Source organism: Phaeobacter sp. JH20_37 (assembly GCF_048056015.1).
Taxonomy (GTDB): Bacteria; Pseudomonadota; Alphaproteobacteria; order Rhodobacterales; family Rhodobacteraceae; genus Phaeobacter; species Phaeobacter bryozoorum.
This window is the reverse complement of sequence record NZ_JAYMWW010000017.1, coordinates 113,007-168,263: the sequence shown is the minus strand read 5'-3', so window position 1 is coordinate 168,263 and position 55,257 is coordinate 113,007. Positions and strand designations below refer to the sequence as shown.

Here is a 55,257-nt window from a genome sequence, read left to right as displayed (position 1 = left end):
ATGGCTGGAGCGCCTCGACATTCTCTGCAGCTGTGGCGGACGCCGGTGTTGCCCCGGCGCTGGCGGAGGCGTTGTGCCCACGCGGCGCGGTAGATCTGGCGGTTGCCTTTCACAGGCGTGGTGATCAGCTGATGCTTGAGCGATTGGCGCAAGAGGACATGACCGGCCTGCGGTTTCGTGACAAGATCGCACGGGCGGTGCGTCTGCGGCTGGAGGTCGTCGACGATAAGGAAGCCGTGCGCCGTGGCACCACTTTGTTTTCGCTGCCACAATACGCAGGCGATGGTGTTCGGCTGATCTGGGGCACGGTGGATGCGATCTGGACCGCGCTTGGCGATTCTTCGGAGGATATCAACTGGTACACCAAGCGGGGATCGCTTGCGGGCGTCTATTCTGCGACCGTGCTCTATTGGCTGGGAGACGACAGTCTGAACCACCAGGCCAGCTGGGAGTTTCTCGACCGTCGCATCGATAACGTCATGCAGTTCGAGAAACTGAAGGCGCAGGTGCAGTCCAACCCGTTGCTGAAACCTCTGCTGGTCGGGCCGAACTGGCTGGCCCAGCAGATAAAGGCGCCGAGCGCGCGCGACGACCTGCCGGGCAGCTGGTCGACCCCGCGGCGCTGATGGGCGCAACGTTCTGGTTGCCTGTGCCAATGCAACGTCTTTGACGGGCAGCCGTCCTTTGCTAGGCAGTGACAACAGCGGAGGAATGCCAATGACCGAGATGATGCAGGCGATTGAGATTCGCGAGCCGGGTGGGCCTGAGGTTTTGCAGGGCTGTGCGCGCCCGATGCCGAGCCCGGCGCATGGGCAGGTGGTTCTGAAAGTGGCCTATGCAGGCGTCAATCGCCCGGATGCGCTGCAACGCGCGGGCAAATACGCACCTCCCCCGACCGCCAGCGACCTGCCGGGCCTGGAAGCCTCAGGCGAGGTGGTCGCCATTGGCGCCGGGGTCAGCGAGCTGACTGTGGGCGACCGGGTCTGTGCGCTGCTACCCGGCGGCGGCTATGCCGAATACGTCGCGACGCCAGCGGCGCATTGCCTGCCGGTGCCTGAGGGGCTGTCAATGAAGCAGGCGGCTTGCCTGCCGGAGACCTGTTTCACCGTCTGGTCCAACGTCTTTACCCGCGGGGGCCTGCTGGCCGGGGAGCGGTTTCTTGTTCACGGAGGGTCATCCGGTATCGGAACAACCGCGATTCAGCTTGCTTCGCAGCTGGGCGCGCGGGTCTTCACGACCGCCGGATCAGATGAGAAATGTGCGGCGTGCCTGACGCTTGGGGCCGAACGGGCGATCAATTACCGCGATGAGGATTTCGTCGAGGTAATGAAAAGCGAAGGCGGGGCCAATCTGATTCTGGACATGGTGGGCGGCGACTATATTCCTCGCAACGTGCGTGCGCTCGCGGATGATGGCCGCATGGTCCACATCGCGTTTCTGTCAGGTCCGAAGGTGGAGTTGAACTTTGCCCAGGTCATGGCGCGACGTCTGACGCTGACCGGATCAACACTGCGACCACAGAGCGATCTGGCAAAGGCGCAGATTGCGCGGGATCTGCGCGAGGTGGTCTGGCCACTTATCGAGGCAGGGAAATTCGCGCCGGTGATGGACCAGACCTTTGCCCTGGAAGATGCGGCGGCGGCCCATGCACGGATGGAAAGCTCTGCGCATATCGGCAAGATTGTTTTGGAGGTCGGCGGCGAGGGGTAGGCCCCGCCGCGCGGGCTGATCGTGCAGGCGCGGTTGTCGCCGGCACGTGTCAGGCAACGGCTCGGCGATAGAGATGCCAGGTGGCGTGTCCCAATACCGGGACCACCACGATCATGCCCGCAAACATCGGGATTGCAGCGACCAGCAGTGCAAGCGCGACAAGGAGGCCCCAGACCAGCGAGACCCAGAGATTCCTGCGCACCACGCGCAGGGATGTGGCGACAGCGATGGGCAGGCCGACATGCCGGTCCAGCAACAGCGGAAAAGACACAAGGCTGACCGCGAGCGCTGCAAAGGCGAAGATCCCGCCTACGGTGCCGCCGATCACCAGCATTGCCCAGCCGGCAGCGGTGGTGAAGATATCCTGGGTAAAGGCCGCCAGAGATGTCGGGGCCTCGGGCCCGAGCGTGCGGTTGTAGATCGCCGCAGCCACCGTCAGCCAGAGGATGCAGAGCGCGGCCAGATATAGGCCCAGCATCAGGATCGACAGGAACGCCGGGGAGCGCAGCACGGCAAAGGCGTCCATCCAGCGCGGTGTGAAACCGGCCTCGCGGCGTGATGACATCTCATAGAGCCCAACGGCGGCGACCGGGCCAACCAGCGCAAATCCGAGGACCAGCGGGAGGATCAACGGCAGGAGGTTCATCGACAGGCTGAGGACAACCAAGGCCACGCCAATCAGCGGGTAGAGAAAGACAAGCGCCATGGCATCAGACCGGCAGGCCGCGAAATCCTGCCACCCGGCCCGCAGCGCAGCACCGAGGTCTGCCATCTCCAGCTGGAGCACGCGGGGCATCTCGCCTGCCTTGTCACTGCCCAGATGGTCCACCGAAGCGGAGAGATGGGAACTGGTCAGGCCAACGGATTTTGCCAGCCAGCTGATGGGGTTTCCGATGGTTCGTGCCATGATTATTCCTCTCGGGTTCGCGCAGTGCGCGGCAGTCCGGTCAAGGGAGGTGAGCACGACAGGTCCGGATCTGAGGTGCTCTCAGAGTGGTGCATATGCTCAGTCTACCATAAAGGCAGCGCAAATTGGGTCACTATGGCGCGAGGGATGCCATTTCCCGGTGCCTCTCCCTGTGCTTCGGCGCAGGGGCCGTCTGGCCGTGCGGATCGCAGCGCTAGCGGATCGGCTCGAACACCGCGTTTTTCTGCGTGCAGTCCCGGATCACATCGCGGCCGCAGGGCACGGGTTTCAGCTCGCGGGATAGACAGATGCGGGCTTCCTGGATGTGGCCATTGCGGCAGGTGATGGTCAGCGTGTCGGGCTTCAGATCGGGGTTGTCCTGCAGAAAGGCCTGCTCCACCAGACTGGCGGGTAGGGTCACGGCTTGGGTCAGCCTGCGAAAGGCACGCGGTCGGTTGATCTCTGCATAGGCCTGCCGGGAGAGGGCGAAATATTCGCGAGCGGACAGGCCACTACAGGTTCCGTGTTTCTTCCACTGATGCCAGGCGAGGCCGGAGGTCCCCATGATGTCGGCCATCTGCTGCGTCTGCTGGCGGGTCGGCGGTGCCTCTGCGGTGCGGCAGTAGCTCGGCCAGCCACGATGGAACTGCGGCCAGAGCCCATGTAGGGTCCAGCCATGATCGTGGCGGGGGTCGCATTGCTCGGACCGTTTGGCATCGCCTTCCAGCGCACACCAGTTCGGCGACCAGCTGAGACTGAGGACATAGTAGTCGAACTGCCCGGCAATCTCGCCTTCGGCTGTTGCCTGTCTCGGCGATGTCGCGGCAATGGCGATGCCCAGTCCGACAGTTTCTACCGCAATAAGGGCTGCCTTCAGGGTCCGTTTGATGCCGCGCATTCGCCTCTTTCCTTATAGAAACATCGCGACTATATAGAATTGAAGTTCCCCGACAACGGAAACCGCCCCAAATCGGGGAAGCCTCTTTCAGGCGACGGGAAAGATGTATCTGGGACAACCGTGTTACTAAGGAGATGAGCGCATGGCAAAACCGTTGATGGCCAAGGCGACCGCCGTGTGGCTGGTGGACAATACCACGATCAGCTTCAAACAGATTGCCGATTTTGTCGGTATGCACGAGCTGGAAATCCAGGGCATCGCTGATGGCGATGTGGCTGCTGGCGTCAAAGGGTTCGACCCAGTTGCCAACAACCAGCTGACGCAGGAAGAGGTGGATAAGGCCGAAAACAACCCGCTGCATAAGCTGAAGTTGAAGTTCAACCCGGCTGCTGCCGGTGAAGAGAAACGCCGTGGACCGCGCTACACGCCGCTGTCCAAGCGTCAGGACCGTCCGGCGTCGATCTACTGGCTGGTGAAGTTCCACCCTGAGCTGTCCGATGGCCAGATTTCCAAGCTGGTGGGCACCACCAAGCCGACCATTCAGGCGATCCGCGAGCGGACCCATTGGAACATTGCCAATATCCAGCCGATCGACCCGGTCGCGCTGGGCCTGTGTAAACAGTCCGAACTGGATGCCGCCGTACAGAAAGCCGCCGCCAAGAAGGCTGCCGAAGGTGGTGTGATGAGCGATGACGAACGTCGCAAGTTGGTGTCGACTGAACAGTCGCTGGAGATGGACGCAGAGCCCCGTATGCCGTCGGCGATCGAGGGTCTGGAGACCTTTACCCTCGGTGGCAGCGACAAGCCGAGCCGCGCCGAAGAAGAGGATGTGGTTGACGCTGACAGCTTCTTCAACCTGCCTGCCGGTGGCGATGACGAGGATGACGAGGACGATACGGATCCCCGTTTCTAAGCCACACGCGCCCCTGCACAGGGGTGACGCAAGATAGAAAAAAGCCACGGGATGCACAGCGTTCCGTGGCTTTTTTGCGTTTCAGGCGCCTTGCCTTCGGGGTGGCTGTGGCGTGGATGCTGGCAGGCCGCTGAGCTGCGGGCAGGCCAATTATTCGACCGTCACAAAAAATTCGCCTTTCGGTGCGGATCGCTGCATTTTTCTGACATTTCTGCCTTGACGCGCGGCCGTGGCTGGCGTACCTCGCACCCCGATGGCGCGGTAGCTCAGTTGGTTAGAGCGAACGACTCATAATCGTTAGGTCGGGAGTTCGAGTCTCCCCCACGCCACCATTTCTCCTTGAAAACAAAGACTCGACCACTGGCATAGTGCTGGGTGACTGCGCGGCGTTTCCGCCTGTGAACATCAGCGTCCAGCCGCTGTGTCTGATCAGATATCGCCTGGGCATGGGGCGTGGCCGTGGGCCAAGGGTGGCACGGGCGTGTCAGATGTCCTTGCGGGCGCGCAGGGCCGCCGTGATGGTGCCTTCGTCGAGGTAATCCAGTTCTCCGCCGATGGGCACGCCCTGCGCAAGAGAGGTGAGTCGAACCCGACCGTTGAGCTGATCGGCAATGTAATGCGCCGTGGTCTGGCCGTCGATCGTGGCGTTGAGCGCCAGAATCACCTCCGTGACGTTCTCGGCCTGAACCCGGTCCACCAGACGGGGAATGCGCAGCTCGTCGGGGCCAACGGCATCCAGCGCCGACAGGGTGCCGCCAAGCACGTGATAGCGCCCTTTGAAGACCGCCGCCCGCTCCATCGCCCAGAGATCCGCGACATCCTCCACCACGCAGAGTTCGCCATTGGCGCGGGTCATATCCTCGCAGATGGTACAGAGATCGCTGGTGCCGACATTGCCGCAGTTGAGGCATTCACGAGCCGTGGCTGCAACGTCACTCATCGTTTCAGCCAGTGGTGTCAGCAGCAGGGCGCGTTTGCGGATCAGGTGCAAGACCGCCCGGCGGGCAGAGCGCGGCCCCAGCCCCGGCAGTTTGGCCATCAGGGCAATCAGGTCTTCGATATCGGTGGTGGAGTTCTTGATCATGCCTAACGCCCCTGTCTTCCCTGCTATATAGGATGATTGCCCTTGGAAAGCACAAGGGGGCGCAGGCAGTCTGTTCAGGTTTTGTTTTACAGCGCCTGCGGGGCAAAAGAAAAGGCGGCCACAGGGCCGCCTGATAGGGTCTGCATGATGCCGCAGATTAGAACGGCAGTTTGATATCCTTGGGAAGGCCCATGCTTTCGGTCAGCTTGGCCATTTCGTCCTGCGCCTTCTCGGCTGCCTTCGCTTGGGCATCCTTGATCGCGGCGAGGATCAGGTCTTCGACCACTTCCTTGTCGTCGCCGTTGAAGATCGACGGATCAATATCCAGCGCCTTCAGATCGCCCTTGGCCGAGGCGGTCGCCTTCACCAGACCTGCGCCTGCTTCGCCGGTGACCATGACATTGTGCAGGTCTTCCTGCATCTGCGCCATTTTGGTTTGCAGTTCCTGTGCCGATTTCATCATCTTGGCCATGTCGCCAAGACCGCCGAGGCCTTTGAGCATCTGTTTTCTCCTAAGTGCGAGGGCGCAGCGCGCCGTAAGTCATCCCGGCACATATCGCAACTGCAAGGCCGATGAACAAGTGGGGTGGCGCCAAGCAATCTTCTGCAAGGTCGTAGGCTACCGCATAATTCAGCGCGTTTTCGTACCGGTCAACCGCAACGACAAAGGCAAGACCGGCCCAGAGCACGGCAGCGATTGCGAAGGTCGGGCGGTTTCGTGTGGTCAGAGCGATGCCCGCAAGGGCAAGCAACGCAAGGGACACGGGCAGGGTGGAGAGGCCTATCAACTCATCCCAGGCGGTGGCCGGACCATCACCCGGTTTCCAAGACAGTCGTTCCTTATCACAGACTTCTGCAATTGCTGCAGCGGGAAACAGCGTCATTAAGCCTGCAAAGCAAGTTACTCTTCTTCGAAGGGATCCCATTCGTCCTCGACCTCTGGCAGGGCGTCTGCTTCGACCTCGGCGGCGAGGTCTTCGGCGGTGCGGATCTTGATGATCCTGGCCTTGGGGAAGCTGTCCAGAACGGCCTGCACGATCGGATGTTGACTGGCCTTGTCGCGCAGGGCGTTTTCCACTGCGTTGTCGCGTTCGGTGATCGTCTCACCACCGCCTTCGTTTGCGATGGAAATGACCCAGCGTGCCTGCGTCCAGGTCTGCAGCTGCTGGCCAAGGCGTTGTGCCAGATCCTTGGGCGCGTCATCGGTGGGCTGGATGGTGATCCGCCCCGGCTGGTAGGAGACCAGCCTCAGGTAGGTTTTGACATATTCCAGCAGCAGGCCATCCCGGCGGACGCGAATCAGTTCAACGATATGTTCAAAGCTGGGGTATCGGGCCAGCGCCTGATCCATCTGCGGCGCAAGGGCAGTGGCCGGTCCGCCGCCCGTGGCGGAGATGGTCTGCGACATCGTCGGCCCGCTGCCAGGGCCGGGCTGATAGCCGGAGGCTGTCTGACCCGTGTTGTGGCCGGAGTTTTGATTCTGGCCGGTGTTTTGGCCCGCATATTGCCCGGCATGGTGCCCCTGCGCGCCCGCCTGCGGCAGGGGGGCGCCATTGCCGGGGCCAGCTGGTGGTGGCGGCGGGGTGTCCTGAAGCGTGCGCATCAGCTGTTCGGGGGTTGGCAAATCAGCCACATGAGTCAGACGGATCACCGCCATTTCGGCCGCCATCATCGCGTTGGGGGCGGCGGCAACCTCCTCCAGAGCCTTCAGAAGCATCTGCCACATCCGCGTCAGCACCCGCATCGGCAGGGCTTCGGCCATCTGGCCGCCACGGGCGCGCTCATCGGGGCTGACGGTGGGGTCTTCAGCAGCATCAGGCGTGATCTTCACCACAGAAACCCAATGGGTGATCTCCGCCAGATCGCGCAGCACCGCCAACGGGTCTGCGCCCTCGGCATATTGCGCACTGAGTTCCGTCAGTGCCGCCGCCGCATCGCCGCGCAGGATCATGTCCATCAGGTCCAAGACCCGGCCGCGGTCGGCAAGGCCCAGCATGGCGCGGACCTGATCGGCGGTGGTCTCACCCGCGCCATGGGAAATCGCCTGATCCAGGAGCGAGGTGGCATCCCGGGCAGATCCTTCGGCGGCGCGAGTGATGAGCGCCAGCGCGTCGTCGGCAATCTGGGCGCCCTCAGCCGTTGCGATCTTGCGCAGGAGGGCAATCATCACCTCCGGCTCGATCCGGCGCAGGTCAAACCGCTGGCAGCGCGACAGCACCGTCACCGGCACCTTGCGGATTTCGGTGGTGGCGAAGATGAACTTCACATGCGCGGGCGGCTCCTCCAGCGTCTTCAAGAGCGCGTTGAAAGCACTGGTCGACAGCATGTGAACTTCGTCGATGATGTAGATCTTGTAGCGGGCCGAGGCGGCGCGGTACTGCACCGAGTCAATGATCTCGCGGATGTCTCCGACACCTGTGCGCGAGGCCGCGTCCATCTCCATCACATCGACATGGCGGCCTTCCATGATCGCCGTGCAATGCTCGCATTTGCCGCAAGGATCGGTGGTGGGGCCGCCCTGGCCATCCTCGCCGATGCAGTTCATGCCCTTGGCGATGATCCGGGCGGTTGTGGTTTTGCCGGTGCCGCGGATGCCTGTCATGATGAAGGCCTGGGCAATGCGATCGGCGGCAAAGGCGTTCTTCAGCGTCCGCACCATGGCGTCCTGACCCACCAGATCGGCAAAGGTCTCGGGCCGGTATTTGCGGGCCAGAACCTGGTATTGACCCGAGGTTTGGTCTGCTGTGTCGCCTGCTGTGTCGCTCATGATGTCTCGTGCCAGATTCGGGGGTCGGTCGTTGATGTCCGGGTAAAGTAGGCAAGCCCGCGCGTGGCGTCCACCGCTGATGGTGGTCGCGGTAGGATAAGGGGTGTGTACCATCGGGCTTTCAGAAACCATTAGGTGCAGGGCCGACAGATCGCTACATTGGAGGATGTGATCGTCCGGGGGGATTGCTGGCGTAGGATCAGGCGGTGAATTGGCAGTGGGGGCTGACCATGGAGGATGGATCTCAACACGGTGACATCGAAGAGGAGCGGGCCGGGGGCACGCTGATCTTGCACGCGCTTTCGGTGGCGGATGGTATTCTGGCGCTATGCCCGCTGCCCGGTGCAGGGGGCGATTATCGTGGCGATATGGACCACATTCGAGAGTGGCAGCCCGGTCTGGTCATTTCGATGACCACGGAGGAGGAACATGCCGCAGTTGGTGCCGAGACGATCGGGACGGATCTGCAGAGTATCGGCAGCCGATGGATACATTTGCCCGTCCCTGATTTCAGTGCGCCGCCGCCGGAGATCCTGAGCCGTTGGCCGGAGGTCAGCCATCTGGCGCGCAAGGCGCTTGTTGGCGGTGGTCGGGTGCTGGTGCATTGCCGGGGTGGCTGTGGCCGGTCTGGCATGGTGGTGCTGCGGCTGATGACGGAATGCGGCGAGCGGCCGGATCTGGCGTTGGCACGGCTACGGGCCATTCGCCCCTGCGCAATCGAGACCGACGCTCAGATGATCTGGGCGTATGGCCCGAGGCGTATTCCCGGCAAAGGCTCCTGACCGCGGCTGTGTGAAACGGGCCGGCACAGGGAGATGCTCCCGCCCGGATATGACCTTCGGCAAGGTCATATCCCGTTGGGCGTGGCGCCGCGTAAGCGCGGCGTGCGGTCCTTTCAAAGCGGCGTTCAGCTGACAGCTGCGAGCTGCGGCGGGGTGATTCGGGCCATCTGAGGTGCCAGCGGCACAGCCTGTGCCAAGCCGCAGGGGTAATCCGGCAGCTTGGCAAGGGGGAGGCTGTCAGCCGAGGGCAGAAAGAGGGCATCCGCGAAACGGTCAAGACCGGCCAGATCCGCCTCTTGCGAGACACCACAATAAATGCGGATGCGGTCATGTCTGGCGGCAAATCTCGCCTTGCAGGGCCGGTCGCAGGCGGTCAGCTCGCATGTCCCGGCAATTTCGAAATCCTCGGTTGTGACGGCTTTTGCCTGTCCCATGGCGGCGGCGAGGCGCGCAATCATGCGCTCTGCCGCCGGGCAGGGTTGCCCCAGATGCTGGCAGGTGCTCAGGGAATAGCCATGTGTCGTATCAGTCCAGTTCATTGCGCCCTCCGCGCGAAGGAGGGGATGAACGGTCAGAGCTGGCAGGCCGATCGGCGGACATGCAGACCCTGCCAGGACACCCCGCCCGGTTTCGAGTTTCTCATCAGATGGCAGGTCTCCTGACTCGCGGGTCGCGGCAACTTCGGGGCCTTCCCAACACCGTGGGATCCAACGGGATCCGTGGCATCAGTGGCATGGTCCGAGGTTGCTCACCGCTTACAGTTGCGGGGGCAGTCGCGGCATTGATCCGGTATGTCTACCATCTCGCACCGTGTTCCCTTTTCATCCTGATCGCGTGGCAGCGATGCAGGAACCATCTGCCACTAGGGCTAGCGGCTGGCGGGGCGAGTCGTCAAGCGCTACGTCAGGGGGTGGGGTATTTCTTCGGCGTATTGCCTACCATATCGGGGCGGAGTGGCGCCCCGTGCCACTATATATAGCGGCAATGCCAGCGCCGTTTGGTGTGGCGGATCAGCGGCCAAACTGGCAAGAGGCAGCTAACTCTGCCGTGGGCGGCGACTGAATGTCGGGGATGGGGGGAGGTGAGAGGTTGGACATCGACCCAAGCGGGGCTCGTTGTGGCTGCTTCCTTCCGGATCTGACCAGGTTGGCGAGGCGCTTGCCCGCGCCAACCTCTCACTGGTCGATATAGGAGGGCAGATCAGGAATGGCAAGCCCGTCTGACCGCAATAAGGCGCATGGCAGCGGGCGCATTCAGGCGGGGATCAGAGCTTGACACCGATCCGCAAAAATCCGTCGGCGGTTGTGCCGTACAAATTGTGGCGGGCCGGGTCGAGATCGGTGAGATATGTGCGGGCGCCGGGTCCGGTAAAGATCTCGACCTCGGTCGAGGGGTGATTGGACAGGCGCCAAGGGGGCGGCGCTTGTTCCAATGGATCTCGCATCAGGCGCCCGGCGACATAATCGCAAATCACGTCCCTGACCCGCAGGGGGGGCGTCGGCAGGCGGGTCGCGGCCTGGGCCATCGTGAAGTTGCCGCCGCCGCCAATGCGGTAACTGCTTACTGCTACGGCGAAATGTTGGTTCTCTGGTATTGGAGCCCCTTTCCAGCGCAGATTGCGGATTCGGTGATTGCTGGGGTCAATCAGCTCACCATCGCTGGCAAATCTGGCAGGTACGGAGACATCGATGTCGTATTGCAGCCCAAAGATGACATCAAAGTTGTGACCGGCCCGGTCCGTGTCCAACAGCGGGTCTCCAGAGGTGCCCGGCGCGATCTGATTGAAGAGACCCGCCGACATTTCCAGCCAATCGCGCAGCTGGGCACCATTCAGAACCACCGTGCGCAGCTCGTTCGGGAAGGGCTGGATGTCGACGACATGGCGCATGTACATCTGGCCGGCCGGTACATCTGTGTAGTTGGACGGACCTGACCGGGCGCCGAATTTGCCGGGAGCGGTCGCTGAGAGCAGTGGCAGGTTTCCGGCAACGGTATCTCGCAGGGCGGGGCGCACCGCAGCGGCCTGGGCCCAGGCCACCAGCGCGAGGGCCTGATCGCGACCAAGGAAGGTGAAATAAGAGTGCAGCGGTCTGCTGGTGCTGCCGACAGGCTGGGCCATCCGCCTGCGTGTCTCTGCGTGGTCTTCTGCGAGGGCGTCGACCATGACGGGGTCTTCGGCCACCAGGGGAACGAGCATGCCACCCGCGCCGGCGATGGTCTTGCGCCGGGCGATAGGGCGCAATCTGCAGGTGGTTTTGGTCACGGTCCAGCGGCCCGATTGCAGCTGGACGTGCAGGTCGATCACGCCGAGGTGTGAGCCATGGGCACCCGGCATCACCACAGGCGCGGATACGGGGTGGCGCGGATCCGGCAGGGTCAGATGAGTGTGACCTCCGATGATGGCGTCCAGAACGCCAAGATCTGCAAGCGGGTGAAGTGCGTTCTCAATGCCGTATCCGGTAGTTTGCTCTCCGATACCGGTATGGGCCAGTGCGATGACGATATCGCAGCCCCTGGCGCGCAACGCGTCGGCCTGCCGGGCGGCACATTGCACCATGTCGTCGATGGTGACGCGACCCTGCAGCTGATGCGCGGCCCATTTCAGGGTTTGCATCGGCAGAACCGAGAGCACGCCGATCCGAAGCGGCAGATCCTCCGAACCGGGGAAAACGCGTTCGAGCACTGCGGACTGGCAAAAAGGCAAGGAAGCCTGCGGATCCACCAGCTGCATATTTGAGCAGATGACGGGGCAGGAGATCTGCAGCAAGGCCTGCCTGAGCTGATCCAGGCCGAAATCGAAATCATGGTTGCCGAGCCCGATGGCATCGTAGCCGAGTAGGTCGAACGCGCGGGCAACCGGGGCCGGGCGGGTCTCGCTGAGCTGCATCGGGCGCTCTGCTATCGGGGTGCCGAAGATGCTGTCGCCATTGTCGACAAGCAGTGTCGCGGCGCCTTTGGCAGCGGCTTCCTTGCGCGCCTCAGCGATCAGTGTGGCAACACGAGAGAGCCCCAGGCTTGGGTCGGGGCGATCAGAATAATAGTCGTGACTCAAAAGATTAGCATGCAGATCCGTGGTCGCCAGAATGCGCAGGGATCCGACCTTTTCGTCTTCGGTTTGATCCGATCCTGTCATATTGCGTTTCTTAGCGGTCTCACGGCGAACCCCGGGGTGGCATTGATTGCCAATTTATTAACAAGCCTGTTTGCCTGTTTGAAGCAATCAAATGTGACGCCCGAAAGTCGCTTGTTGCCGAAAATTCTAATCAATCGCGTTGCTTTCCACTTGAGATGCTGCGGAATTACGGTTTTCACCTGTTGCGAGGGGTCAGGATATTTCTAGATCACTGTGGCGCAGAGGAAACAGCTTATCATCTCATAGATGTATTTCTCTGCCAGATTCAGGTGCTGCGACACATCCGTGCGCAGACGTAGCAGCGGGGCAGCGCGATGCGACAGGCGGAACAAGTGACATTTGGTGGCAGCGGTCTGGACCGGGCCGCACAGCTCCGTGATGATCCGGCGGCCCTGACAACACGCTGGCAGAGCGAAAATTGCCGTATCCTTTTGATTTGGAGAGGGAAACCGCTATGTACGCTACCCGAGGCGGGAGTGGAGAGCGGCGCTGTGCCGGATGCTCTGGCCTGGATCGGGTCCGATCATCCCCTGGCGACGGCTGGTGTGGGGCAGGCGGTCTTCCTGGGATGCTGTGCTGCTGGTTTGGCACGGTTCTCGCTTGATATCAGTGGGTGGCAGCCAGACAATCATGACGAGAGCGCGCTGCGCGGCTTTGTCGACAACAGTGAACAGCGGCACCCGGATTTGCCCACTGACACAGGGTTTGTGGAGCTGCGCCGCATCATGGCACAACTCAGTCGCGAGGACGCCGAACTGGCAGCGATGGCACGGGCGGTGTTCGGCTGGCATCACAGCCATGGGTTCTGCGCCTGTTGTGGCGCGAAGAGCAATATGGCGCAGGCTGGCTGGCAGCGGCTTTGTCCCAGTTGCGGTGCGGCCCATTTTCCGCGTACCGACCCGGTGGTCATCATGCTGATCACCCATGGTGATGCCGTTCTGGTTGGTCGCTCGCCGGGGTGGCCGGAGGGGATGTATTCGCTGCTGGCCGGTTTCGTGGAGCCAGGAGAAACGCTGGAAGCAGCCGTGAGACGCGAGACGGAAGAGGAAACAGGGGTGAAGGTCGGCGCCGTCAGCTACCTGTCCAGCCAGCCCTGGCCGTTTCCTATGTCGTTGATGTTTGGCTGTGCGGGCGAGGCTCTGGGGCGGGAGATCACCATCGACCCGAAAGAAATCGAAGCGGCGCGCTGGGTTTCGCGGCAGGAGATGATGACGGTTTTTGAAGGGGGCCATCCTGAAATTCGCAGACCGCGCAACGGCGCAATTGCACATTTCCTTTTGCAGAACTGGCTTGCAGATACACTGGATTGAGACGAATAGTAGAATTCAGCTCAAGACTGCCATTGGATCTTGCAGATCCGCCGTAACGACAGGATGCCCATGGATTTCTCCAGCAAAGAAGACATCGACGCACCTATCGCCGAAGTCTTTCGGTCGATTTCTGATTTCGAGAGCATGGAGCGGATGGCGTTGCGTCGGGGTGTCGATGTGCAGCGCCTGGGAGATGCGCAGCATCCGGAGAACGGGCTGGCCTGGGACATCGAATTTCAGTTCCGCGGAAAGAAGCGCAATCTGCATCTGTCACTCAGCACCTACGAGCCGGTAACTCAGATGATTCTGAGCGGCACGGGTAGCGGGATGGATGGCACGATGGATATTGAGCTGCTGGCCCTGTCGCCCCAGCGCACCCGGCTTTCCGTGACCCTGACGCTGACACCGAAGACACTGTCAGGGCGTTTGATGGTTCAGTCGCTGAAACTGGCCAAAACCAAACTCAAGCGTGGTTTCAAGAAGCGGGTGTCCGAGTTCGCCAAGCAGACGGAAGAGCGCGTCAATCGTTCAGCCTGAGCGTGGCCCGCGGGCCAACCGGCTGCTGGGTTGGATTCGGGATGACCGATCCGGGGCCGGTAGCTGAGGCCGCCATCGTCGCGTTAGCCGCGACGACACCGGTCAGAACCGGTCGTCATTGGCCGGGTAGACACCCAGTATTTCAATGTTGGTGGTGAAATAGGCCAGCTCGTCCATGGCGAGCTGCACATTTGGATCGTCGGGATGACCGTCGATATCTGCATAGAACTGGGTCGCTGTGAAGGACCCGTCGACCATGTAGCTCTCCAGCTTGGTCATGTTGATACCGTTGGTCGCGAATCCGCCCATCGCCTTGTAGAGAGCTGCCGGGATGTTGCGGACCTGAAAGACAAAGCTGGTGATCATGCCGTGGTTGCCACGACGCTCCAGATTCGGCTCACGCGACATGGTCAGGAAGCGCGTGGTATTGTTGCCATGATCCTCGATATGGCGTGCCAGCACCTCAAGGCCGTAGATCTCTCCGGCCAATTCGCTGGCCAGCGCCGCATGGCTCTTGTCGCCTTGTTCAGCGACATCGCGCGCGGCGCGGGCGTTGTCCGGGCTGACGCGGCCGCGAATGTTGTTTTCGCTGAGGAAACGCGCACATTGCGGGAGCAGCACCAGATGCGAATGAGCGTCCTTGATATCCTCAAGCCGCGCACCAGGAACGCCAAGAAGATTGATATGCACCCGCACAAAGGCCTCATCAATGATGTGCAAACCGCTGTGGGGCAGCAGGCGGTGGATATCCGCAACGCGCCCGTAGGTGGAGTTCTCCACCGGCAGCATCGCCAATTCGGCTTCGCCGTTGCGGACAGCGTCAATGGCATCCTCGAAGTTGCGACAAGGCAGCACGTCCATGTCGGGGCGCTCCTTGCGGCAGGCTTCGTGGCTGTAGGAGCCAAGCTCCCCCTGAATGGCAATTCTATGGGTCATAACTGCGACATCCGTGCAAAACTTCAAAAACGGGCGTTTCGTCGCGCTGTCTATACCTTGCCACTTGAGAGGGGAAGCCTTAGACACCCTCCCAGACAGCTGAAATGGACTCGCGATCATGTTTGACACGATGACCCTTACCAAAGCGACCGCAGGCTTTTGCGGCGCTTTCCTCGTGCTCCTGCTAGGCAAATGGGCCGCAGAGGGGCTCTATCACACCGAAGCTCATGGCGAGGCTTCCTATGTGATCGAAGTGGAAGAGGCAGGTGCGGAAGAAGTAGTTGAAGTCGTCGACTTCGGCGAACTGATGGCCGCAGCAGATGTTGGCAAAGGTGCCAATGTCTTCAAGAAATGCTCCGCCTGCCACAAACTCGAAGCTGGTGCCAATAGCACCGGTCCTTACCTCTACGGAGTCGTTGGTCGCCCGATTGCTGCCGCAGATGGCTTTGGCTATTCCGCGTCGCTGGCGGGGATGGGCGGCGAATGGACAGCTGAAGAGCTCGATGCCTTCCTGACCAAGCCATCGCAATATGCGCCGGGCACCACCATGAGCTTCAGTGGCCTGAAAAAACAGAGCGATCGGGTGAACCTGATTGCCTATCTGGACAGCCTCGACAACTGATTTCAGTTGCTTTTGCCCATGATCAAAAGACCGCGCCAGTTGGTGCGGTCTTTTTGCTTTCGGGGTGTGCTGGTGCGGATTTGATGTCTAGGCAGGCGGGTTCATGCCCTGACATCGGTTGACACACGGGAAATTCAGCCAATCTGAACTTGAATGTAGGGGGTCGGCCCGCTTAGCTTTGGGACAGAGAATGATCCTGGCAGCGAAGGCCGGACAATGGAGGTATTGGCAGATGAAGACGCCCACCACACCGCGTCGTGCCGTTTTGGCCCGAGCGATTGATCCGCAACCGCTTTTCCGGGCCGTGATGACAGGGTTTGCCGCATTTGCGATGCTGGCACTGGCCGCTACCCTGGGACATGCCGAAGACAAGGTAATCAAAAGCCACGGGTTCACCGAATTTGGAGAGTTGAAATATCCCGAAGGCTTTGAACATTTCGACTACGTCAATCCAAAGGCGCCCAAAGGGGGCGAACTGTCTCTGTCGGCGGTGGGCACCTTTGACAGCATGAACCCCTATACCCGCAAGGGTCGGGGCGGCGCGATGTCGGCGGACCATTTTGAATCGCTGATGATTGGATCCTATGACGAGCCGGGATCCTACTATGGGCTGCTGGCCGAAAGCCTTGAGTATCCCGAAAGCCAGGATTGGGTGATTTTCAACATGCGCCCCGAAGCGCGGTTTTCGGACGGAACCCCTGTCACAGCTGAGGATGTGGTGTTTTCCCACAACCTGCTGCTGGAGCAGGGATTGCAGTCCTATGCGGAGGCGGTGAAGAAACGCATCCCCAAGGCCGAGGTTCTTGGCCCGCATCGGGTAAAATTCTACTTTTCGCCGGATTTCCCGCGCCGGGCGATGATCACGCAGGTCGGCGGCACCTCAGTGTTCTCCAAGGCATGGTTCGAGGCAGACCCGGAGAACCGCCGCCTGGATGAGCCGCGTCTGGATCCTGGCATCGGATCAGGTCCCTATGTGGTGGAAACGGTCGATGTGAACCAGCGCATCATCTACAAACGCAACCCCGACTATTGGGGTAACGACGTCAACGTGAACGTCGGGCGTCACAACTATGACCGCATCCGCATCGAGTACTTTGGCGACAGCGTGGCCGCGATGGAAGGGTTCAAGGCAGGCATTTACACCATGCGGCCAGAAAACAGCTCCAAGAGCTGGGCAACGTCGTATGAGTTCGATGCGGTCAAGGAGGGGGATGTGGTGAAGGGGGAATTCCCCGATGGCAATGTCCCGGCCGCCAGTGGGTTTGTGATGAACCTCCTGCTCCCTAAATTCCAAGATCCGCGCGTGCGTGAGGCGGTTCAGCTTGGCTATAATTTCGAATGGACCAATGACAGCCTGCAATATGGGCTGTTTGCGCAGCGCCATTCCTTCTGGCAAGACACAGCGCTGGAAGCCAAGGGCCTGCCCGAGGGGCGCGAACTGGAGGTGCTGAAGGATCTGGGCGATCTCATTGATCCAGCGCTGCTGACCAGCGAGCCGGTGATGGCTCATAGCTCCAACCCGGATCGTCCGGCGGATCGGCGTAACCTGCGTCGGGCCATGAAGCTGCTGGATGAGGCTGGATGGACTGTTGGCAACGACGGTCTGCGTCGCAACGCCGAAGGAGAGCTGCTGAAGCTGGAGTTCCTGATCGATTCGCCGACGATTGAACGGATTGTGCAGCCCTATATCGCCAATCTGCGCCAGATAGGGATCGACGCGATTTCCAACCGGGTCGATTTTGCGCAATATACCAGCCGCCGTCGTGAAAAAGACTTCGACATGATCACCTACGCCTACCCGAAATATCTGCAACCTTCGACCGGGCTCTATCAGCAGTTTGGGTCTGACGCGCACGAGTTTTCGGTGTTCAACCCGGCTGGAATGGCGGACCCAGCAGTTGATACGCTGATCGGCGCGATCGTGAAGGCAGAAGAACAGGAAGAACTATACGCCAATGTGCGTGCCCTAGATCGCGTCCTGCGCGCCAAGCGGTTCATGGTGCCGACCTGGTATCTGGATGTGAACTGGGTGGCCTATTGGAATTTCTATGAGCAGCCAGAGACCCTGCCGCTGTTCGATCTGGGGCTGAGTGATGTCTGGTGGGTCAACGCCGAGAAAGAAGCGGCATTGAAATCCTCCGGCGCGTTGAGGTAAGCGCCTGACATGGCAGCCTATATCCTTAGACGTTTTCTTCTGGTGATCCCGACCCTGTTCGGGATCCTCGTCATCAATTTTGCTCTGGTGCAATTTGTGCCGGGGGGGCCGGTTGAGCAGATGATCGCACAGCTGGAAGGCGGCGGTGACGTCTTTGAAGGCTTCGCCGGGGGCGGCGGGGATGCGGGCAGTGAGGCCGTTGCCGCCAATGACAACTACGCTGGCCGACAGGGGCTGCCGCCGGAGCTGATCGCAGAGCTGGAACGGCAGTATGGGCTGGACAAGCCGCCGTTGGAGCGGTTCCTCCTGATGGTCGGCAACTACATGCGTTTTGACTTTGGGGAGAGCTACTTTCGCAAGATTGATGTGATGGATCTGGTGCTGGAGAAAATGCCGGTGTCGATCTCCCTGGGGCTCTGGTCGACGCTGATCGCCTATCTGATTTCGATCCCGCTGGGCATCCGCAAGGCGTTGCGCGATGGCAGCCGGTTTGACACCTGGACCAGCGGTCTGATCATCGCAGCCTATGCGATCCCCGGCTTTCTGTTTGCGATTCTGCTGCTGGTGCTGTTTGCCGGCGGCTCTTACTGGCAGATCTTTCCACTGCGGGGGCTGACCTCCGACAATTGGGAGAGTCTCAGCCTGTTTGGCAAGGTGGCGGATTATTTCTGGCACATCACGCTGCCGGTAGTCGCCTCGACCATATCCGCCTTCGCCACGCTGACGCTGCTGACGAAGAACTCCTTTCTGGATGAGATCAAGAAGCAATATGTCATGACGGCACGGGCCAAGGGGCTGAGCGAGCGGCGCGTTCTCTACGGCCATGTCTTCCGCAACGCGATGCTGATCGTGATCGCGGGTTTTCCGGCAGTCTTCATCGGTGTGTTCTTCTCCGGCAGCCTGATCATCGAAACGATCTTCTCGCTCGATGGTCTGGGGCGGCTGGGGTTCGAGGCGGCCGTGGCGCGCGACTATCCGGTGATCTTTGGCACGCTGTTCATCTTTGGTTTGATGAGCCTTGTTGTCGGCATTATCTCCGACCTCATGTATGTGATCGTCGATCCGCGTATCGACTTTGAAAAGAGAGAGGGCTGACAGATGGCTTTGTCTCCGCTCAACCAGCGCCGCTGGAACAATTTCTGCCGCAATCGCCGGGCTTTCTGGTCGCTGTGGATCTTCTCGGTCCTGTTTGGCATTTCGCTCTTTGCCGAGTTCATCGCCAACGACAAACCGATGCTGGTCAACTACCGCGGTTCGTATTTCACCCCGGTGTTCAATTTCTACCCGGAGACAGTCTTTGGTGGCGATTTCCAGACCGAGGCGGCGTACCGCGACCCTGAGGTTCGGTGTCTGATTGCCTCCGGCGGGATCGAAGACTGCTTTGACGACCCCGAAACTATTCTGGAAGAGATTGAGGCCGGTACATTTTCAGCCGACGGGTTTGTCGAAGGATGGGCCATCTGGCCGCTGATTCCCTATTCGTTTAACACCACGGTCGACCGGCCCGGTGCGGCACCGCTGCCACCGAATGGAGAGAACCTGCTGGGCACCGATGACACCAAACGGGATGTGCTGGCGCGGGTCATTCATGGTTTCCGTCTGTCGATCCTGTTTACCCTGATGGTCACCGGTGCAGCAACATTGGTCGGTATTGCTGCGGGTGCGGTTCAGGGGTTCTTTGGCGGGTGGCTGGACCTGATCTTTCAGCGCGTGATCGAGATCTGGGGATCCATCCCGCAGCTCTATGTCATCATCATCATGTTTGCGATCCTTGGGCGCAGCTTCTGGCTGTTGGTGGTGTTGATGATCCTGTTCAGCTGGACCGCCCTTGTGAGCGTGGTGCGGGCCGAGTTCCTGCGCGCGCGAAATCTGGAATACGTCCGCGCTGCCAAGGCGCTCGGGGTCGGGAATATGACCATCATGTTCCGCCATATGCTGCCCAATGCGATGGTGGCGACGCTGACGTTTCTGCCTTTCATCGTGACGGGCACAATTGGCACGCTTGCAGGGCTGGACTTCCTCGGCTTTGGCCTGCCGTCATCGGCGCCCTCGCTGGGCGAGCTGACCTTGCAGGCAAAACAGAACCTGGAGGCGCCCTGGCTTGCTTTCACCGCGTTTTTCACCTTTGCCATCATGCTGTCGCTGCTGGTCTTCATCTTTGAAGGGGTGCGCGATGCCTTTGACCCGAGAAAGACCTTCTCATGACCGGTTCAGGCTCTAATCCGCAGAATAGAGGCGTCGCGGCCTCCAGTTCGCCACCGTGCGATGGCGCGACCCGCAAATGCTCCAACCCATGGGCAATCAGATGACAACACGCGATCAAACTGCGCCGCTATTAAACGTCGAGAACCTGCGCGTGTCTTTCCGCCAGGACGGCAAGGTGACCGAGGCCGTGCGCGGTGTGTCCTTCTCTGTTGGTCGCGGCGAAACAGTCGCGCTGGTGGGGGAGAGCGGGTCCGGGAAGTCGGTGACTGCGCTGTCCACCGTGTCATTGCTGGGGGACAGCGCCACTGTCAGCGGGTCTGTCACCTACGACGGACAGGAAATGGTCGGCGCCAGTGACCGCCGCCTTCGGCAGGTGCGCGGCAACGATATCAGCTTCATCTTTCAGGAGCCGATGACCTCGCTCAACCCGCTGCACACGATCGAGAAACAGCTGGCCGAGTCGCTGGCACTGCATCAGGGGCTGGCGGGCGCTGCGGCGCGGAACCGGATTTTGGACCTGCTGAACCGGGTTGGTATCCGCGACGCTGAAACCCGTCTCGATGCCTATCCGCATCAATTGTCGGGTGGTCAGCGCCAGCGGGTGATGATCGCGATGGCCCTGGCCAACCAGCCCGATATCCTGATCGCGGATGAACCCACCACCGCACTGGATGTCACGATCCAAGCCCAGATCCTTGAACTGCTCGCGGACCTGAAGGCCAGCGAGGGCATGGGGCTGCTGTTCATTACCCACGACCTGAGCATAGTGCGCCGGATCGCGGATCGTGTCTGTGTCATGCAGGCCGGAGTAATTGTCGAGACCGGACCGACGGCTGAGATTTTCGCCAATCCGCAGCATCCCTATACCCGCAAACTGCTGGATGCCGAACCCACAGGCCAGCCGGAGCCGGTGCCTCAGGCTGCTGAAGAGTTGGTTCGGACCGAGGATCTGAAGGTCTGGTTCCCCATCCAGAAAGGCTTGCTGAAACGTACCGTCGGCCATGTGAAGGCTGTGAACCCGACATCGCTTTCGGTGCGGGCGGGCGAAACGCTGGGCATCGTCGGCGAAAGCGGCAGCGGCAAGACAACGCTGGCTCTTGCCATCATGCGGCTGATTGCGTCGGACGGGCGTGTGGAATTCCAGGGACAGGATCTGCGCCAATGGTCTACGAGGGATCTGCGGCGGCTGCGTGCCGATATGCAGATCGTGTTTCAGGATCCTTTTGGCTCGCTCAGCCCGCGTATGACCTGCGCGCAGATCATTGCCGAAGGTCTGGCCATCCACAATGTCGATCAGGATCGGGATCCTCGGGATCTGGTGGCTGAGGTCATGACGGAGGTTGGTCTCGATCCTGCCTTTATGGATCGTTATCCGCATGAGTTTTCCGGCGGCCAGCGGCAGCGGATCGCCATTGCGCGAGCCATGGTGCTGCGGCCGAAACTGGTCGTGCTGGACGAACCCACATCGGCGCTGGACATGACGGTACAGGTTCAGATCGTCAACCTGCTGCGCGACCTGCAAAAGCGCTATGGGCTGGCCTATCTGTTCATCTCCCATGACCTGAACGTCGTGCGCGCGATGTCGCACAAGATGATCGTGATGAAGCAGGGCGATGTGGTGGAGGCGGGATCCGCTGCGGAGCTCTTTGCCAACCCGTCGGATCCTTATACGCGGCAGTTGCTCGCTGCGGCTGGATGAGGGCTTGTTTCGGCGGAAAGGCCGGATCCTGAGCTTTGGTTCCGATGGCATGGGTGTCGCGACAGTTTGGCAGATCCGGCTTGCTGAAACGGCGGAGGCTGTCGCCGACGCCTAACCTGCTGAGATAGCTAACAAGAGTGCCCTGCACGGGTTATGTGGTGGGGCAGCCGTCCGGTGGGTTGGCACATCATGCCAACAAACGCGGCGTCGCCAATTGTGATTTGCGCGGCACATGTTTAAGTTGGTGGTTGCAGGTTGGCTTTGGCCTTGGCGCAGATCAAATCGGATCAATCATGAACGCTCCTACCATTCACAATGTGAACTGCGGCGATTGCCCCATTCGTCACCGCGCTGTTTGTGCGCGCTGTGATGCGGATGAATTGGAAGTCCTGGATTCGATCAAATACTACCGCACATATGAGGCCGGTCAGCCGATCACCTGGTCCGGCGACCGGATGGATTTCGTAGGGTCGGTTGTGTCCGGCATTGCGACCCTGACGCAGACGATGGAAGATGGCCGCACCCAGATGGTCGGCCTGCTCTTGCCCAGCGATTTTGTCGGGCGACCGGGGCGCGATACGGCTGCCTATAATGTCGTGGCGACATCCACGGTGGTCATGTGCTGTTTTCGCAAGAAACCGTTTGAGGACATGATGTCCCAGACGCCGCATGTGGCGCATCGGTTGCTTGAGATGACGCTGGACGAACTGGACGCGGCGCGGGAATGGATGCTGGTTCTGGGACGCAAGACAGCGCGCGAAAAAATCGCCAGCCTTTTGTCCATTCTGGCCCGGCGCGATGCGTCCCTACAGCGCCACAAGGACAGCAATCGGCGGGTATTCGATCTGCCGCTCACCCGGGAAGCAATGGCTGACTATCTGGGGCTGACGCTGGAGACAGTCAGCCGACAGGTCTCAGCCCTGCGCAGGGATGGTGTCATTGAACTGGAAGGCAAACGGCATGTGACCGTGCCTGACATGGGCCGCCTGATGGAAGAAGCCGGCGACGACAGCGACGGGGGCTGTCTGATCTGACTTTCCGATAGAGCGCATGAGCAAGGGGCCTGCAACCGCGGCCCCTTCTTTTTTGGACCGCAGCTAATGCGCCATCAGAACCGGGACTTTGGCCTTCTCAAGCATGTTGCGGGTCGCACCGCCCAGGATTGCCTCGCGGAACCGGGAATGGCCGTAGGCGCCCATTACGATCAGATCGGCAGCCGTATCCACGGCGTGGCGGTTCAGCACATCAGAGACCCGGGTCATTGTTTTGCTCAGTACGTCGATCTCACATTTGACCCCGTGGCGTGACAGCATCTGGCAGAGCATTCCGCCTGGATCGGAACGTTCTGGACCGTGCTGCGGCGGATCAATCACCACCACACGCACCACATCCGCTGCCTGAAGCATCGGCAGCGCCTTGCGAATGGCGGTCATCGCTTCGATGCTTTCGTTCCAGGCAACCAGAACGGTTTTGGGTTGGTCGGGCAGTGGGCAGTCATCTGGAACCACCAGTACCGGCGCGCGGCCTTCGAATAGGGCGGCCTCGACGATGGCCTCCGCTTCGGCGGGGCGATCCTTGCCATAGGGCTGGCCCAACACGACAAGATCAGAGAACCGCGCCATTCGTGCAACATGACGGCCGATATCGGCCATTTGCGCGACACCGGTCTCGACGTTGAAAGTCACGGCGGATCGCGTCAGCCGCTCGGTGGCGGCGGTTTCGATCTCGGCGACCTCCTCTTTGGCGCGGGCAAGGGTCTCCTGCAGTACCATCGCGTTGGCACCGGCGTAGTAGTACCCGGTCTGGGTGCGATCCACCCCCAGGCACAGGGCATCCAGATGGCCGTCGCTCAGGCGGGTCAGCGAGATGGATTGCTCCAGCTGGGCTCCGGTGTTTGCGGGTGTGGTCAGCACAGTCAGTAGTGTTTTGTAGGACATATTAACCTCACATGAGTATGAGCGACCGCAACAAACTTGTGGTTGTGCCGCGTGTTGCGCCATTGTGAAGGTGCTTCTCACATTCTGCGGCAAACCGTCTTGATACAGATCAAGGCGTTGTCCGGCGCAGTTTTGCATTTAAGGCTCAGAAAAAATCTGTCTGACGCGACCCAGAGAATCGTGTCGGGCAAGGAAAAGGGACGCAAGATGTCTAATTATATCAAGCTGATCGCGCTTGGTTTGGTCACGCTCTTTGCGATGATCGCGACCAATTACGCGCGGGATTTGGCCTATCAGGTTCATGCGATCATCATCATGATCGTGGCTGGTGGGCTGTTTCTATACACCCTACAACACACCGATGAGCCTGTGACTGCAACGGGATCGTTACAGGGCGAGTACTTTGACAGTGTTGTACGCGCCGGTGTGGTCGCAACCGCGTTCTGGGGTGTGGTCGGGTTTCTGGTCGGGGTGTTCATCGCCTTCCAGTTGGCCTTTCCGGTCCTGAACTTCGAATGGGCGCAGGGGCTGGCGAACTTTGGGCGGCTCCGTCCATTGCATACCTCGGCGGTGATTTTCGCCTTTGGCGGTAACGCGCTGATTGCGACATCTTTTTATGTGGTGCAGCGCACCTCGGCCGCCCGTCTCTGGGGGGGCAATCTGGCGTGGTTTGTGTTCTGGGGCTATCAGCTCTTCATCGTGCTGGCGGCGACCGGATATCTCTTCGGCTCGACCCAGTCGAAGGAATATGCCGAGCCGGAGTGGCACGTTGACCTGTGGCTGACCATCGTCTGGGTTGCCTATCTCGCGGTGTTCCTGGGCACCGTTATCAAGCGCAAGGAGCCGCATATCTATGTGGCCAACTGGTTCTACCTCGCCTTTATCGTCACCGTCGCGATGCTGCATCTGGTCAACAACATGACCATCCCGGTCAGCATCTGGGGATCCAAATCCGTGATCCTTTGGTCCGGTGTGCAGGATGCGATGGTGCAGTGGTGGTATGGCCACAATGCCGTCGGATTTTTCCTGACTGCGGGCTTCCTTGGCATGATGTATTATTTCGTGCCCAAGCAGGCGGAACGACCGGTGTTTTCATACAAGCTGTCGATCATCCACTTCTGGGCGTTGATCTTCCTTTATATCTGGGCGGGTCCCCACCATCTGCATTACACCGCGCTGCCGGATTGGGCGTCGACCCTTGGCATGGTGTTCTCCATCGTGCTGTGGATGCCCAGCTGGGGCGGCATGATCAACGGCCTGATGACACTGTCGGGTGCTTGGGACAAGCTGCGCACCGACCCGGTGATCCGTATGATGGTGATCTCGATCGGCTTTTATGGCATGTCCACCTTTGAAGGTCCGATGATGTCGATCCGCGCGGTGAACTCGCTGTCGCATTACACCGACTGGACCATTGGTCACGTTCACTCCGGTGCGCTTGGCTGGAACGGCATGATTACCTTTGGTGCCCTCTACTTCCTGGTGCCGGTTCTGTGGAAACGAGAGCGCCTCTATTCGCTCAGCCTGGTGTCCTGGCACTTCTGGCTGGCGACAATCGGCATCATTCTCTACGCGGCGTCGATGTGGGTGACCGGCATTATGGAAGGCCTGATGTGGCGTGAAGTGGATGCCAACGGGTTCCTTGTGAACTCCTTTGCCGACACCGTGGCTGCAAAGTTCCCGATGTATGTGGTGCGCGCCCTCGGCGGGGTCCTGTTCCTCGCTGGTGCTCTGATCATGTGCTACAATCTCTGGATGACCGTACGACGGGCGCCGGCCAAAGAGGCCAGCCTGACCGTTGCGGTTCCGGCTGAATAAGGAGGGCCGGACAATGGCAATTCTCGACAAACATAAAATCCTCGAGACCAATGCGACCCTCCTTCTGGTGTGCAGCTTTCTGGTTGTCACCATCGGTGGGCTGGTCCAGATCGCACCGCTGTTCTGGCTGGAAAACACCATCGAAGAGGTGGAAGGCATGCGCCCCTACACCCCGCTGGAGCTGGCCGGGCGTGACATCTACATCCGCGAAGGCTGCTATGTCTGCCACAGCCAGATGATCCGCCCCATGCGGGACGAAGTGGAACGTTACGGTCCTTATTCGCTGGCAGCGGAGTCGATGTATGACCATCCCTTCCAGTGGGGGTCCAAACGGACCGGCCCGGATCTGGCCCGTGTGGGTGGCCGCTATTCTGACGAATGGCACGTGGATCACCTGCGCGACCCGCAGTCGGTTGTCCCGGAATCGGTGATGCCCAAATATGGCTTCCTTGAGAACAACCGGATTGACGGCGAATACATCGGCGATGTGATGGCGGCGAACGCTTTTGTCGGTGTGCCCTATTCCGACGAGATGCTGGAAAATGCAGAGGCCGACTTCCGCGCCCAGAGCAATCCCGACGCCGATTATGACGGGCTTCTGGAGCGCTATGGCGAGAAGGTCAGCGTACGCAATTTCGACGGTCAGCCGGGGATCTCCGAGGCCGACGCGCTGATCGCTTATCTGCAAATGCTGGGGACTTTGGTTGATTTCTCGACCTTCACCCCCGCAGCCAACCGCTGATTGGAGGCAGGCATGGATATCTACACTCTGCTTCGGGAATTTGCGGACAGCTGGATGTTGCTCTTTCTGTTCGTGTTTTTCCTGGCTGTTGTGATCTGGGCGTTCCGCCCCGGCAGCAGCAAGGTCTACAAGGACACCGCCAACATCCCCTTCCGGCATGAAGACAAACCCGCCCCAGAAATGGGTAAAGCCAAGGAGGCGCGGTCATGAGCAAGAAAGTGAAGAAGTTCGAGGACGATCCGAATACCACCGGCCACAGCTGGGACGGGATCGAGGAGTTCGATAACCCGATGCCACGTTGGTGGCTCTGGACCTTTTACGCGACCATTATCTGGGGCATTGGCTATACCATCGCCTATCCGGCCTGGCCGGGCATCCAGTCTGCGACTGCCGGTGTGTTGGGCTGGAACTCGCGGGCGCTGGTGGCAGAAGAAATCGCTGCGGTGAACGAGGCGAATGCCCCGATCAACAGCCGCCTTGAGGAGATTGAGCTTGCGTCGATTTCCACCGATCCCGAGCTGAACGGCTATGCGGTCTCGGCTGGTTCTGCGGTGTTCAAGACCTGGTGCGCCCAGTGTCACGGTGCCGGTGCCGCCGGGGCCAAAGGGTATCCGAACCTGTTGGATGACGATTGGCTTTGGGGCGGATCGATCGAGGATATCCACGCGACGATCGCCCATGGGATCCGCAACGAAGAAAGCGACGAGGCGCGTTATTCGGAGATGCCGGCCTTTGGTCGCGATGAGTTGCTGGAGAAGGAAGAGATTGATCAGGTCGTGAACTTCGTGATGTCGCTTTCGGGCGATCCTCAGGATGCGACGAAGGTGGAGGCGGGTGCGGTGGTCTTTGCCGACAATTGCGCCTCCTGCCACATGGACGACGGTACCGGTGACCGTTCGCAGGGCGCTCCGAACCTGGCCGATGCCATCTGGCTCTATGGCGGGGATTACGCAACCCTGACAGAGACCGTCCACAATTCACGTTACGGGGTCATGCCAAACTGGAACACGCGTCTGACCGAGGCGCAGATCCGCGCGGTTTCGGCTTATGTGCACCAGTTGGGTGGCGGCGAATAGCTCTGCCTGTTTCGTGTCGCTGGACATGATCTCTGGGGCTGCCTTCGGGCGGCCCCATCTGCGTTTTGATAAGGTGAATTGTGGCGGATTTTTTTGCTTGAAGCTACAGTTGCTGTAGGGTTTAGCAGGGTGGGGCAACCAGATAGGTGACCCCATGTCAGATACTCGCTTCCTTACCGCAACCTCTATGCTGGATATCACCGCGCCAGCAATTTCTGCTTTGATTTCAGCGCGTGGCTGGCAGCAGCTCGCACCCGCTGACCGGATCGGCGCCGCCTATACCTACGTCCGCAATGATATCCTCTTTGGCTATAACATCGCCGATACGCGGATGGCATCGCAGGTTCTGGCGGACGGCTACGGCCAATGCAATACCAAGGCAACCCTGCTGATGGCGCTGCTGCGGGCGCTTGGCATTCCGTGCCGTCTGCATGGCTTCACCATTGATAAGAGCCTCCAGCGCGGTGTTGTACCCGAACTGGTGTATTGGATGGCTCCGCGCAATATCCTGCATTCTTGGGTTGAGGTTCAGCTGGACGGCCAATGGATCAACCTGGAGGGTTTCATCCTGGATCAGGGCGTGCTCGGGGCTTTGCAGGCGGCATTTCCGGGGCGCGACACGCTTTGTGGCTATGGCGCTGGCACCGATTGCCTGCAAGCGCCGATGGTCGCATGGCAAGGGCGCGACACCTATATTCAGAAAACCGGGATCAATGCAGATCTTGGTGTGTTCGATAGCCCGGATGCCTTCTACGCCCGCCACCGGCAGGACCTGCGCGGCATACGCGGTTGGCTCTATCGGAATGCCATTCGTCATTGGATGAACCATCGGGTCGCCGGGATCCGTCGCGGGCAGGTGCCGGTACTGCCAGGTGGGAGCAGTACATTGGAACCGCAGTTCTCCAGTCCGCTTCTTACCGCGGACACCGGCCCGTATTCAACAGAGGGAGAGTAGATTTTGGCCGGTCTTTGATCCCGGTCAAATACAATGGACGGGATGCCGGATAGTCTTGCCTCATCAGACAGTGCCACCGATGTGCCCTTTCCAGCGCCGGTGGCCGTCCAGTCCGCCACCTGTCTTGCAGGGAAACGGACCCAGCGTCGGCTTTTCGATCTGTTCGCGCGTTTCCTGAAAAGCCGACGCTCTCGCTATCCCAAGCGTTCATCTCCATATGCGGTGCCGGTTGCTCAGCCGATTGGGTTCTATCCCGCTGGCCACAATCACGCTAGGCTTGTTCCCGGAGCGCGGGACCGGTGACATCTAGAGGCTGCGCCCTGGTGTCACATCTGCGACGTGGCGACGCGGCCGACCGCGGGGAGAGGAGCGCAAAGGCCTCTACTCTATGGATTTATTGGGCGCGCCGTGGTTTCGGACGGAATGCCGCGCCCGGTTGACGATGTCGTCGCGACGGCAAAGATGTGTTCCGCATACGCGTTTGATCCACGTCAAGGTTCGTCCGGGGCGCATCTGGGACAACCGCTACAACAATGCAAGATTTGGAGTGAGTCCGTGAGCGATTCCGATCCCGCCCCCAGCCTATATGCCGCCCGAGAGCCGATATTCCCCCGCCGCGTGTCCGGCGCCTTTCGTAACCTGAAGTGGTATATCATGGCGGTAACGCTGGGGATCTACTACCTGACGCCATGGATCCGCTGGGACCGTGGTCCGGCGCTGCCTGATCAGGCGGTGTTGCTGGACCTGGCCAATCGGCGGTTTTACTTCTTCTGGATCGAAATCTGGCCGCATGAGTTCTATTTCGTTGCGGGCTTGCTGATCATGGCAGGGCTGGGGCTGTTTCTGTTCACCTCGGCGCTGGGGCGTGTCTGGTGCGGCTATGCCTGCCCGCAGACGGTCTGGACGGATCTGTTCATCCTGGTCGAGCGCTGGGTCGAGGGGGATCGGAACGCGCGCCTTCGCCTGCACCGCCAACAGAAGCTGGATTTTCGCAAGGCGCGTCTGCGGATCACCAAGTGGGTGCTCTGGCTGTTGATTGGTCTCGCAACCGGGGGGGCCTGGGTCTTCTATTTTGCAGATGCACCGACACTGCTGCATGATCTTGTCACCGGGAATGCCCACCCGGTCGCTTATACCACTATTGCCATCCTGACCGGGACCACTTTCCTCTTCGGTGGTTTTGCGCGTGAGCAGATCTGTATCTACGCCTGCCCCTGGCCACGCATTCAGGCGGCGATGATGGACGAGGATACGCTGACCGTCGGCTACCGCGAGTGGCGGGGAGAGCCGCGCGGCAAACCGCGCAAGACCGATGAGCCGGGGCTGGTCCACGGCGATTGCATCGACTGTATGGCCTGCGTCAACGTCTGCCCGATGGGGATCGACATCCGCGATGGTCAGCAGATGGAATGTATCACCTGTGCGCTTTGCATAGACGCCTGCGATGATGTGATGGAACGGATCGGTAAGCCGCGCGGGCTGATCGATTATATGGCGCTCAGTGACGAGGCGAATGAGCGCGCAGGCCATCCGCCCAAGAACATCTGGAAGCATATCCTGCGCCCGCGCACGCTGATGTATACGGCACTCTGGGGGGGCGTTGGTCTGGCGCTCCTGTTTGCCCTGTTCATCCGTTCGGACATCGAGTTGACGGTGGCCCCGGTGCGCAACCCGACCTTCGTGACGCTCTCGGACGGCTCGATCCGTAACACTTATGATGTGCGGTTGCGGAACAAGACTGGCGAGCCACGCCCGTTTGAACTTTCGATCAAGGGAGCGCCTGGCATGCAGCTCACGCTGGAAGGCATTGATGGCTCGATCGTCACGGTGCCTGCCGATACCAGCCTGCTTCAGCGCGTTTATATCGTGGCACCGAAATCCGCCGATGCCGCCGCAGCGCGCAGCACGCCGGTGCGGATCTGGGTTGCAGATATCGACAATGGCGAACGTGCGTATAAGGATACCAGCTTTAACGGGAACGGGAGCAGCCAATGACCGAGGGCAAGCCGACACGACAGTTCACCGGCTGGCACGCGCTTATGATCTTCGGCGGCGCCTTCACCGTGATCATCGCTGTCAATATCGCACTGGCGGTCAATGCGGTGCGGACGTTTCCCGGGCTGGAGGTCAAGAACAGCTATGTCGCAAGCCAGAGCTTCGATGCCCGTCGCGATGCGCAGCAGGCTCTGGGCTGGTCAGTCTATGCCTCGGCCGCCGGGGATCAGGTGAAACTGGAGATCACCGATGCCAATGGCGCACCGGTTGAGGTGGCACATTTGGCAGCGACACTCGGCCGTGCCACCCATGTGAAGGATGATCAGACACCTGATTTTCGCTTTGACGGTACGGCCTATGTCGCAGCTGCGCAGCTGAGCGCGGGCAATTGGAACATCCGAATGGTGGCCCGGGCCGAGGATGGCACCGAATTCACGCAGCGGGTCATCCTGCATGTGGCGCGGTAACTGGCCATGAGCACCGCCTTTGGCCCCCAACTGGCCGCATGCCCCGGCTGCGTCGCAGCGCCAAACGGCGCGGTTGAGCAGGCGCCGACCGAGGCACGTTTGGCCCTGTCGCTGCCCAGTATTCATTGTCAGGCCTGCATCTCCACGGTGGAGCGGGGTCTGAATGCGGTGCCGGGCGTGCGGAGCGCTCGGGTCAATCTCACTCTGAAACGCGCGCTGATTGAGGCCGATCCCGAGGTGCGTGCGCTTGATCTGGTGCCAGTATTGGAACAGCTTGGGTTCGAGGCGCACGAGCTTGACCTGTCGGCGTTGGGCGCGACCGAGACCGATCGGGCGGGACGTGAGCTGCTGATGCGTCTGGCGGTGGCCTTCTTCGCGTCGATGAATGTGATGCTGCTGTCGGTCTCGGTCTGGTCAGGGGCAAGCGATGCAACCCGTGACATGTTCCACTGGATCTCTGCGGCGATCACCTTCCCGGCGATCCTCTTCGCCGGGCAGCCTTTTTTTCGCAACGCCTGGCAGGCCTTGCGGGTGGGGCGGCTCAATATGGATGTGCCGATTGTTCTGGCAATCGTCCTGGCGCTGGTGACCTCTCTGTGGGAGACCTCGCTCTCTGGTGAACACGCCTATTTCGACGCGGCGCTGACATTGACGTTCTTCCTGCTGGCCGGTCGCTATCTGGACCATCGTACCCGCGCCGTGGCGCGTTCTGCGGCCGAGGAACTGGCGGCACTGGAGGTCCCGCGTGCCCTGCGGCTGGATGAGGCCGGGCAACCGGCGGAGGTTGCCGTTGCCGATCTGGCCATTGACGATCGTATTCTGGTACGCCCGGGCGGTCGGATGCCTGTGGATGGTGTCGTCCTGGACGGGCAGTCGGAACTGGATCGCTCTTTGCTGACCGGTGAAACGCTGCCGGTTTTTGCCGAAGTTGGGAGCCTTGTTTCGGCGGGTGAGGTCAATCTGACCGGACCCTTGATTGTGCGCGCGACCGCCGTCGGGGCCGAGAGTTCCCTGCATCAGCTTGCCGATCTGGTCGCCATCGCAGAGTCCGGGCGGTCACGCTATACCTCGCTGGCGGATCGCGCGGCGAAGCTATATGCGCCCGGGGTTCATATCCTGTCCGCGCTGGCCTTCCTTGGCTGGTATCTCTTTACCTTCGACATGCGAGTGGCGCTGAATATTGCCGCTGCGGTGCTTATCATCACCTGTCCCTGCGCGCTGGGGCTGGCGGTCCCTGCGGTGACAACTGCAGCCTCGGGGCGGCTGTTCAAAAAAGGCATGTTGATCAAACACGCAACTGCGCTGGAACGTCTTGCTGAGGTTGATATCGTGGTGTTCGATAAGACCGGCACGCTGACCAATGGCAACCCTCAATGCGATGACTTCGACCAGCTGTCTCTGCCAGATCAGCGGTTAGCCTATGCGCTGGCACAGGGGTCTGATCATCCGCTGTCGGTTGCAATCTGCCGTGCTGCGGAACAGGCCGGGATTGAGCCTGCGTTGCTGACAAGGCAGGAAGAGATACCGGGATTTGGCACCGAGGGGCAGCACGGGGGGCAGCGGGTGCGTCTGGGGCGCGCGGCATGGGTTGGCGCGGCGCCGGGGCAGAAGACCGCCGCCTATCTTGATCGCGGTGATGGTGCGCCACAGGCTTTGACGTTTTCGGATAGTCTGCGTCCCGGCGCCGCTGCGGCAGTAGAAGCGTTGCAGGCGGCGGGGAAGGACGTCTGGCTGATTTCGGGTGACACTGAAGGAGCGGTGAGCGAACTTGCAGGCCGCCTCGGGATCCAGAACTGGATGGCCTCCGCCTTGCCGCAGGATAAATGCGATCAGGTCTCGGCCCTGTCCAGCGCGGGCCACCGGGTGCTGATGGTCGGTGATGGTTTGAATGACACTGCTGCGTTGGCGACAGCACATGTGTCCATTTCGCCCGCTTCGGCGCTGGATGCAGCGCGGGTTGCGTCGGATATCGTTCTGCTGGGACAGGATCTGGCCCCCATAGCCGAGGCCTGTAATGTCGCGCAGAAGGCAACACGACGCATTCGCGAGAACTTTCGCATTGCGACACTCTACAACGTGATCGCGGTTCCCTTGGCGGTGGCAGGGCTTGCGACCCCTCTTGTGGCTGCCTTGGCGATGTCGACATCGTCGATTACAGTATCCCTAAACGCGTTGCGCCTGCGCTGATGATGACCGCAGGCGACCGGCAGGCCAATTCAAGAGAGCCAAGATGAGCGTACTTACCTATCTGATACCGATCTCCCTTTTCCTGGGGGGCGTGGGACTTGTCGGTTTTCTCTATACGGTGCGCTCGAACCAATATGACGATCCAGAAGGTGATGCGCGCAGGATTCTCAGCGACGAATGGGATGATCACCCCAAGCCGTGATTGAACGCTCGCGTGATGGCACGGACCTGCAAAAGAAAAGGCGCCTTCTGGCGCCTTTTCCTATTGGCTTTGTCGCCCGCTTCAGGAGGGGCCGACCGTTTCGCAGGTGATGTTGCGGGCAGAGAGGCGGCGGCAGGCGAGGGCCGCACTCTCCTTGGTCATGCCAAGAAAATTGGCATCAAAGCCACGAGGTGTCTTAACAACTTTGCGCAGGCTGCCATCGAGGGTTGCCATTTCGGCAAGTGCCGTGCGCAGCAGCACTTTTTCGGCCTGATAGCGGCTGCCGTAGCGGCCTACGTTGATACCCCAGTAGCGCCCGCCCGAGGTTGAGAGCCGGGTGACAACCACGGGTTCCGGCTCGGCTGCGGTCTGGTTCGTGGCCAGCCGTGCCGGACGGGCCATGGGGCGCAGACCTACAAAGGGGCGTGGTCTGGCAATCGGAGCAGCCGTGTGTTCGGCTACGGCCGCTACGATTTCTGCCTCGGCGATGGCCGCCGTGATGCTGGCCTGTAGAACATCGCGATCCAGCTTCGGCGGTGCCTCTGCTGCTGGGATTTCGCTGGTGGTCGTCTCGGTCTCAGCCTCGGTCTGAGCCTCGGCCAGCACTGTTGCGGCCTCAGGTTCAGCGGCGCCTGGACGGCGTTTGGGGCGCAGGCTGGTTTTCACCAGACCCGAGACGCGAATGGTCTTGCCCGCCGCCCCGCCGGCAGCCGGTTCGTCAGCGCTGGCCAGCTGGGTGCCAAGACCACGATTGCCCTGATAGGGCGGGCGCGCCGGCCGCCGCAATTTGGCGCTGCTTGGCGCGCGGCGAAACCCAAGATCGAGGAGTTCGGCGACTTTGGCATTACGAGAGGTTGATGATTTGCCGCCAAAAACAGTGGCAATGATCCTTTCGTTGCCACGTTCTGCGGAGGCGACGAGATTGAAACCTGCGGCCCGGGTGTAGCCGGTCTTGATCCCGTCGGCACCGCGATAGGCCGCAAGAAGACGACGGTTGGTGTTGGGCACGTTGCGCACACCGGCATCCGCCGAACGGCGCGAGAACAGATTGTAATACTCGGGATAATCATAGAGCAGATGCCGCCCGAGCGTGGTCATGTCACGCGCGGTGGACAGATGCCCGTTCTGGGTGAGGCCATGGGCGTTTTTGAAGGTGGTGCGAGACATCCCAAGCGCCTTGGCCGTGCGGGTCATGCGGCGGGCGAAGGCGGCTTCGGATCCGGCGAGTGTCTCGCCAATGGCAGTGGCGGCATCATTGGCGGATTTTACGGCAGCGGCCCGAATTAGGTAGCGAAAGGCGATGCGCTGTCCGGCCTTCAAACCCAGTTTCGATGGTTGCTCGGATGCGGCGTTACGGCTGATCTTCACCTCTGTATCGAGGCTAATCTCGCCGTTGCGAATGGCTTCAAACGCAATATAGAGCGTCATCATCTTGGTCAGCGAGGCCGGGTGCAGCCGGGTGTCTGCATTTCGGGAGTGCAGGACTTCGCCCGTCCGGGCGTCGATGACCATCGCGGCATAGGGGGCTGCCATCGCACTGGGCGGCGCAGTTGCGACCATCGATAGGAAAATAACCAGTCCCAAGACCCAACGCCCCAAACGGGAATACACCCGCAAAGCGCGGATCAGCGGAGTCCGCCTGACCTGCACGATATCTGCCATTTTTGCCTCTTGTCGCCGGTTTTCCGACTGACGTTTTTGCCTGTATTAAAAAAGCGTAGCACAGGGTCACTTTGGAATAAACAGCCCGGTTTTTAAGGAAAAATCGAGATCAGAGTTTGCTCTTCGACATCTAGTGGTGCGCTGCAATGATGACCACTAGATCGGCGGTTGGTTAAGGAAGTGTTAGCGAAAAAAATTGCCGCGGCGCGTGCTATTGGCGGTTGCACGCCTGCGTCTGGTGCCCTGCTGCAACAAGGTACGGCCGACACGCCGCCCATTGAGCGATTCCAGCAGGGCATGACGGGTTGAATCCGCGAGTCTGTCAGGGGTGATGTGGTCCTGTCGTGTAGAAGGGCCCCGTGTAGGCCAGCTCCAGAGAGAAGGCGCAGGGGGTGGAGATTCGTGCTGTGATTGCGGTTTTCAACGCCGCAAGCAGCCTGTTGGAAAACGCGGCATCGCGATGGGGTTTCACCAGAACGGAGACCTTCACCACAACATGGCTGTGATGATAGGCGTCGGTCGGATAGCCGCGCCCCTTGCAATCACCGGCCCCATCGTCGTGGGATAGGATGACCTGTTCGATTTCGGCCAGGATCGCGGGGATGTCGAGATCCAGATCGCTGCTGTATTTTATTTCGGCGTGGGGCATTGGTGTGTCCGTTTGTTAGGTGATGAAGGCGAGAGTCGCGATAGCGCGGATCAGCCGATCTCGGCCACCAGCGCGGGCAGTGCGCCCAGATCCGCGATTTCGGTGTATCGAGGGCTATGGGTCGGCGCCGGAGCAAACTCGACCTCCCAGATCAATCCATGCGGCACATATGTGCCCCAGCCGCCTGCCTCGATTGCCGGGACCACGTCCGAACGCATGGAATTGCCAACCATCATCGCCCGCTCCGCGCCATCGCCGTGGCGCAGGAAAATATCGGCATAGATCTGCGGCGTCTTCTCCGAGACGATTTCGACCCCGTCGAACAGATCACCCAGCCCGGATTGCGCCAGCTTGCGCTCCTGATCCAGCAGGTCGCCTTTTGTGACCAGCACCACGCGGTGGCTGTCGGCCAGAGCTTCAACCGCTGTCCGCGCGTTCTCCAGCAACTCGATAGGGTAGGATAGCATCATCTGCCCGGCGGTGATCAGCTCCTGTATGACGCAGGCAGGCACTTGGGCCTCTGTCACGTCAATGGCGGTTTCAATCATCGACAGGGTGAACCCCTTAACGCCATATCCATAACGCCCGAGGTTCTGTTTTTCCGCTGCCAGCAGCCGCTCCCCCAAAGCCTGCGAATCGAGATCATCGGGAACGTGATCCATCAGCAATTCGGCAAAGCGGTCCTGGGTGATGCGGAAAAATCGTTCATTATGCCAAAGGGTATCATCGGCATCGAAGCCAATTGTTGTCAATTTTCGAGTCAATCCGACACTCTCAATCCCTTTTCCTATCCATCAGAAAGGCTATATAAGCGGGACATCAAAATCCATCCACGATCGGAAGTCTGTGCCAATGCTGCCAACGCCAGTTATGATGTCGGATCATTCAGATGACGATACCGATCTCGGTGTCCTGACCAAGACCCGACCCAAAACGCAGCGTCCGCCGCGCTACAAGGTGCTGTTGCTGAATGACGATTACACTCCGATGGAGTTCGTGGTCATGGTGCTGGAACGGTTCTTCAGCATGACCCATGCCGAGGCCTTCGAAGTGATGCTCACCGTTCACAAGAAAGGCGTCGCGGTGGTCGGCGTTTTCAGCCATGAGATCGCCGAGACAAAAGTGGGGCAAGTGATGGATTTTGCCCACCGCCATCAGCATCCGTTGCAATGCACGATGGAAAAAGAAGAATAAAAAGAGGCTTTTAGATGTCTGTTCGCCTGTCCCTGGCCGTCGAGACGGGCGGATTTTCCGTGCCCGACTCCGGCCGCATCGTCGTGTTTCACCCGCTGTCCGACCTTGACCTGTCGGCGCTGCCAAAAGAGCGGCTGCTGATCGTACAACCCTTTGCGCCCGATCATATTGCGCTGGCGGGCCAAGGCTACGATTGCGTGCCCGAACTGCCTGCGGACGAGCGGTTCGCGGCAGCGGTTGTTCTCTTGCCACGGGCGAAGGCTCTGGCGCGCGCGCTGTTGGCCAAGGCCGCCGGGGTCTGCGACGGCCCCGTGCTTGTCGATGGTGGTAAGACCGATGGGGTCGATTCGGTGCTGAAGGCGCTGCGTGCCCGCACCGAAGTGTCGGCCCCGATATCAAAGGCACACGGCAAGGCGTTCTGGTTCGACGCGACGCACTCCGATCTGGCGGACTGGCAGGGCGCAGCTGCCCAGGTCGAGGGTGGTTTTCAGACGGCTCCCGGTGTGTTCTCCGCCGATGGCATTGATCCGGCTTCGGCTCTGCTGGTCGCCGCACTGCCGGAGAAGCTGGGCCGCAATGTGGTCGATCTTGGGGCTGGCTGGGGCTATCTCGCCGCTGCGATCCTGCAACGCGAGGGCGTGGCGGCGCTGCATCTGGTTGAGGCCGATCATAATGCCCTCAGCTGCGCACGAAAGAACGTCAGCGATCCCCGCGCCCACTTCCACTGGGCCGATGCCCGCAGCTGGTCTGCGCCAGAACGGGTTGATTGCGTCATCTCCAATCCGCCGTTCCACACCGGGCGCACGGCAGAACCGTCGCTCGGACAGGCGTTTATCACTGCGGCGTCCGGTATGCTGGCACCGTCAGGGTCGCTCTGGATTGTTGCAAACCGGCATCTGCCATATGAGGCGACGCTTGCCGAGCAGTTCGTAACAGTCGATGAGGTCGCCGGGGACAATCGGTTCAAGGTGCTGCGGGCCAGCCGACCGCGTCGTCACCGTCGCTGACAACGACCAAACACAAAGGGTGGTTCCCTTGTTTCTGTCGGCAGTCTAGGTTGCTGAAAAACGGGGTGGTGCCGTGGCGCCCCCGGATCCTGACGGAGATCATTCATGTCTTTTTCCATTTCCGGCAAAACGGCCATCGTCACCGGTTCGGCCAGTGGCATCGGTCTTGCCATTGGCAAGCAATTCGCAGCAGCCGGTGCCAATGTCATGTTTGCCGATACCGATGAGGCGGCGCTGCTGAGCGAGCTTGGCACGCAAGCGGATGAAAGCAATATCCGGTACTTTGCCGGGGACCTTCGGGAACGGCTGACCATTGCCAATCTTTTGTCGGCAACCATTGATGCCTTCGACGATATCGACATCCTGGTCAATGGCGCACGGCAGGTGGTGCCGACCGATCCGCTCGACCCGGAAGACAAGTCGATGGAGCTGCTGCTCAACGAGACGCTGTTGCCGACCATGCGCCTGTCGCAACAGGTCGCACGGCGGATGATCAAACAGGGTGAGCAACGCGACAATGGCGGGCCCAATGGCGCCATCATCAATCTGTCATCCATCGCCGCGCGCCGCTCGCACCCGGAGCTGCTGGCCTATTGTGTGGCCTCGGCTGCGCTTGATCAGTTGACCCGGTCGCTGTCGGTTTCGCTGGCCCCTCATAGGATCCGGGTCAACTCCATTGCGTTCGGCTCTGTAATGAGCGCGTCGATGCAGGCGACGCTCAAGGATAATCGCGCCTATCGGCAGGATATCGAACGCCATACCCCCTTGGGGCGTATTGCCTCCCCCAGTGAACTGACCGAGGCGGCGCAGTTCCTGGCCTCTGACGCGGCGGCCTTTATGACCGGCCAGATCGTTACCCTGGACGGTGGTCGCACGCTGCTGGACACTGTCGCGGTGCCGGTCCATTAAGCGGCTTTCACCTTTGCGCATATAGGCGACCAGATGAGCATTGAAATGATCGACGAAAAAGCCCGAGCGGCAGCTTGGTTCAGATCCTTGCGTGATACGATTGTGGCCGCCTTCGAGGCGCTGGAAGACAGCCATGCCAGCGGCCCTTTCAGTGATCAGCCTGCCGGCCGTTTCGAGGTCAGCGAAACCACGCGCTCTGCCGAGGATGGCAGTGATGCCGGTGGTGGCCTGATGAGCGTGATGCGCGGCGGTCGCGTCTTTGAAAAGGTCGGCGTGAATATCTCTGAGGTCTACGGCACATTGGGTGAGCGCGCCCAGAATGCCATGGCGGCGCGCAAGGGCATTCCGGGGATGAAGGACGATCCGCGCTTCTGGGCCTCTGGCATCTCTCTTGTGGCACATATGCAGAACCCCCATGCCCCCGCGGTCCATATGAACACGCGGATGTTCTGGACCCCGCATGCCTGGTGGTTTGGCGGGGGGTCTGACCTGAATCCATGTATCGAATACGATGAGGACACCGCCCATTTCCACCGCATGCAGGAACAGCACTTGGCGGCCCATGGCGCCGGGCTGTATCCCCAGCTCAAGGCCTGGGCGGATGAGTATTTCTACATCCCTCACCGGCAGAGGGCGCGCGGGGTTGGCGGCATCTTCATGGATGACCGCAACAGCGGCGACTGGGAGGCAGATTTCGCCCTGACGCAGGATATTGGCCGCGCCTTCCTTCCTGCCTATCTGCCGTTGGTCGAAAAACGCAGGCCGATGGCATTTGGCGCAGCGGAGAAAGACGTCCAGCTGGTCCATCGCGGCCTCTATGCCGAGTATAATCTGGTCTATGACCGCGGCACCAAATTCGGCCTGGAAACCGGCCATGACGCCAATGCCGTCCTGATGAGCCTGCCGCCGATGGCGAAATGGGTCTGATCAAGGCGCGCGATCTCCTGCTGATGGCGCGGGCGCGCTGTCTTGATCATTGCTCTGAACGGGCTGGCGGGCTTTACTGAACCAAAGCGAAAATCGCAGAGATCGGGCAGGTCGGGATGAGCAGATTTTGGTGGGTGCTTGCAGGGATGATGGTCCTTGCCGCTTGTAGCGGCCGAACAACACCGGTTGCGCCACCGACACCGCCAATAGGCCAGCCGGTGCAGCCCGGAGAAACCACCGCCAGCCTTGCCGCGGCGCGGGCGCGGCTGATCACCCACCCTAAATTCGCCGACAGCGATCCGCACCCCTGGGACGGGCGTACGCCATGGTCGTACCCCATCCATGGCATCGACGTCTCACGCTGGCAGGGGGACATCGACTGGCGCCGGGTTCGGGCTGCAGGCATCAGCTTTGCCTATCTGAAGGCAACTGAAGGCGGTGATCTCACCGATCCGAAATTCCGCGATCACTGGCGTGCCGCACGACAGGCGGGCGTCAAACGCGGCGCCTATCATTACTTCTACTTCTGCCGCCCGGCCGCGGAACAGGCGCGCTGGTTCATCCGTCATGTCCCCCGCGACAGCGCGGCCCTGCCGCATGTGCTGGACATGGAGTGGACGCCACATTCTCGCACCTGCACCAAACGTCCCTCCGGCGCCAAGGTGCGGGCGGAGGCAAAGCGGTTTCTGGACCTTCTGGAAGCGCATTATGGCCAGCGGCCTGTGCTCTACACGACGGTGGATTTCTACCGTGAGACCAGCATCGGCCGCCTGCGGGATACTGAGTTCTGGTTGCGCTCGGTCGCGGATCACCCGCATGTCACCTATCCCGGTGCGCTCTGGCGGTTCTGGCAATATACCGGCACCGGACGCGTGCCCGGGATCGCTGGCAACGTCGACCTCAACGTCTTTGGCGGCGGGCCAGAGCGTTGGCTGCGCTGGTCGGGGCAGATCTGAGCTGCACCGGCCGGGCCATCTTCTGGCTCAAAATTTCCCGGAGCGCGAGGCAGCGCCTCGCATTCTACTGCCGATCCTGGTGCTTCCAGTCGAAAAAGCCCGCTCCGGCCTGCGCCAGAAGTTTCGCGGCCATCTCGCGGCCCAGCTCCGCACCGTCTTCGAGCGCACAGGTCTGATCGTCATTGATCGCTTCCGATCCGTCAGGGCGCAGGACTTCGCCGCGCAGCCTCAGGCTGTTGCCCTCCAACGTCGCAAGACCAGCGATCGGGGTCTCGCAAGAGCCATCCAGCGCGGCAAGAAATGCGCGCTCGGCGGTCAGGCGCAGCCCGGTCTCGCGGTCATGCAGAGCTGCCAGCATATCTCCGATACGGCTGTCGCCCTGTCGGCGCTCAATGCCAATGGCACCTTGGGCGACGGCGGGCAGCATGTCTTCTGGGGGGATGGCGGTTGCCGGAACCTGATCGGCGCCAAGACGGTTGAGCCCGGCCATCGCCAGAAAGGTGCATTCGGCCACACCATCGCGCAGTTTGGTCAGCCGTGTCTGCACATTGCCACGAAATTCCACGACCTTGAGATCGGGACGCCGATGCAGAAGCTGTGCGCGCCGCCGCAGTGAGGAGGTGCCGACAACGGCGCCTTCGCGCAGCTCCGCGATGGATGAGACATTGGCGCAGATGAAAGCATCACGCACGTCTTCACGCGGCAGATAGGTGTCCAGCAGCAACCCCGCAGGCTGCGCTACGGGCATGTCCTTCATGGAATGCACTGCAATGTCGATGGCACCGGACAGCAGGTCCTCTTCGATCTCCTTCGTGAACAGCCCCTTGCCACCCAATGTCTTCAGCGGTTTATCTGCCGCGATCAGCGCCTGATTGTCACCGCTGGTCTTGATCACGACAATGTCGAATGCGTCCTGTGGCAGATCGAAGGCGGCCATGAGCCGGGCGCGGGTTTCATGGGCCTGGGCCAGCGCCAAAGGCGAACCGCGGGTGCCGATTTTCAGGGGCGAAGCGGGGGAGGGCAGATCGATCTGTGTCATATATCGACCCTTAATCGCGACATAATGCCATGACAAGCACCGGTCCTGCTGCCCTTGACAATTTGCCGCCAAGGCTAGACCTCAGATGCAACACAGATATGAGGGTGATCATGGCCGAACAGAAGAAGCTGCTGCGCGCATTGGCGGGCGAGACACAGGATGTGCCGCCGATCTGGATGATGCGCCAGGCGGGCCGCTATTTGCCCGAGTACCGCGCCACCAGGGCTGAGGCCGGCGACTTTCTGTCGCTCTGCTATAATCCAGAACTGGCGACTGAGGTGACGCTGCAGCCGATCCGTCGCTACGGTTTCGATGCAGCGATTCTGTTTGCCGATATCCTCTTGGTGCCGCAGGCACTCGGGGCTGATCTTTGGTTCGTGACCGGCGAGGGGCCGCGCCTGTCGACGGTCACAACGGAGAGCGATTTTGCCAAGTTGGGACCGGTCAGCGACATCCATGAGACGCTGAACCCGATCTATGAAACCGTGCGGCTGCTCTCGGCTGCCTTGCCCCGCGAAACCACGCTGATCGGCTTTGCCGGCGCGCCCTGGACCGTCGCGACCTATATGATCGCGGGACGCGGCACGCCGGATCAGGGGCCTGCGCATCTGCTGCGTCAGGAAAACAATCCGCTGTTTGAAGCGCTGCTGAACCGTATCACTGAGGCGACGATCGAATATCTCTCGATGCAGATCAAAGCCGGTGCCGAAGTGGTCAAGATCTTTGACAGCTGGGCAGGATCGCTGAGTGGCGAGGCGTTTGAGAAATACGCATTGGCTCCCTGCCGCCAGATCACTGCCGCGCTGAAACAGCGCCATCCCGAAATTCCGGTGATCGGTTTCCCGCGTGAGGCGGGGGAAAAATATGTCGGTTTTGCCAGGGCGACGGGTGTCGATTGTGTGGCGCTTGATAACTCCGTTGACCCCGAATGGGCGGCGGCCAATGTGCAGGTTGACGGCTGTGTTCAGGGCAATCTTGCCTCGCGCCATATGGTGACGGGGGGGCAGGAGCTGATTGATGACACCCACCGTATCGTCAAAGCTTTCGGCAAGGGGCCGCATATCTTTAACCTCGGCCACGGGATCACCCCGGACGCCGATCCGGACAATGTGCAACGGATGATCGACGCGGTGCGCGGCAGCTGACCGGGCTGAACAGAGCTGTCCGGCGATCATGTTCGTCTTGCGCGCTGAGGCCAATTGCGGCATCAGCGCGTTTTCCACTCACGCCGAAAGGGCAAGTCGATGGATTACAAGAAATCTGGAGCCCCCAGAATGGGCAAAAACAGCCCGCGTCATCAGGAGCATAATGCCAAGGGCAGCGCCAAGAACCCCTATGGTGCGCGCGAAACCAAAGCCGAACTCCTGGCGCGGATGAAAGCAGCGGCGGAGAAGGCCAAGAAAGACAGCTGATCCTAGCGCTGCCGTTGCCTCAGCTCCGCCAGTATCTCGGAATTGTGCTGGCCACGTGCCGGGGCCGGTGGGACCTCCCAGCTGTCCTGACCAGAGAACCGTGGCGCCGCAGCGGCCTGGAGGCCATTCTCAGCTGTTACCCAGGTCCTGCGCTGGTTCATCGGATGTGCCTCTGCCTCGATGGGTGACAATACCGGTGCCACGCAGGCGTCGCTGCCCTTGAATAACCTGTCCCAGTGGTCGCGCGGCTGCGCGGCAAAGATACCGGCCAGCCTTGCGCCCAGCACCGGCCAGAGGCTTTTGTCGTGCTGCCGGGCGAATTGGGCATCCTCGCTCAGATCGAGGCGCGACAGAAACTCGGCGTAAAACTGTGGTTCCAGACATTGCACGCTGATGTACCCGCCATCGGCGCAGACATAACAGTGGCTCCAATGCGGCCCATCCAGCAGGCTTTTCCCACGCAGGCTGCTGAACTGTCCGGCCTGCTGCAATGTCATCAACAGGTTCATCATATGGGCCGAGCCATCGTAGATCGCGGCATCGACGACGCATCCGGCTGGCGTGTCGCCGTGACGGATTTCGCGCCTTACTAGCGCTGCCAGAATACCCGCGACCAGATAAAGCGCGCCACCGCCGATATCGCCCACCAAAGTCGCCGGTGGCTGGGGAGGGGTGCCGGGCGTTGCATCATACCAAAGCGCCCCGGACAGCGCGATATAGTTTAGGTCGTGACCGGCGGTTTCGGCCAAGGGGCTATCCTGCCCCCATCCGGTCATACGCCCATAAATGAGGTCGGGGTTGCGGTCGTGACATGTGATCGGCCCCAGCCCCAGCCGCTCCATAACACCGGGTCGAAAGCCCTCGACCAGCGCATCGGCAGTCTCGACGAGATGCAGCAGCGTTTCGACGTCAGCCGGCGATTTCAGATCCAGCGTGATGGAGCGTTTGCCGCGATCAATGATCGGATGTGCAGGCATCAAACCCGCGCCCTCGCCTTTGCGGTGAACGCATATGACATCCGCGCCAAGATCCGCCAGCATCATCGCGGCGAAGGGCGCAGGGCCCAGCCCTTCGATCTCGATTACACGAATTCCTGTCAGCATGGCGGGCCTCCTGTCGGGTAATTTCGGATGATGTCGCGACCTTGCTGTCAGCCTAGCGGCTTTCTGCCCGGCCCCAAGAAGACCGTTGCGGCACATCCCGAATACTGCTGTTTTCGGATCAGATTTTTCTGAAGAAAGCGCTTGAAGCTCCAGCTGCTGTAGCAATTACATAAGCAGCCGACACGATGTGATGACAAAAAAGGTGACATTGGAATGGCTAGGGATGCGATTGAGCAGCTGGAGTGGCGGGTAACCGGAATGGACTGTGGGTCCTGCGCGACCAAGGTGCGTGGCGCGGTTGAGCGACTGCCGGGTGTCAGCGGCGTCGAGGTCGCCATGATGTCGGAGCGGCTGCGCCTGGAGCTTGATCCACGCCAAGGCTCGGTGATGGCTGTCGAGAAGGCGGTGCGCGGGCTGGGGTTTGGTGTCACGGCAAGCAGCACTGCACCAGCTGGCACCTCTGCGCCCTGCTGTGGCGGCGTACAGCACGCCGATGCCGCCGATGCAGTGGCCCCGCCTTGGTATCACAGTGCCAAGGGGCAATTACTGCTGGTGACGGGGCTGCTTCTGGCGCTGGCCTGGAGCATTAAGCTGCTGGCATCGCCTACGGTTGGTCTCTGGGCGTTCATGCTGGCGACCCTGATCGGAGTGGCTCCTGTGGCGCGGCGTGCCTTTGCGATGCTGCGGGCGGGGATGCCCTTTACCATTGAAATGCTGATGTCGATCGCAGCGATTGGCGCCCTGTTTATCGGTGCTGCCGAAGAGGCGGCACTGGTGGTGTTTCTCTTTGCCGTGGGTGAGATGCTCGAAGGCCTGGCTGCCAACAAGGCGCGGGATGGTATCCGGGCGCTTGCGGATTTGGTGCCAAAGACGGCGCTGCTTGAAGGTGGTGACACCCTGGAGGAGATCGCCGCAGATCGCCTGCGGGAGGGGCAGATTGTCGTGGTGCGCCCAGGTGACCGCGTGCCTGCGGATGGCGAAGTGATCGACGGTATCTCGGGCGTCGACGAAAGTCCGGTGACGGGCGAGAGCGTGCCCAGCCTCAAGGAACCGGGATCCGAAGTCTTTGCCGGATCAATCAACACCCAGGCGGTGCTGCGGGTGCGGGTGACCCGCGCCGCAGTCAACAACACCATTTCGCGGATTATCCGGCTGGTGGAAGAGGCAGAAAGCGCCCGTGCGCCGACAGAGCGTTTCATCGACCGCTTCAGCCGGATCTATATGCCGATCATCGTGGGTATCGCGCTGCTGGTCGCATTGGTGCCGCCGCTGGTCTTCGCGATGGATTGGGACACATGGATCTACCGCGCCCTTGCCCTGTTATTGATCGGGTGTCCCTGTGCCCTGGTGATCAGCGTACCCGCTGCCATCGCTTCGGCGCTGTCGTCCGGTGCGCGCCATGGTCTGCTTCTGAAAGGGGGCGCAGTGATCGAGGCCGCCGCCCGCACCACCGATGTTGCATTCGACAAGACAGGCACGCTGACCTGTGGGCGACCTCAGGTCACCGATATCGTTGTGGTTCAGGGCAGTGAGGGCAGCGTTCTGCAACTCGCCGCAGCGGTCGAGCGGGAGTCGAGCCACCCTCTGGCCGAGGCGATCTATGCTCGAGCTGTCGAAGCCGGGGTAGATATTCCGTCGGTGCAGGAAGCCCACGCGGTGCCGGGGAAGGGGGCCTCTGCCAAGCTCGGGTCGGTTGTCATCACCGTCGGATCGCCGCGCTTTGCCGCAGAAACAGGTGTGATGGCGCAGGCTTCCATGGTGCAGGCTGCCGAGCTTGAAGCCGAGGGGAAGACCGTTGTCGCCCTGTTCAGCGACGAGGTTCTATATGGATTGATCGCGCTCAGGGACGAGCCGCGCGAAGATGCGGTGGAAGCGATGCGCGCGCTCCGACAGATGGGGATCACCGCAACGATGCTGACAGGGGACAATGCCCGCACGGCAGCCGCCATCGCCGGCCAGCTGGGGATTGATCACCGTGCAGAGCTGATGCCGCAGGACAAGGTAGCGGCCCTGCAAGAGCTGACACAGCGCGGTCAGGTCATGATGGTCGGCGATGGGATCAATGATGCGCCCGCGCTTGCGACAGCGCAGGTTGGTGTCGCGATGGGGTCTGGCACGGATGTGGCCCTTGAGACCGCAGATGCCGCGATCCTGCGCAACCGGGTCAGCGATGTGATCGGCATTATTCGCCTGTCGCGCGCCACTTTGACGAATATTCGCCAGAACGTTGCCGTGGCACTGGGGCTGAAAGGCGTGTTTCTCGTGACATCGGTTCTGGGGATCACGGGCCTGTGGATCGCGATTCTGGCCGACACTGGCGCCACGGTCCTGGTGACGCTTAATGCGCTGCGGCTGCTGTCTTTCAGACCCTCGCCAACGTCGAAGGAGAGCTAAGCACAGGCGTGGGCGACAGGCGCCGACTGAGGGAGAGATCAATAATGCGGAGGACGTTCGTCGCCAATGACAACCCCGCCGCCACCGTCCTGCTCGCGTGAAGCTTCCCGCTGAAACAGCATGGCGACACGATGGGTCAGCCGGTCAATCTCGGATTGCTGCCGGTTGACCACATCGCTCAGCTCATCGACGGTGCGCGTCAGGTGGGCGATCTGTTCTTCGAGATGTTGCATCGGTTTCTCCCTTCGGGTCTGCCGCTGTCATAGGGGCAGTTGCGTGCAGGGTCCATGCTCGGTTGTGCCAACGCCGCCGCTTTGGGTTGCATGGAGATCAGGCAACAACGGCACGGCCATAGGGCCTGCGCGCTCTGCCGCCTTGCTGTTGGGCCGCCCTTGGGCTAGACCGCCGGGCGAGTATCTGACCCATTTGACACCCCGAGGAGGCCAAGATGGCCAAAGTCAAGAAACAGCCCCGCCCCAAGGCGATCACGCCGAAGGGCTTCCGTGACTATTTCGGCGAAGAGGTGAGCCAGCGCAGCGAGATGTTGCGGGCCATTGCGGGTGTCTATCATCATTACGGGTTTGATGCGCTGGAGTCTTCGGCGGTGGAAACAGTCGAGGCACTGGGCAAGTTTCTGCCCGATGTTGACCGCCCGAATGAGGGTGTCTTTGCCTGGCAGGAATATGACGAAAGCGGCAACGGCGACTGGATGGCGCTGCGCTACGACCTGACCGCCCCGCTGGCACGGGTCTATGCCCAGCACCGCAATGATCTGCCGACGCCTTACCGCCGCTATGCGATGGGGCCGGTCTGGCGCAACGAGAAACCGGGTCCGGGCCGCTATCGCCAGTTCTACCAGTGCGACGCGGATACCGTTGGAACCGCCTCCATGGCCGCCGATGCCGAGATCTGCGCGATGTTGTCCGACACGCTGGAAACCGTCGGCATTCCGCGCGGTGACTATCTGGTGCGGGTGAATAACCGCAAGGTGTTGAATGGCGTGCTTGAGGCGATGGGCCTTGAGGCGGGCGACAGCAAACGCGACGACGTGCTGCGCACCATCGACAAATTCGACAAGGTGGGCGAGGCTGGTGTCCGCGAGCTGCTGACTAAGGGGCGTCTGGATGCCTCCGGTGCCTTCATCGACGGCGTTGGCCTAAGCGATGACCAGGCAGCACCCGTGCTGGCGTTCCTGACCTCCAAGGGCGCTGACGCCGCCAAGACCCTTGCCAACCTGCGCGCCGCCATTGGGGGTAGTGCGATTGGCGCGGAGGGGGTCGCCGAGCTGGAGCAGATCGGCGATCTGCTGGCCGCTGGTGGGTATGGTGCCGACCGCATCGATATCGACCCTTCGGTCGTGCGTGGCCTCGGCTATTATACCGGCCCGGTTTACGAGGCCGAACTCACCTTCGAGATTCTGGATGAGAAGGGCCGTAAACGGCAGTTCGGCTCGGTTTCGGGCGGTGGGCGTTACGACGATCTGGTGAAGCGCTTCACGGGTCAGGAAGTCCCGGCGACCGGCGTCTCCATCGGTGTTGACCGGCTCTTGGCCGCGCTGCGCGAGAAAGGCCGGATCGAGGCAAAGACCACCGGCCCCGTTGTGGTGACGGTGATGGATAAGGCGCGTATGGCGGATTACCAGACCATGGTGGCCGAGCTGCGCAATGCAGGCATCCGGGCTGAGGTCTATCTTGGCAATCCCAAGAACTTCGGCAATCAGCTGAAATACGCGGACAAGCGCAACTCGCCCATAGCGGTGATCGAAGGCGGCGAGGAAAAAGATCGCGGTGTGGTGCAGATCAAGGATTTGATCCTCGGCGCGCAGATTGCCGAGAACGCCACCCTCGAAGAGTGGAAAGAGCGTCCGAGCCAGTTTGAGGTGCCACGCGGTGATCTGGTCGCCAAGGTGCGCGAAATCCTTGCAGGGCAGGGCTGAACCATGGGTGATCGTCTGAGCGCTCTGTCGCTGGCCGCGCGGCTGCGCATGAGTTTCGAGGCCGCCGGGGCAAGGGTGGTCGAGCCGCCGTTTCTACAGCCTGCCGAAACGCTGCTGGATCTATATGGCGAGGACATTCGCGCCCGTGCCTATGTGACCTCCGATGCGCTGCGCGGGGAACAGATGCTGCGCCCCGATTTCACCGTGCCGGTGGTGCAGATGCACATGAGCCATGGCGCCGAACCGGCGCGTTACACCTATGCGGGCGATGTGTTCCGCCGTCAGGAACATGACGAGGATCGCGCCAATGAATATCTTCAGGTTGGCTATGAGGTCTTCGAACGCAACGATGCCGCCGGTTCTGATGCTGAAGTTTTTGCGCTGATTGCGCTCCAGCTTCGTGATTTGCCGGTGCGTGCGGCTACCGGGGATATCGGTATCCTGATGGCTGCGGTGGAGGGGCTCAACACCACCAGGCTGCGCAAGGCTGCGCTCATGCGCCACATCTGGCGGCCGCGCCGGTTCCGGGCGATGCTTGACCAGTTTGCTGGCCGCGTCCCTGTCGCCGAAAGCCGTCGCAAGCTGTTGTCGACCGAAGGCGTTCTGACCGGGCAAGTGCCTGCGATTGGCAAACGCCGCCCGGCGGAGGTGGATGCGCGCGTCGATGCATTGCGTGCGGATGCAGCCGCCCCGCCGATTGCAGAGAACGAGCTGGCCGCGCTTGAGGCGCTGATGGCGGTGCGGGAGACTATCCCCTATGCCTCGGAGCAGCTGCGCGATATCGCCGTGGATCTGCCAGCGATCAACCCGGCGCTTGACCGGCTGGACGCCCGGACAGCCGCGATGAAAGCCCGAGGCATCGATGTGGACAGCCTTGATTTCGAGGCCTCCTACGGGCGGACATCAATGGAGTATTACGATGGTTTCGTGTTCGGGTTTTACGCCGACGCGCGACCCGATCTGCCGGTGATTGCCAGCGGCGGTCGCTATGACGCGCTGACACGGCAGCTGGGGCAGGGAGCAGAGATCCCCGCCGTCGGCGGCGTCGTTCGTCCTGATCTGATGCTGCTCTTGGAAGGGGCACAATCATGAGCCTGAAGCTTGGTGTGCCGTCCAAGGGACGGCTGATGGAAAAGACCTTCGAATGGTTTGCCAAACGCGGTATCATCCTGTCGCGTACCGGGTCGGATCGTGAATATGCCGGTGCGGTTGATGGGATCGACGGCATTGATCTGGTGCTGCTGTCTGCCGGTGAGATGCCGCGCGAACTCGCAGCGGGGCGGATTCACCTGGGCGTCACCGGTACTGATCTGGTGCAGGAAAAACTACCACTCTGGGAACAGCAGGTTGAAGAGATTGCAGGCCTCGGCTTTGGTCACGCTGACCTGATCCTTGCTGTGCCGCAGATCTGGGTGGATGTCGAGACCATCGACGATCTGGACGCGGTCGCAGCGGCGTTTCGGGCCAAACACGGCCATCGGTTGCGGATCGCCACGAAATACCATCGCCTGGTACGGGAATTCCTGATGGATGCCGGTGTCGCGGACTATCAGCTGGTTGATAGCCAGGGCGCGACCGAAGGGACCGTCAAGAACGAGACCGCCGAAATGGTCGCAGACATCACATCAACTGGGGAGACCCTGCGGGCAAACCATCTGAAGCTGATGTCCGACGGGCTGATCCTGCGGTCGCAGGCAACACTTTGGCGCAGCCGCGTGGCGAAATACAGCGCTGGTGAAAAAGCGTCTCTGAGCGAGCTTCTGAAACGTCTGCACGGTTGATTGCGGCACGCCAACGTCGGCGGGCCTATCGGGCGGGTTAGAGCCACATGTCTGCACATGCCTCCGAGAGGCCGCCCGCGCACCCCGTGGCGGCCTCTCTGTTCTTTTGTGGTGAGGGTTCGGTTAGGATAGCTTACCGGCGGCGCGACGGCTTGCGCGCCATTGGATCACGCAGATGTGCATCTCCCGCGAGCGGCGGCGCCAACCGCTCATTTGAAAATCTTCCGTCGGCCTCTACCTGAATACCTTGGACACGGGGGGCGAGGGCCTGTTTGCGTGATCTCAATATTGTGCATCTCGCCTCTCTTGGTCCGATCAACAGGGAGAGACCGATATGATATCAACCAAAGCCGCTGCCAAAGCGGCACTCACCGCTATTCCGCTGCTATTAGCTGCCAGCCCGGCGGCACTCGCCCAGGACACCAGCATGAGCTTCTTCGTGACCAGCGTCGGTTCGGGAAAAGGCGGCGATCTGGGTGGGCTTGAGGGTGCCGACGCCCATTGCACCAATCTCGCCGAGGCGGCAGGCGTCACTGGCAAAACTTGGCGCGCCTATCTCAGTACCCAGGAAGAGGGCAAGCGTGGTATCTCGGCACGTGACCGGATCGGAAGCGGCCCCTGGCATAACGCCAAAGGGGTGCAGATTGCCGCCAACCTTGATGAGCTGCACCTCAATCCGAATATCGTCAAATCCACAGGGCTGGATGAAAACGGCAATCTGGTGAACGGGCGTGGTGACAAGCCAAATGTTCATGACCTGCTGACAGGGACCATGGCTGACGGCACGGCCTATTTCCCGTGGATGGAAGGCGACAAAACCTGCAGCAACTGGACCAGCTCCGGCGAGGGCAGTGCAACGGTTGGGCATCATGACCGGCATGGTGGCGGCAATACATCTTGGAATGCGGCGCATGACTCGCGCGGCTGCTCGATGGAGGCGCTTGCGATGACCGGAGGAGCCGGCCTCTTTATGTGTTTTGCGACAAACGGCGGCTGACCTGTTCAGACCAAGCCCGAAAAACATAAAAGGCGCCCCAGGGCGCCTTTATATTTGGTCGGAGCGAGAGGATTCGAACCTCCGGCCCCTGCCTCCCGAAGACAGTGCTCTACCAGGCTGAGCTACGCTCCGACCGTGGCGCGGAATTACACGGCAGCGGCTGGATATGCAAGCCCTATTCCGCCGGTTTCTCCGGGCTTTGCCGTTTCAGCATGAGCGACACATTGGTGCCGCCAGCCGTGTACCCACGGGTCCGGGTGCGCAGGACCGGGGTGTTATGCGAACGCCCGCCAAACGCTTCGCGCAACACGATGAAAACGCCGCTGGCAATAATTATTGCGGCACCGACCAGTGTCATCAGGTCGACCTTTTCATTGAACAGAACCACGCTGAATATCGTTGCCCAGATGATCTGTGAATATTGCATGGGGGCGACAATCGCCGCCTCGCCAATGGTATAGGCGCTGACCGTCAGCAGGGTCGCGCAAAACCCGAACAGAGCGACGACCGCGATCCCGCTGAAGGTCACGCCATCCATGGGGACGTAGACCAGCGGCAGAGCCAGGCCCATAACCGCAAAGGTCATCAGCATCGGGTAGATCATCAATACCACCCGGCGTTCGTCGGCGCTGATTTTACGCAGTACAACCGATTGGAAGGCCGCACAGAGTGCGGCGAAGAGCGCCGCCGCATGACCGAGGCCAAAGCTGGTCGCACCGGGGCGCAAAACCACCATTACGCCGATGAACCCGACCACAACGGCCGCCAGCCGTGGCAAGCCGACACGTTCGCCCAGAATCGGGATCGACAGCAGTGTAATCAGAAGCGGCGTGGCAAATAGCAGGGCATAGGTCTCGGCGAGCGGCAGCTCTGAAAACGCATAAAAGGCGCTGGCCGGAATCACCGCCATCGTCGCCGACCGTGCCGTCATCCACCAGGGGTGGACCGGTCGCAGGTGGCCTTGGGTTGCATCCTTGACCAGCATCAGTACCAGCAGCGGAAATGACAGAAGACTGCTGAAGAACACCAGCTGAATCGGCGACACATCTGCGCCAAGCACCTTTACCACCACGTCGTGGGTTGAAAATATCGCATAGGCCAAAAGAGCAAGCAGGGCGGCTTTTATGTTCATGGGACAATCCGACTAAGCGCAACAGGGCGGGGGAGCTTTTGCACTATAGCGCTAACATTATCAGGAAAATACTAAAACCCGTTCGCGCGCATGGAGCCGCACGCTCTTGGTTCGCCGGCCTCCTGCACCGCGGATATGAAGGTCCGGCGAGGGCTGGCTACGGTGCTGCGAGGGCCTGATATGGCCCTCGCGCTGATCAATGGACCGAAACCTTACAGGCTCGCGTCGAGGGCGCCGATGATCGCATCGCCCATGTCCGAGGTGCTGATCGGCGATACGCCTTCTTCGCCCAGCAGGTCGGCGGTGCGGTGGCCATCAGCAAGGACTTTTTCGACCGCCGCTTCAAGACGATCAGCCTCGGCGCCCTGATCAAAGCTGTAGCGCAGCGCCATGGCAAAGCTGAGGATACAGGCGATCGGGTTGGCCTTGCCCTGGCCCGCGATATCCGGGGCGGAGCCATGAACCGGCTCGTAAAGCGCTTTCGGACGGCCATTGGCCATCGGTGCGCCAAGGGACGCAGAGGGCAACATGCCCAGGCTGCCGGTTAGCATAGCAGCACAGTCGGACAGGATGTCACCGAACAGGTTGTCGGTCAGGATCACGTCAAACTGCTTGGGTGCGCGCACCAGCTGCATGGCGCCATTATCGGCATACATGTGGGACAGCTCGACCTCGGGATAGTCCGCAGCAACGCGGGTCACCACCTCGCGCCACAGGATGCCGGATTCCATCACGTTGGCTTTTTCCATCGAGCAGAGTTTCTTGTTCCGGCGCATCGCCAGTTCGAACGCAGAGCGGGCGGCGCGCTCAATCTCCGACTCCGTATAGCGCTGGGTATTGATGCCGACGCGCTCATTGCCCTCTTCGAAGATGCCGCGCGGCTCGCCGAAATAGACGCCGGAGGTCAGTTCGCGCACGATCATGATATCGAGACCCGCGACGATATCCTTCTTCAGAGAGGAGAAATCCGCCAGCGCGTCAAAGCACTGCGCCGGGCGCAGGTTGGAGTAGAGATCCATCTCCTTGCGCAGGCGCAGCAGCCCACGCTCCGGCTTCACAGAGAAGTCGAGATCGTCGTATTTCGGGCCACCCACGGCGCCCAGCAGGACAGCGTCGACCTCTTGCGCCTTTGCCATGGTCTCATCCGCCAGCGGTTTGCCGTGCACGTCATAGGCGGCACCACCGACCAGATCCTCGCTCACATCGAACTGTAGATCGCGCTTTTCGCCATACCAGGTAATGACCTTGCGGACCTCGGCCATGACTTCGGGGCCGATCCCGTCGCCGGGCAGAATCAGAATCGATGGGTTGGACATAGGGATACTCCTTGAAAGCTTGCAGCCGGGGGTAACGGCACATCGCCCGTGGGTCAATGTTCTGGGCGCATATAGCGCGCCATCGCTTTGTTTTTATGGCTGAGAGGGCGGTTCCTGCGCCATCTTGTTGCCGTGACCTTAGTTCTGGATTTGCAAATCTGTCCAGACCAGAGCGTGACGGCTGGCAGGGCGCTCAGAACCGCTATAGCGATCCGCGATGTCTTCGGCCCATATCAGTCCCGAGGCGACGACCTGCGCAGACTGTGACGGGAGGATGTAGTCTACGCGCATACGGCCGGATCTGCCCCAGTTTACGGTTTCCGCGCGTCCGGTCTGATCCACCGGGCGCGGGTCCTGTAGCCTCGGGTCGCGGAGCAGATCTGCAATGGCCTGCCGATAGCCTGCCCCCCGGTCGGGATCAAGGTTCGCACCGCCCGCGATAACCCAGGGTTCGGCGGGAACGGGGCCAAGCCGGCCATCCAGCAACACCTGCCAGAGCCGGATCTCATCCCGGTTGCGCAACGCGTTACGACCCTCAGGGCCGTCAAACAGCGGCGGTGTCGCCTGAAAGGTCAGGACAGACAGTTCAGAACCATCGGGCAACAGGATCGGGACGATCCAATGGCCGGTGCTTGGCAGGCGCTGGATCGCTAGCGCCTGTGGGCTGGGAAACGGACGACCATCGGGGTGGGCAGGAAGGATGGCTCCGGGAAGATCCCGCCACAGCAGATCGGAGAGATCGCGCGCCTTGGCATGCAGGATCGGAAACCGCGACAGCAACGCAAGCCCGCCCTGTCCGGTGAACCGGCCATAGCCCTGCGCATCCCGGGCGGTCGAAGGCTCCCCGTCTCCGTCCATGTCCAGCCCGGTGTGCAACCCGCTATTGGGACGTGGGGCATAGATGTGATCATAGCGGGGCAGGCGTTTGTCCAGCTGATCGCGCAGCTCGGCGATGGCGTGACCATCGTGATCCCAATCAATGCCCTGCAACAGCAGGATATCAGCCTCTGCCGCACTTAGGCTGTCCAGAATGGCGGTGATTTGTGGATCTTCGCCGCGGCGTAGATCGCGCAGCAATAAACCCGGCCCCTTGCGCGACAGCTCGGTGTTGAAACTGGCGATACGGATCAGTGGCTTGACCTGGGGCTGGGCATGACAAATCAGCGGAAAGAGGGCGGCCAACAGCAGGGTGGCCAGCGCTCTCATGCGGTTTGCAACGCCTCGGAACTGGCGTAAGCAGCGCGGCGCTTCTGTGCGATCAGGTCGGAGACGCGCAGCATGGCAAGACCGCGCATCACCATGGAGGCAGGCACAAACGCCCAGGCGGCGACGACCCAGACCAGCGTCTGCGGGGCGGACAAAAGACCGGGATCGACCAAGCCCGAGGCCAGTTTCACAACGGCCGGAAGCGCAAAGGGAAAAAGCACCCCGCCAACAATATTGATGCGCGCATCCCGTTGCAGTCGTTCGACCACATCGCCGCCGGTTGTCGGGTCAAAGAGCGGCAGATTTGTCCAGACGTTGAAGGGCCCATTACCGAGCGGCCAGTCATAAAGCCGGATCGCCAAAGCAAAACCAGTGATCGCAAGCAGTGCAACGATATAGGTCAGCGCTGCCGCTGCCATCACCCGGGTCACCAGTTCAGGCTCCACATGCGCTGGCATCATCAACCCGATAAGCTGGACGGGGGAAAAGGCAAAATCCAGCGTAGTTCCTAACCAGGAGGCCAGCCCATGCATCAGCGACGTCAGGGCTGTTGCCTCGATCGGGTGGCGCGCCAGCAGACTGACCAGAATGACAATCAGC

At 61.0% G+C, this 55,257-nt stretch carries 53 protein-coding genes, 2 tRNA genes, 1 other RNA gene and 1 riboswitch (2 of these 57 running past the window's edge); of the genes, 34 read left to right on the top strand and 22 right to left on the bottom strand.

Translation table 11 applies throughout. The features are described 5' to 3' along the window. Both VWZ87_RS16070 and VWZ87_RS16065 read left to right on the top strand, forming a co-directional pair. On the top strand, positions 1-626 hold the 3' portion of the coding sequence (locus VWZ87_RS16070) for a COQ9 family protein (protein WP_416534620.1). The gene continues 97 nt to the left of window position 1, outside the view; the window shows 626 of its 723 coding nt (coding positions 98-723); its start codon lies off the left edge, out of view; it ends in the stop codon at positions 624-626. A 91-nt stretch (positions 627-717) separates the two neighbouring features. After that, positions 718-1,710, top strand: a complete 993-nt coding sequence (locus VWZ87_RS16065) for an NAD(P)H-quinone oxidoreductase (RefSeq protein ID WP_416534619.1) — start codon at positions 718-720, stop codon at positions 1,708-1,710. Between the two features lie 49 nt (positions 1,711-1,759). On the opposite strand, the gene VWZ87_RS16060 is transcribed toward VWZ87_RS16065, so the two are convergent. Both VWZ87_RS16060 and VWZ87_RS16055 read right to left on the bottom strand, forming a co-directional pair. Then, positions 1,760-2,617 (bottom strand): DUF2189 domain-containing protein, encoded by an 858-nt coding sequence (locus VWZ87_RS16060; protein ID WP_416534618.1) that lies wholly within the window; start codon positions 2,615-2,617, stop codon positions 1,760-1,762. 214 nt (positions 2,618-2,831) lie between these two features. Beyond that, positions 2,832-3,515, bottom strand: coding sequence for a ribonuclease T2 family protein (locus tag VWZ87_RS16055; RefSeq protein WP_416534617.1), 684 nt, complete (start codon positions 3,513-3,515; stop codon positions 2,832-2,834). Positions 3,516-3,657: 142 nt separating this feature from the next. Here VWZ87_RS16055 and VWZ87_RS16050 point away from each other — a divergent pair, with 142 nt between their 5' ends. Next, positions 3,658-4,428, top strand: coding sequence for a DUF1013 domain-containing protein (locus VWZ87_RS16050; protein ID WP_340546702.1), 771 nt, complete (start codon positions 3,658-3,660; stop codon positions 4,426-4,428). Positions 4,429-4,683: 255 nt separating this feature from the next. Beyond that, positions 4,684-4,760 (top strand) — tRNA-Met (locus VWZ87_RS16045). Between the two features lie 152 nt (positions 4,761-4,912). Here the strand turns inward: VWZ87_RS16045 and recR are convergent. The 4 genes from recR to VWZ87_RS16025 all read right to left on the bottom strand — a co-directional run bounded on the left by recR (position 4,913) and on the right by VWZ87_RS16025 (position 8,279). Next, positions 4,913-5,512: a recombination mediator RecR gene (gene recR / locus VWZ87_RS16040; protein ID WP_416534616.1), complete on the bottom strand. Its 600-nt coding sequence runs from the start codon at positions 5,510-5,512 to the stop codon at positions 4,913-4,915. Between the two features lie 157 nt (positions 5,513-5,669). Next, the gene (locus tag VWZ87_RS16035) at positions 5,670-6,014 is read right to left on the bottom strand and encodes a YbaB/EbfC family nucleoid-associated protein (protein WP_019298230.1); all 345 of its coding nucleotides are present in this window, start codon (positions 6,012-6,014) and stop codon (positions 5,670-5,672) included. Positions 6,015-6,024: 10 nt separating this feature from the next. Next, a complete protein-coding gene (locus tag VWZ87_RS16030) occupies positions 6,025-6,396 on the bottom strand; it encodes a hypothetical protein (RefSeq protein ID WP_416534615.1) in 372 nt (123 codons plus the stop codon). A gap of 17 nt (positions 6,397-6,413) precedes the next feature. Beyond that, entirely contained in the window at positions 6,414-8,279 is a 1,866-nt protein-coding gene (locus VWZ87_RS16025) for a DNA polymerase III subunit gamma/tau (RefSeq protein ID WP_416534614.1), read from the bottom strand. Between the two features lie 230 nt (positions 8,280-8,509). On the opposite strand from VWZ87_RS16025, the gene VWZ87_RS16020 reads away from it, so the two are divergent. Next, the gene (locus VWZ87_RS16020) at positions 8,510-9,061 is read left to right on the top strand and encodes a protein-tyrosine phosphatase family protein (RefSeq protein ID WP_340546844.1); all 552 of its coding nucleotides are present in this window, start codon (positions 8,510-8,512) and stop codon (positions 9,059-9,061) included. A gap of 125 nt (positions 9,062-9,186) precedes the next feature. On the opposite strand, the gene VWZ87_RS16015 is transcribed toward VWZ87_RS16020, so the two are convergent. The 3 genes from VWZ87_RS16015 to VWZ87_RS16005 form a co-directional block, all read right to left on the bottom strand. After that, on the bottom strand, positions 9,187-9,600 hold the full coding sequence (locus VWZ87_RS16015) for a hypothetical protein (RefSeq protein WP_416534613.1): 414 nt from the start codon (positions 9,598-9,600) through the stop codon (positions 9,187-9,189). 91 nt (positions 9,601-9,691) lie between these two features. Next, positions 9,692-9,933, bottom strand: a riboswitch (cobalamin riboswitch). Between the two features lie 207 nt (positions 9,934-10,140). Then, positions 10,141-10,239: signal recognition particle sRNA small type (ffs, locus tag VWZ87_RS16010), an RNA gene on the bottom strand. An 86-nt stretch (positions 10,240-10,325) separates the two neighbouring features. Continuing rightward, a complete protein-coding gene (locus tag VWZ87_RS16005) occupies positions 10,326-12,194 on the bottom strand; it encodes a 5'-nucleotidase C-terminal domain-containing protein (protein WP_416534612.1) in 1,869 nt (622 codons plus the stop codon). Positions 12,195-12,508: 314 nt separating this feature from the next. On the opposite strand from VWZ87_RS16005, the gene nudC reads away from it, so the two are divergent. Together nudC and VWZ87_RS15995 are read left to right on the top strand one after the other, a co-directional pair. Continuing rightward, the gene (gene nudC / locus VWZ87_RS16000; protein ID WP_416534611.1) at positions 12,509-13,504 is read left to right on the top strand and encodes an NAD(+) diphosphatase; all 996 of its coding nucleotides are present in this window, start codon (positions 12,509-12,511) and stop codon (positions 13,502-13,504) included. Positions 13,505-13,573: 69 nt separating this feature from the next. Continuing rightward, positions 13,574-14,041, top strand: a complete 468-nt coding sequence (locus tag VWZ87_RS15995) for an SRPBCC family protein (RefSeq protein ID WP_340546709.1) — start codon at positions 13,574-13,576, stop codon at positions 14,039-14,041. A gap of 102 nt (positions 14,042-14,143) precedes the next feature. On the opposite strand, the gene VWZ87_RS15990 is transcribed toward VWZ87_RS15995, so the two are convergent. After that, positions 14,144-14,977 carry a prephenate dehydratase gene (locus VWZ87_RS15990; protein ID WP_340546710.1) on the bottom strand — a complete coding sequence of 278 codons (834 nt, stop codon included), beginning with the start codon at positions 14,975-14,977 and terminating at the stop codon, positions 14,144-14,146. A 118-nt stretch (positions 14,978-15,095) separates the two neighbouring features. Here VWZ87_RS15990 and VWZ87_RS15985 point away from each other — a divergent pair, with 118 nt between their 5' ends. The 6 genes from VWZ87_RS15985 (at position 15,096) to fnrL (ending at position 22,692) form a co-directional block, all read left to right on the top strand. Then, positions 15,096-15,599, top strand: coding sequence for a c-type cytochrome (locus tag VWZ87_RS15985; RefSeq protein WP_340546711.1), 504 nt, complete (start codon positions 15,096-15,098; stop codon positions 15,597-15,599). Between the two features lie 232 nt (positions 15,600-15,831). Next, a complete protein-coding gene (locus tag VWZ87_RS15980; RefSeq protein ID WP_416534610.1) occupies positions 15,832-17,754 on the top strand; it encodes an extracellular solute-binding protein in 1,923 nt (640 codons plus the stop codon). A 9-nt stretch (positions 17,755-17,763) separates the two neighbouring features. Continuing rightward, complete coding sequence (locus VWZ87_RS15975) at positions 17,764-18,849, top strand: microcin C ABC transporter permease YejB (RefSeq protein WP_340546713.1); 1,086 nt, start codon at positions 17,764-17,766, stop codon at positions 18,847-18,849. 3 nt (positions 18,850-18,852) lie between these two features. Beyond that, entirely contained in the window at positions 18,853-19,959 is a 1,107-nt protein-coding gene (locus VWZ87_RS15970; protein ID WP_340546714.1) for an ABC transporter permease, read from the top strand. Positions 19,960-20,047: 88 nt separating this feature from the next. Then, a complete protein-coding gene (locus tag VWZ87_RS15965; RefSeq protein WP_416534628.1) occupies positions 20,048-21,658 on the top strand; it encodes an ABC transporter ATP-binding protein in 1,611 nt (536 codons plus the stop codon). Positions 21,659-21,951: 293 nt separating this feature from the next. After that, entirely contained in the window at positions 21,952-22,692 is a 741-nt protein-coding gene (gene fnrL, locus VWZ87_RS15960) for a transcriptional regulator FnrL (RefSeq protein WP_340546715.1), read from the top strand. A gap of 63 nt (positions 22,693-22,755) precedes the next feature. On the opposite strand, the gene VWZ87_RS15955 is transcribed toward fnrL, so the two are convergent. Then, positions 22,756-23,595 carry a universal stress protein gene (locus VWZ87_RS15955; RefSeq protein ID WP_340546716.1) on the bottom strand — a complete coding sequence of 280 codons (840 nt, stop codon included), beginning with the start codon at positions 23,593-23,595 and terminating at the stop codon, positions 22,756-22,758. 207 nt (positions 23,596-23,802) lie between these two features. Between VWZ87_RS15955 and ccoN the strand changes: the two genes are divergently transcribed. The 9 genes from ccoN (at position 23,803) to ccoS (ending at position 33,037) form a co-directional block, all read left to right on the top strand. After that, on the top strand, positions 23,803-25,413 hold the full coding sequence (ccoN, locus tag VWZ87_RS15950; RefSeq protein ID WP_340546717.1) for a cytochrome-c oxidase, cbb3-type subunit I: 1,611 nt from the start codon (positions 23,803-23,805) through the stop codon (positions 25,411-25,413). A 13-nt stretch (positions 25,414-25,426) separates the two neighbouring features. Then, complete coding sequence (ccoO, locus tag VWZ87_RS15945) at positions 25,427-26,155, top strand: cytochrome-c oxidase, cbb3-type subunit II (RefSeq protein ID WP_340546718.1); 729 nt, start codon at positions 25,427-25,429, stop codon at positions 26,153-26,155. Positions 26,156-26,167: 12 nt separating this feature from the next. Continuing rightward, positions 26,168-26,365, top strand: a complete 198-nt coding sequence (locus VWZ87_RS15940) for a cbb3-type cytochrome c oxidase subunit 3 (RefSeq protein WP_340546719.1) — start codon at positions 26,168-26,170, stop codon at positions 26,363-26,365. Further along, a complete protein-coding gene (ccoP, locus tag VWZ87_RS15935; protein ID WP_340546720.1) occupies positions 26,362-27,231 on the top strand; it encodes a cytochrome-c oxidase, cbb3-type subunit III in 870 nt (289 codons plus the stop codon). The genes VWZ87_RS15940 and ccoP overlap by 4 nt, the downstream gene beginning before the upstream one ends. Before the next feature lie 154 nt (positions 27,232-27,385). Next, positions 27,386-28,186, top strand: a complete 801-nt coding sequence (locus tag VWZ87_RS15930; protein ID WP_416534609.1) for a transglutaminase-like domain-containing protein — start codon at positions 27,386-27,388, stop codon at positions 28,184-28,186. A gap of 555 nt (positions 28,187-28,741) precedes the next feature. Next, positions 28,742-30,181, top strand: coding sequence for a cytochrome c oxidase accessory protein CcoG (gene ccoG / locus VWZ87_RS15925; RefSeq protein ID WP_340546722.1), 1,440 nt, complete (start codon positions 28,742-28,744; stop codon positions 30,179-30,181). Continuing rightward, positions 30,178-30,648, top strand: coding sequence for a FixH family protein (locus VWZ87_RS15920; RefSeq protein WP_340546723.1), 471 nt, complete (start codon positions 30,178-30,180; stop codon positions 30,646-30,648). Before ccoG ends, VWZ87_RS15920 begins: the two co-directional genes overlap by 4 nt. A 6-nt stretch (positions 30,649-30,654) precedes the next feature. Continuing rightward, a complete protein-coding gene (locus VWZ87_RS15915) occupies positions 30,655-32,835 on the top strand; it encodes a heavy metal translocating P-type ATPase (protein WP_416536889.1) in 2,181 nt (726 codons plus the stop codon). Positions 32,836-32,878: 43 nt separating this feature from the next. Beyond that, positions 32,879-33,037 carry a cbb3-type cytochrome oxidase assembly protein CcoS gene (ccoS, locus tag VWZ87_RS15910; protein ID WP_024095921.1) on the top strand — a complete coding sequence of 53 codons (159 nt, stop codon included), beginning with the start codon at positions 32,879-32,881 and terminating at the stop codon, positions 33,035-33,037. Positions 33,038-33,118: 81 nt separating this feature from the next. On the opposite strand, the gene VWZ87_RS15905 is transcribed toward ccoS, so the two are convergent. The 3 genes from VWZ87_RS15905 to VWZ87_RS15895 all read right to left on the bottom strand — a co-directional run bounded on the left by VWZ87_RS15905 (position 33,119) and on the right by VWZ87_RS15895 (position 36,112). Next, positions 33,119-34,699, bottom strand: coding sequence for a D-alanyl-D-alanine carboxypeptidase family protein (locus VWZ87_RS15905; protein WP_416534607.1), 1,581 nt, complete (start codon positions 34,697-34,699; stop codon positions 33,119-33,121). A gap of 322 nt (positions 34,700-35,021) precedes the next feature. Beyond that, complete coding sequence (locus tag VWZ87_RS15900) at positions 35,022-35,348, bottom strand: hypothetical protein (RefSeq protein ID WP_416534606.1); 327 nt, start codon at positions 35,346-35,348, stop codon at positions 35,022-35,024. A 50-nt stretch (positions 35,349-35,398) separates the two neighbouring features. Continuing rightward, a complete protein-coding gene (locus tag VWZ87_RS15895; protein ID WP_416534605.1) occupies positions 35,399-36,112 on the bottom strand; it encodes an HAD family hydrolase in 714 nt (237 codons plus the stop codon). 88 nt (positions 36,113-36,200) lie between these two features. On the opposite strand from VWZ87_RS15895, the gene clpS reads away from it, so the two are divergent. From clpS to VWZ87_RS15870, 5 genes are all read left to right on the top strand, one after another. After that, a complete protein-coding gene (gene clpS, locus VWZ87_RS15890; RefSeq protein ID WP_340546728.1) occupies positions 36,201-36,542 on the top strand; it encodes an ATP-dependent Clp protease adapter ClpS in 342 nt (113 codons plus the stop codon). Between the two features lie 14 nt (positions 36,543-36,556). After that, complete coding sequence (locus tag VWZ87_RS15885; RefSeq protein WP_416534604.1) at positions 36,557-37,549, top strand: class I SAM-dependent methyltransferase; 993 nt, start codon at positions 36,557-36,559, stop codon at positions 37,547-37,549. Between the two features lie 105 nt (positions 37,550-37,654). Beyond that, the gene (locus tag VWZ87_RS15880) at positions 37,655-38,458 is read left to right on the top strand and encodes an SDR family NAD(P)-dependent oxidoreductase (RefSeq protein WP_340546730.1); all 804 of its coding nucleotides are present in this window, start codon (positions 37,655-37,657) and stop codon (positions 38,456-38,458) included. A 33-nt stretch (positions 38,459-38,491) separates the two neighbouring features. Then, entirely contained in the window at positions 38,492-39,385 is an 894-nt protein-coding gene (hemF, locus tag VWZ87_RS15875) for an oxygen-dependent coproporphyrinogen oxidase (protein WP_340546731.1), read from the top strand. Positions 39,386-39,501: 116 nt separating this feature from the next. After that, positions 39,502-40,341 (top strand): GH25 family lysozyme, encoded by an 840-nt coding sequence (locus VWZ87_RS15870; protein WP_416534603.1) that lies wholly within the window; start codon positions 39,502-39,504, stop codon positions 40,339-40,341. Positions 40,342-40,405: 64 nt separating this feature from the next. On the opposite strand, the gene hemC is transcribed toward VWZ87_RS15870, so the two are convergent. Further along, positions 40,406-41,380, bottom strand: a complete 975-nt coding sequence (gene hemC / locus VWZ87_RS15865; protein WP_340546733.1) for a hydroxymethylbilane synthase — start codon at positions 41,378-41,380, stop codon at positions 40,406-40,408. Between the two features lie 110 nt (positions 41,381-41,490). Between hemC and hemE the strand changes: the two genes are divergently transcribed. Together hemE and VWZ87_RS15855 are read left to right on the top strand one after the other, a co-directional pair. After that, positions 41,491-42,525 carry a uroporphyrinogen decarboxylase gene (gene hemE, locus VWZ87_RS15860; RefSeq protein WP_416534602.1) on the top strand — a complete coding sequence of 345 codons (1,035 nt, stop codon included), beginning with the start codon at positions 41,491-41,493 and terminating at the stop codon, positions 42,523-42,525. 129 nt (positions 42,526-42,654) lie between these two features. Beyond that, on the top strand, positions 42,655-42,792 hold the full coding sequence (locus tag VWZ87_RS15855) for a hypothetical protein (RefSeq protein WP_340546850.1): 138 nt from the start codon (positions 42,655-42,657) through the stop codon (positions 42,790-42,792). A gap of 2 nt (positions 42,793-42,794) precedes the next feature. Here the strand turns inward: VWZ87_RS15855 and VWZ87_RS15850 are convergent, their stop codons facing one another. Continuing rightward, the gene (locus VWZ87_RS15850) at positions 42,795-43,895 is read right to left on the bottom strand and encodes a CaiB/BaiF CoA transferase family protein (protein ID WP_416534601.1); all 1,101 of its coding nucleotides are present in this window, start codon (positions 43,893-43,895) and stop codon (positions 42,795-42,797) included. A gap of 213 nt (positions 43,896-44,108) precedes the next feature. On the opposite strand from VWZ87_RS15850, the gene VWZ87_RS15845 reads away from it, so the two are divergent. After that, on the top strand, positions 44,109-46,289 hold the full coding sequence (locus VWZ87_RS15845; protein WP_416534600.1) for a heavy metal translocating P-type ATPase: 2,181 nt from the start codon (positions 44,109-44,111) through the stop codon (positions 46,287-46,289). Positions 46,290-46,327: 38 nt separating this feature from the next. Here VWZ87_RS15845 and VWZ87_RS15840 read toward each other — a convergent pair whose 3' ends face one another. Next, positions 46,328-46,522 (bottom strand): SlyX family protein, encoded by a 195-nt coding sequence (locus tag VWZ87_RS15840; protein WP_340546737.1) that lies wholly within the window; start codon positions 46,520-46,522, stop codon positions 46,328-46,330. Positions 46,523-46,737: 215 nt separating this feature from the next. On the opposite strand from VWZ87_RS15840, the gene hisS reads away from it, so the two are divergent. The 4 genes from hisS (at position 46,738) to VWZ87_RS15820 (ending at position 51,003) form a co-directional block, all read left to right on the top strand. Continuing rightward, positions 46,738-48,225 carry a histidine--tRNA ligase gene (gene hisS / locus VWZ87_RS15835; protein WP_340546738.1) on the top strand — a complete coding sequence of 496 codons (1,488 nt, stop codon included), beginning with the start codon at positions 46,738-46,740 and terminating at the stop codon, positions 48,223-48,225. 3 nt (positions 48,226-48,228) lie between these two features. Next, complete coding sequence (locus tag VWZ87_RS15830) at positions 48,229-49,317, top strand: ATP phosphoribosyltransferase regulatory subunit (protein ID WP_340546739.1); 1,089 nt, start codon at positions 48,229-48,231, stop codon at positions 49,315-49,317. Continuing rightward, a complete protein-coding gene (gene hisG / locus VWZ87_RS15825; protein ID WP_340546740.1) occupies positions 49,314-50,006 on the top strand; it encodes an ATP phosphoribosyltransferase in 693 nt (230 codons plus the stop codon). The genes VWZ87_RS15830 and hisG overlap by 4 nt, the downstream gene beginning before the upstream one ends. Positions 50,007-50,340: 334 nt before the next feature. Beyond that, the gene (locus VWZ87_RS15820) at positions 50,341-51,003 is read left to right on the top strand and encodes a hypothetical protein (RefSeq protein ID WP_416534599.1); all 663 of its coding nucleotides are present in this window, start codon (positions 50,341-50,343) and stop codon (positions 51,001-51,003) included. A 55-nt stretch (positions 51,004-51,058) separates the two neighbouring features. Here VWZ87_RS15820 and VWZ87_RS15815 read toward each other — a convergent pair. The 5 genes from VWZ87_RS15815 to VWZ87_RS15795 all read right to left on the bottom strand — a co-directional run. Then, a tRNA-Pro gene (locus VWZ87_RS15815) sits at positions 51,059-51,135 on the bottom strand. Between the two features lie 43 nt (positions 51,136-51,178). Next, a complete protein-coding gene (locus VWZ87_RS15810) occupies positions 51,179-52,135 on the bottom strand; it encodes a DMT family transporter (protein WP_416534598.1) in 957 nt (318 codons plus the stop codon). A gap of 212 nt (positions 52,136-52,347) precedes the next feature. After that, entirely contained in the window at positions 52,348-53,451 is a 1,104-nt protein-coding gene (leuB, locus tag VWZ87_RS15805; RefSeq protein ID WP_340546743.1) for a 3-isopropylmalate dehydrogenase, read from the bottom strand. Positions 53,452-53,589: 138 nt separating this feature from the next. Beyond that, positions 53,590-54,657, bottom strand: coding sequence for an endonuclease/exonuclease/phosphatase family protein (locus VWZ87_RS15800; protein ID WP_416534597.1), 1,068 nt, complete (start codon positions 54,655-54,657; stop codon positions 53,590-53,592). Further along, positions 54,654-55,257, bottom strand: partial view of a hypothetical protein gene (locus VWZ87_RS15795; protein ID WP_416534596.1) — the 3' portion only. It continues 230 nt past the right edge of the window; only the last 604 of its 834 coding nucleotides appear in the window; its start codon lies beyond the right edge, outside the window; the stop codon is at positions 54,654-54,656. Before VWZ87_RS15795 ends, VWZ87_RS15800 begins: the two co-directional genes overlap by 4 nt.

Excerpts from the sequence above, each read along its gene's own strand:
- VWZ87_RS16065 (WP_416534619.1), top strand. The coding sequence starts at position 718 with ATGACCGAGATGATGCAGGCGATTGAGATTCGCGAGCCGGGTGGGCCT.
- VWZ87_RS16005 (WP_416534612.1), bottom strand. The coding sequence starts at position 12,194 with ATGACAGGATCGGATCAAACCGAAGACGAAAAGGTCGGATCCCTGCGC.
- VWZ87_RS15965 (WP_416534628.1), top strand. The coding sequence starts at position 20,048 with ATGGGCAATCAGATGACAACACGCGATCAAACTGCGCCGCTATTAAAC.
- VWZ87_RS15880 (WP_340546730.1), top strand. The coding sequence starts at position 37,655 with ATGTCTTTTTCCATTTCCGGCAAAACGGCCATCGTCACCGGTTCGGCC.
- ccoS (WP_024095921.1), top strand. The coding sequence starts at position 32,879 with ATGAGCGTACTTACCTATCTGATACCGATCTCCCTTTTCCTGGGGGGC.
- VWZ87_RS15855 (WP_340546850.1), top strand. The coding sequence starts at position 42,655 with ATGGGCAAAAACAGCCCGCGTCATCAGGAGCATAATGCCAAGGGCAGC.
- VWZ87_RS16060 (WP_416534618.1), bottom strand. The coding sequence starts at position 2,617 with ATGGCACGAACCATCGGAAACCCCATCAGCTGGCTGGCAAAATCCGTT.
- VWZ87_RS15900 (WP_416534606.1), bottom strand. The coding sequence starts at position 35,348 with ATGCCCCACGCCGAAATAAAATACAGCAGCGATCTGGATCTCGACATC.
- VWZ87_RS16055 (WP_416534617.1), bottom strand. The coding sequence starts at position 3,515 with ATGCGCGGCATCAAACGGACCCTGAAGGCAGCCCTTATTGCGGTAGAA.
- VWZ87_RS16025 (WP_416534614.1), bottom strand. The coding sequence starts at position 8,279 with ATGAGCGACACAGCAGGCGACACAGCAGACCAAACCTCGGGTCAATAC.
- VWZ87_RS15850 (WP_416534601.1), bottom strand. The coding sequence starts at position 43,895 with ATGCTGACAGGAATTCGTGTAATCGAGATCGAAGGGCTGGGCCCTGCG.
- VWZ87_RS15930 (WP_416534609.1), top strand. The coding sequence starts at position 27,386 with ATGTCAGATACTCGCTTCCTTACCGCAACCTCTATGCTGGATATCACC.
- leuB (WP_340546743.1), bottom strand. The coding sequence starts at position 53,451 with ATGTCCAACCCATCGATTCTGATTCTGCCCGGCGACGGGATCGGCCCC.
- VWZ87_RS15915 (WP_416536889.1), top strand. The coding sequence starts at position 30,655 with ATGAGCACCGCCTTTGGCCCCCAACTGGCCGCATGCCCCGGCTGCGTC.
- VWZ87_RS15870 (WP_416534603.1), top strand. The coding sequence starts at position 39,502 with ATGAGCAGATTTTGGTGGGTGCTTGCAGGGATGATGGTCCTTGCCGCT.
- ccoN (WP_340546717.1), top strand. The coding sequence starts at position 23,803 with ATGTCTAATTATATCAAGCTGATCGCGCTTGGTTTGGTCACGCTCTTT.
- VWZ87_RS15800 (WP_416534597.1), bottom strand. The coding sequence starts at position 54,657 with ATGAGAGCGCTGGCCACCCTGCTGTTGGCCGCCCTCTTTCCGCTGATT.
- VWZ87_RS15920 (WP_340546723.1), top strand. The coding sequence starts at position 30,178 with ATGACCGAGGGCAAGCCGACACGACAGTTCACCGGCTGGCACGCGCTT.
- ccoO (WP_340546718.1), top strand. The coding sequence starts at position 25,427 with ATGGCAATTCTCGACAAACATAAAATCCTCGAGACCAATGCGACCCTC.
- VWZ87_RS15980 (WP_416534610.1), top strand. The coding sequence starts at position 15,832 with ATGAAGACGCCCACCACACCGCGTCGTGCCGTTTTGGCCCGAGCGATT.
- hemF (WP_340546731.1), top strand. The coding sequence starts at position 38,492 with ATGAGCATTGAAATGATCGACGAAAAAGCCCGAGCGGCAGCTTGGTTC.
- VWZ87_RS15820 (WP_416534599.1), top strand. The coding sequence starts at position 50,341 with ATGATATCAACCAAAGCCGCTGCCAAAGCGGCACTCACCGCTATTCCG.
- VWZ87_RS15830 (WP_340546739.1), top strand. The coding sequence starts at position 48,229 with ATGGGTGATCGTCTGAGCGCTCTGTCGCTGGCCGCGCGGCTGCGCATG.
- VWZ87_RS15885 (WP_416534604.1), top strand. The coding sequence starts at position 36,557 with ATGTCTGTTCGCCTGTCCCTGGCCGTCGAGACGGGCGGATTTTCCGTG.
- VWZ87_RS15955 (WP_340546716.1), bottom strand. The coding sequence starts at position 23,595 with ATGTCCTACAAAACACTACTGACTGTGCTGACCACACCCGCAAACACC.
- VWZ87_RS15990 (WP_340546710.1), bottom strand. The coding sequence starts at position 14,977 with ATGACCCATAGAATTGCCATTCAGGGGGAGCTTGGCTCCTACAGCCAC.
- hisG (WP_340546740.1), top strand. The coding sequence starts at position 49,314 with ATGAGCCTGAAGCTTGGTGTGCCGTCCAAGGGACGGCTGATGGAAAAG.
- recR (WP_416534616.1), bottom strand. The coding sequence starts at position 5,512 with ATGATCAAGAACTCCACCACCGATATCGAAGACCTGATTGCCCTGATG.
- VWZ87_RS15940 (WP_340546719.1), top strand. The coding sequence starts at position 26,168 with ATGGATATCTACACTCTGCTTCGGGAATTTGCGGACAGCTGGATGTTG.
- VWZ87_RS16050 (WP_340546702.1), top strand. The coding sequence starts at position 3,658 with ATGGCAAAACCGTTGATGGCCAAGGCGACCGCCGTGTGGCTGGTGGAC.
- VWZ87_RS15845 (WP_416534600.1), top strand. The coding sequence starts at position 44,109 with ATGGCTAGGGATGCGATTGAGCAGCTGGAGTGGCGGGTAACCGGAATG.
- VWZ87_RS16035 (WP_019298230.1), bottom strand. The coding sequence starts at position 6,014 with ATGCTCAAAGGCCTCGGCGGTCTTGGCGACATGGCCAAGATGATGAAA.
- hisS (WP_340546738.1), top strand. The coding sequence starts at position 46,738 with ATGGCCAAAGTCAAGAAACAGCCCCGCCCCAAGGCGATCACGCCGAAG.
- VWZ87_RS15985 (WP_340546711.1), top strand. The coding sequence starts at position 15,096 with ATGTTTGACACGATGACCCTTACCAAAGCGACCGCAGGCTTTTGCGGC.
- VWZ87_RS15810 (WP_416534598.1), bottom strand. The coding sequence starts at position 52,135 with ATGAACATAAAAGCCGCCCTGCTTGCTCTTTTGGCCTATGCGATATTT.
- VWZ87_RS16015 (WP_416534613.1), bottom strand. The coding sequence starts at position 9,600 with ATGAACTGGACTGATACGACACATGGCTATTCCCTGAGCACCTGCCAG.
- ccoP (WP_340546720.1), top strand. The coding sequence starts at position 26,362 with ATGAGCAAGAAAGTGAAGAAGTTCGAGGACGATCCGAATACCACCGGC.
- VWZ87_RS15840 (WP_340546737.1), bottom strand. The coding sequence starts at position 46,522 with ATGCAACATCTCGAAGAACAGATCGCCCACCTGACGCGCACCGTCGAT.
- VWZ87_RS15970 (WP_340546714.1), top strand. The coding sequence starts at position 18,853 with ATGGCTTTGTCTCCGCTCAACCAGCGCCGCTGGAACAATTTCTGCCGC.
- VWZ87_RS16030 (WP_416534615.1), bottom strand. The coding sequence starts at position 6,396 with ATGACGCTGTTTCCCGCTGCAGCAATTGCAGAAGTCTGTGATAAGGAA.
- clpS (WP_340546728.1), top strand. The coding sequence starts at position 36,201 with ATGCTGCCAACGCCAGTTATGATGTCGGATCATTCAGATGACGATACC.
- fnrL (WP_340546715.1), top strand. The coding sequence starts at position 21,952 with ATGAACGCTCCTACCATTCACAATGTGAACTGCGGCGATTGCCCCATT.
- VWZ87_RS15975 (WP_340546713.1), top strand. The coding sequence starts at position 17,764 with ATGGCAGCCTATATCCTTAGACGTTTTCTTCTGGTGATCCCGACCCTG.
- nudC (WP_416534611.1), top strand. The coding sequence starts at position 12,509 with ATGCGACAGGCGGAACAAGTGACATTTGGTGGCAGCGGTCTGGACCGG.
- VWZ87_RS16020 (WP_340546844.1), top strand. The coding sequence starts at position 8,510 with ATGGAGGATGGATCTCAACACGGTGACATCGAAGAGGAGCGGGCCGGG.
- VWZ87_RS15995 (WP_340546709.1), top strand. The coding sequence starts at position 13,574 with ATGGATTTCTCCAGCAAAGAAGACATCGACGCACCTATCGCCGAAGTC.
- hemC (WP_340546733.1), bottom strand. The coding sequence starts at position 41,380 with ATGACACAGATCGATCTGCCCTCCCCCGCTTCGCCCCTGAAAATCGGC.
- VWZ87_RS15905 (WP_416534607.1), bottom strand. The coding sequence starts at position 34,699 with ATGGCAGATATCGTGCAGGTCAGGCGGACTCCGCTGATCCGCGCTTTG.
- hemE (WP_416534602.1), top strand. The coding sequence starts at position 41,491 with ATGGCCGAACAGAAGAAGCTGCTGCGCGCATTGGCGGGCGAGACACAG.